This is a genomic window from Stenotrophomonas sp. C-A (assembly GCF_054030835.1).
Genome location: NZ_CM132916.1, coordinates 277918 through 325000, shown reverse-complemented (window position 1 = coordinate 325000; position 47083 = coordinate 277918). Strand labels below are relative to the sequence as shown.

General features: G+C 68.1%; 46 protein-coding genes (2 of these 46 running past the window's edge). 29 read left to right on the top strand and 17 right to left on the bottom strand.

The features are described from left to right. Both ACW5IY_RS01495 and ACW5IY_RS01490 read left to right on the top strand, forming a co-directional pair. Positions 1–1387, top strand: the 3' portion of a protein-coding gene (locus tag ACW5IY_RS01495; RefSeq protein ID WP_043403159.1) for a M23 family metallopeptidase. 86 nt of this gene lie to the left of the window's left edge; the window shows 1387 of its 1473 coding nt (coding positions 87–1473); its start codon lies off the left edge, out of view; it ends in the stop codon at positions 1385–1387. A gap of 65 nt (positions 1388–1452) precedes the next feature. Then, on the top strand, positions 1453–2580 hold the full coding sequence (locus ACW5IY_RS01490; protein ID WP_100049980.1) for an anhydro-N-acetylmuramic acid kinase: 1128 nt from the start codon (positions 1453–1455) through the stop codon (positions 2578–2580). A 118-nt stretch (positions 2581–2698) separates the two neighbouring features. On the opposite strand, the gene ACW5IY_RS01485 is transcribed toward ACW5IY_RS01490, so the two are convergent. From ACW5IY_RS01485 to ACW5IY_RS01475, 3 genes are all read right to left on the bottom strand, one after another. Further along, positions 2699–2929 carry a hypothetical protein gene (locus ACW5IY_RS01485; protein ID WP_005420465.1) on the bottom strand — a complete coding sequence of 77 codons (231 nt, stop codon included), beginning with the start codon at positions 2927–2929 and terminating at the stop codon, positions 2699–2701. A 78-nt stretch (positions 2930–3007) separates the two neighbouring features. Continuing rightward, positions 3008–4381, bottom strand: coding sequence for a muropeptide MFS transporter (locus ACW5IY_RS01480; RefSeq protein WP_049435222.1), 1374 nt, complete (start codon positions 4379–4381; stop codon positions 3008–3010). Beyond that, positions 4378–5178 carry an exodeoxyribonuclease III gene (locus ACW5IY_RS01475; RefSeq protein ID WP_005412008.1) on the bottom strand — a complete coding sequence of 267 codons (801 nt, stop codon included), beginning with the start codon at positions 5176–5178 and terminating at the stop codon, positions 4378–4380. The genes ACW5IY_RS01480 and ACW5IY_RS01475 overlap by 4 nt, the downstream gene beginning before the upstream one ends. Before the next feature lie 162 nt (positions 5179–5340). Between ACW5IY_RS01475 and pyrE the strand changes: the two genes are divergently transcribed. The 8 genes from pyrE (at position 5341) to ACW5IY_RS01435 (ending at position 14792) form a co-directional block, all read left to right on the top strand. Then, a complete protein-coding gene (gene pyrE / locus ACW5IY_RS01470; protein ID WP_010486876.1) occupies positions 5341–6000 on the top strand; it encodes an orotate phosphoribosyltransferase in 660 nt (219 codons plus the stop codon). Between the two features lie 19 nt (positions 6001–6019). Continuing rightward, positions 6020–6682, top strand: coding sequence for a hypothetical protein (locus ACW5IY_RS01465; protein ID WP_049435221.1), 663 nt, complete (start codon positions 6020–6022; stop codon positions 6680–6682). Between the two features lie 174 nt (positions 6683–6856). Next, a complete protein-coding gene (locus tag ACW5IY_RS01460) occupies positions 6857–6949 on the top strand; it encodes a potassium-transporting ATPase subunit F (protein ID WP_005407770.1) in 93 nt (30 codons plus the stop codon). Positions 6950–6961: 12 nt separating this feature from the next. Beyond that, positions 6962–8671: a potassium-transporting ATPase subunit KdpA gene (kdpA, locus tag ACW5IY_RS01455; protein WP_049435220.1), complete on the top strand. Its 1710-nt coding sequence runs from the start codon at positions 6962–6964 to the stop codon at positions 8669–8671. Between the two features lie 10 nt (positions 8672–8681). Beyond that, entirely contained in the window at positions 8682–10739 is a 2058-nt protein-coding gene (gene kdpB, locus ACW5IY_RS01450) for a potassium-transporting ATPase subunit KdpB (RefSeq protein ID WP_049486730.1), read from the top strand. Next, entirely contained in the window at positions 10736–11386 is a 651-nt protein-coding gene (gene kdpC / locus ACW5IY_RS01445) for a potassium-transporting ATPase subunit KdpC (protein WP_049435219.1), read from the top strand. Before kdpB ends, kdpC begins: the two co-directional genes overlap by 4 nt. Positions 11387–11437: 51 nt before the next feature. After that, positions 11438–14098 (top strand): ATP-binding protein, encoded by a 2661-nt coding sequence (locus tag ACW5IY_RS01440; RefSeq protein ID WP_049435218.1) that lies wholly within the window; start codon positions 11438–11440, stop codon positions 14096–14098. After that, on the top strand, positions 14079–14792 hold the full coding sequence (locus ACW5IY_RS01435; protein ID WP_019338804.1) for a response regulator transcription factor: 714 nt from the start codon (positions 14079–14081) through the stop codon (positions 14790–14792). Before ACW5IY_RS01440 ends, ACW5IY_RS01435 begins: the two co-directional genes overlap by 20 nt. A 38-nt stretch (positions 14793–14830) precedes the next feature. Here ACW5IY_RS01435 and ACW5IY_RS01430 read toward each other — a convergent pair whose 3' ends face one another. The 3 genes from ACW5IY_RS01430 to coaBC are packed head-to-tail and all read right to left on the bottom strand — an operon-like array spanning position 14831 to position 18921. Next, positions 14831–17176, bottom strand: coding sequence for a phosphomannomutase/phosphoglucomutase (locus tag ACW5IY_RS01430; protein ID WP_049435217.1), 2346 nt, complete (start codon positions 17174–17176; stop codon positions 14831–14833). Between the two features lie 12 nt (positions 17177–17188). Further along, entirely contained in the window at positions 17189–17662 is a 474-nt protein-coding gene (gene dut / locus ACW5IY_RS01425) for a dUTP diphosphatase (protein WP_021204751.1), read from the bottom strand. Beyond that, on the bottom strand, positions 17659–18921 hold the full coding sequence (coaBC, locus tag ACW5IY_RS01420) for a bifunctional phosphopantothenoylcysteine decarboxylase/phosphopantothenate--cysteine ligase CoaBC (RefSeq protein WP_049435215.1): 1263 nt from the start codon (positions 18919–18921) through the stop codon (positions 17659–17661). Before coaBC ends, dut begins: the two co-directional genes overlap by 4 nt. Before the next feature lie 228 nt (positions 18922–19149). On the opposite strand from coaBC, the gene ACW5IY_RS01415 reads away from it, so the two are divergent. The 4 genes from ACW5IY_RS01415 (at position 19150) to ACW5IY_RS01400 (ending at position 23278) form a co-directional block, all read left to right on the top strand. Beyond that, the gene (locus ACW5IY_RS01415) at positions 19150–19776 is read left to right on the top strand and encodes a response regulator (RefSeq protein WP_049435214.1); all 627 of its coding nucleotides are present in this window, start codon (positions 19150–19152) and stop codon (positions 19774–19776) included. A gap of 70 nt (positions 19777–19846) precedes the next feature. Then, positions 19847–20551 (top strand): RadC family protein, encoded by a 705-nt coding sequence (radC, locus tag ACW5IY_RS01410; protein WP_049435231.1) that lies wholly within the window; start codon positions 19847–19849, stop codon positions 20549–20551. A gap of 114 nt (positions 20552–20665) precedes the next feature. Next, positions 20666–22354 carry an arginine--tRNA ligase gene (gene argS / locus ACW5IY_RS01405; RefSeq protein WP_049435213.1) on the top strand — a complete coding sequence of 563 codons (1689 nt, stop codon included), beginning with the start codon at positions 20666–20668 and terminating at the stop codon, positions 22352–22354. 21 nt (positions 22355–22375) lie between these two features. After that, positions 22376–23278, top strand: coding sequence for an SPOR domain-containing protein (locus ACW5IY_RS01400; protein WP_049435212.1), 903 nt, complete (start codon positions 22376–22378; stop codon positions 23276–23278). Between the two features lie 131 nt (positions 23279–23409). Here the strand turns inward: ACW5IY_RS01400 and ACW5IY_RS01395 are convergent, their stop codons facing one another. Next, positions 23410–24162, bottom strand: a complete 753-nt coding sequence (locus ACW5IY_RS01395; protein ID WP_019337645.1) for an SDR family NAD(P)-dependent oxidoreductase — start codon at positions 24160–24162, stop codon at positions 23410–23412. Between the two features lie 116 nt (positions 24163–24278). Between ACW5IY_RS01395 and ACW5IY_RS01390 the strand changes: the two genes are divergently transcribed. After that, entirely contained in the window at positions 24279–24746 is a 468-nt protein-coding gene (locus ACW5IY_RS01390; protein ID WP_005411992.1) for a YehS family protein, read from the top strand. On the opposite strand, the gene ACW5IY_RS01385 is transcribed toward ACW5IY_RS01390, so the two are convergent. Next, positions 24715–25602, bottom strand: a complete 888-nt coding sequence (locus ACW5IY_RS01385; protein WP_049435210.1) for a LysR family transcriptional regulator — start codon at positions 25600–25602, stop codon at positions 24715–24717. The two genes, ACW5IY_RS01390 and ACW5IY_RS01385, sit on opposite strands and share 32 nt — an antisense overlap. 143 nt (positions 25603–25745) lie before the next feature. Here ACW5IY_RS01385 and ACW5IY_RS01380 point away from each other — a divergent pair, with 143 nt between their 5' ends. Further along, positions 25746–26894, top strand: coding sequence for an MFS transporter (locus ACW5IY_RS01380; protein ID WP_401743198.1), 1149 nt, complete (start codon positions 25746–25748; stop codon positions 26892–26894). On the opposite strand, the gene ACW5IY_RS01375 is transcribed toward ACW5IY_RS01380, so the two are convergent. Beyond that, complete coding sequence (locus ACW5IY_RS01375) at positions 26891–27589, bottom strand: TorF family putative porin (RefSeq protein WP_049435207.1); 699 nt, start codon at positions 27587–27589, stop codon at positions 26891–26893. The two genes, ACW5IY_RS01380 and ACW5IY_RS01375, sit on opposite strands and share 4 nt — an antisense overlap. Before the next feature lie 130 nt (positions 27590–27719). Between ACW5IY_RS01375 and ACW5IY_RS01370 the strand changes: the two genes are divergently transcribed. Beyond that, a complete protein-coding gene (locus ACW5IY_RS01370; RefSeq protein ID WP_049435229.1) occupies positions 27720–28157 on the top strand; it encodes a DUF6165 family protein in 438 nt (145 codons plus the stop codon). Positions 28158–28163: 6 nt separating this feature from the next. Here the strand turns inward: ACW5IY_RS01370 and ACW5IY_RS01365 are convergent, their stop codons facing one another. Together ACW5IY_RS01365 and ACW5IY_RS01360 are read right to left on the bottom strand one after the other, a co-directional pair. After that, a complete protein-coding gene (locus tag ACW5IY_RS01365; protein WP_049435206.1) occupies positions 28164–28841 on the bottom strand; it encodes a response regulator in 678 nt (225 codons plus the stop codon). Between the two features lie 190 nt (positions 28842–29031). Next, positions 29032–29604, bottom strand: a complete 573-nt coding sequence (locus tag ACW5IY_RS01360; protein WP_010486919.1) for an OmpO family porin — start codon at positions 29602–29604, stop codon at positions 29032–29034. A gap of 210 nt (positions 29605–29814) precedes the next feature. Here ACW5IY_RS01360 and ACW5IY_RS01355 point away from each other — a divergent pair, with 210 nt between their 5' ends. Together ACW5IY_RS01355 and ACW5IY_RS01350 are read left to right on the top strand one after the other, a co-directional pair. After that, on the top strand, positions 29815–32217 hold the full coding sequence (locus ACW5IY_RS01355; RefSeq protein ID WP_049435204.1) for a DPP IV N-terminal domain-containing protein: 2403 nt from the start codon (positions 29815–29817) through the stop codon (positions 32215–32217). A gap of 91 nt (positions 32218–32308) precedes the next feature. Then, complete coding sequence (locus ACW5IY_RS01350; protein ID WP_005407745.1) at positions 32309–32668, top strand: DUF1428 domain-containing protein; 360 nt, start codon at positions 32309–32311, stop codon at positions 32666–32668. Positions 32669–32683: 15 nt separating this feature from the next. Here the strand turns inward: ACW5IY_RS01350 and ACW5IY_RS01345 are convergent, their stop codons facing one another. After that, positions 32684–33376, bottom strand: coding sequence for a hypothetical protein (locus tag ACW5IY_RS01345; RefSeq protein ID WP_043401759.1), 693 nt, complete (start codon positions 33374–33376; stop codon positions 32684–32686). A 107-nt stretch (positions 33377–33483) separates the two neighbouring features. Continuing rightward, positions 33484–34377, bottom strand: coding sequence for a hypothetical protein (locus ACW5IY_RS01340; RefSeq protein ID WP_049435203.1), 894 nt, complete (start codon positions 34375–34377; stop codon positions 33484–33486). A gap of 491 nt (positions 34378–34868) precedes the next feature. Between ACW5IY_RS01340 and ACW5IY_RS01335 the strand changes: the two genes are divergently transcribed. From ACW5IY_RS01335 to ACW5IY_RS01290, 10 genes are all read left to right on the top strand, one after another. After that, entirely contained in the window at positions 34869–36302 is a 1434-nt protein-coding gene (locus ACW5IY_RS01335; protein ID WP_049435201.1) for a Do family serine endopeptidase, read from the top strand. A 101-nt stretch (positions 36303–36403) separates the two neighbouring features. Beyond that, positions 36404–36769 carry a hypothetical protein gene (locus ACW5IY_RS01330; RefSeq protein ID WP_032128158.1) on the top strand — a complete coding sequence of 122 codons (366 nt, stop codon included), beginning with the start codon at positions 36404–36406 and terminating at the stop codon, positions 36767–36769. Between the two features lie 8 nt (positions 36770–36777). Next, positions 36778–37248 carry a phage holin family protein gene (locus ACW5IY_RS01325; protein ID WP_010486934.1) on the top strand — a complete coding sequence of 157 codons (471 nt, stop codon included), beginning with the start codon at positions 36778–36780 and terminating at the stop codon, positions 37246–37248. Beyond that, on the top strand, positions 37245–37712 hold the full coding sequence (locus ACW5IY_RS01320; protein ID WP_049435199.1) for a hypothetical protein: 468 nt from the start codon (positions 37245–37247) through the stop codon (positions 37710–37712). Before ACW5IY_RS01325 ends, ACW5IY_RS01320 begins: the two co-directional genes overlap by 4 nt. Positions 37713–37779: 67 nt before the next feature. Continuing rightward, the gene (locus tag ACW5IY_RS01315; RefSeq protein ID WP_049435198.1) at positions 37780–38889 is read left to right on the top strand and encodes an AI-2E family transporter; all 1110 of its coding nucleotides are present in this window, start codon (positions 37780–37782) and stop codon (positions 38887–38889) included. A 93-nt stretch (positions 38890–38982) separates the two neighbouring features. After that, complete coding sequence (locus tag ACW5IY_RS01310) at positions 38983–39450, top strand: hypothetical protein (protein WP_049435196.1); 468 nt, start codon at positions 38983–38985, stop codon at positions 39448–39450. Positions 39451–39523: 73 nt separating this feature from the next. After that, positions 39524–40243: an HAD family hydrolase gene (locus tag ACW5IY_RS01305; protein WP_049435194.1), complete on the top strand. Its 720-nt coding sequence runs from the start codon at positions 39524–39526 to the stop codon at positions 40241–40243. A 3-nt stretch (positions 40244–40246) separates the two neighbouring features. Next, positions 40247–41614, top strand: coding sequence for a M17 family metallopeptidase (locus ACW5IY_RS01300; RefSeq protein ID WP_049435193.1), 1368 nt, complete (start codon positions 40247–40249; stop codon positions 41612–41614). A gap of 135 nt (positions 41615–41749) precedes the next feature. Continuing rightward, a complete protein-coding gene (locus ACW5IY_RS01295) occupies positions 41750–42853 on the top strand; it encodes a catalase family peroxidase (RefSeq protein WP_049435192.1) in 1104 nt (367 codons plus the stop codon). After that, the gene (locus ACW5IY_RS01290; protein ID WP_049435191.1) at positions 42850–43386 is read left to right on the top strand and encodes a cytochrome b; all 537 of its coding nucleotides are present in this window, start codon (positions 42850–42852) and stop codon (positions 43384–43386) included. Before ACW5IY_RS01295 ends, ACW5IY_RS01290 begins: the two co-directional genes overlap by 4 nt. A gap of 547 nt (positions 43387–43933) precedes the next feature. Here the strand turns inward: ACW5IY_RS01290 and ACW5IY_RS01285 are convergent. The 4 genes in view from ACW5IY_RS01285 to ACW5IY_RS01270 are tightly spaced (at most 6 nt apart) and all read right to left on the bottom strand, a layout consistent with a single transcriptional unit that may run on beyond the window. Continuing rightward, complete coding sequence (locus tag ACW5IY_RS01285) at positions 43934–44536, bottom strand: response regulator transcription factor (protein ID WP_005407733.1); 603 nt, start codon at positions 44534–44536, stop codon at positions 43934–43936. Next, a complete protein-coding gene (locus ACW5IY_RS01280; protein ID WP_049435536.1) occupies positions 44533–45747 on the bottom strand; it encodes a sensor histidine kinase in 1215 nt (404 codons plus the stop codon). The genes ACW5IY_RS01285 and ACW5IY_RS01280 overlap by 4 nt, the downstream gene beginning before the upstream one ends. 6 nt (positions 45748–45753) lie before the next feature. Then, positions 45754–46536 (bottom strand): ABC transporter permease, encoded by a 783-nt coding sequence (locus ACW5IY_RS01275; RefSeq protein ID WP_049435534.1) that lies wholly within the window; start codon positions 46534–46536, stop codon positions 45754–45756. Further along, a protein-coding gene (locus ACW5IY_RS01270) for an ABC transporter ATP-binding protein (protein WP_049435533.1) crosses the window boundary here: on the bottom strand, positions 46533–47083 show its 3' portion. Its footprint extends 346 nt past the window's final position; only the last 551 of its 897 coding nucleotides appear in the window; its start codon lies off the right edge, out of view — the gene reads right to left on this strand; the stop codon is at positions 46533–46535. Before ACW5IY_RS01270 ends, ACW5IY_RS01275 begins: the two co-directional genes overlap by 4 nt.

Here is a 47083-nt window from a genome sequence, read left to right as displayed (position 1 = left end):
GCTCAGGCAACATCTTCCCGCCGCCTTCAATGAGCGCTGGACCCGCCGCCATTGGATGCATGCCAGCCTGTTCGCGACCATCGGCGCGCTGGTGGCAACGATCGTCCCAGGCTTCTCGCACACCATCGACGCCCCCTTTGCCGACAGCCATACCAGCCTGGCGCTGCCGTTGCCGCCGCTGACCATGGCCCGCCAGCAGCAGGTGCCCGGTGACAGCTGGCAGGTGCTGCGCGTGCAGCGCGGCCAGACCCTGAGCGACCTGTTCGACAAGGCTGGCATCCCGGCCACCACCCTGCACCGGGTACTGGACCACCCGGGCGCGCGTGAGGCGCTGACCAAGCTGCGCCCGGGTGCCGAGATCGCCTTCGACATGCCGCTGTCCGGTGACCTGCGCAGCATCCGCTTCGACCGCGATGCCGACAACCGGGTGGAACTGAGCCTGACCGGCGACGACATCAAGGAGAAGGTGACCCAGCGCGAGACCTCCACGCGCACCGTGGTCACCAGCGGCGAGATCACCAGTTCGCTGTATGCCGCGGCCCGCCGCGCCGGGCTGTCGCCGTCAGCGATCGCGACGATGACCGACGACATCTTCAAGTACGACATCGACTTCTCGAAGGACCTGCAGCCGGGCGACCGCTTCAGCGTGGTGATGGATGAAACCTGGCGCGAAGGCGAGAAGGTGGACACCAGCAAGATCCTGGCGGCGACCTTCACCACCGGTGGCAAGACCTATTCCGGTTTCCGCTTCGACCGCAACGGCAAGTCCGAGTACTACGACATCAACGGCCGTTCGCTGAAGAAGAGCTTCATCCGCATGCCGATCCCCTTCGCACGCTTGAGCTCGACCTTTGGCGCGCGCAAGCACCCGGTGCTGGGCAAGATGCGCATGCACAAGGGCGTGGACTACGCCGCGCGCACCGGCACCCCGATCATGGCCGCCGGCGATGCCCGCGTGCAGTTCGCCGGCGTGCAGCGCGGCTACGGCAATGTGGTGATCCTCGACCACGGCCGCGGCCACACCACCCTGTACGGGCACATGTCGCGCTTTGCGAACATCAAGACCGGCCAGCGCGTGGCCCAGGGCACGGTGATCGGCTATGTCGGCTCGACCGGCCTGGCCACCGGCCCGCACCTGCACTACGAATTCCGCGTCAACGGCGAGCACCGCAACCCGCTGACCGTGACCATGCCGCCGCCGGAGCCGCTGAAGGGCGCCGAGCTGGTCGCCTTCCGCGCGCAGACCGCGCCGGCGATGGCCCGCATCCAGGGCATGGAAAAGCTGATCTACGCCGATGCCAGCCCGGCACCGACCAGCCGCGACGAGGCCGCCCCCGAGGTGGCCAGCGCCAAGGACAAGAGCAGCACCGGCCGCAAGCGCGGCTGAGCCCCTGCGTTGACGAAGAAGGACGCGGCAGCACAAGCTTGCCGCGTCCTTTTTTTATGCCCGCCATGAACACGACTGCCGACGCTGACGCCCCCCTGTACCTTGGCCTGATGTCGGGCACCAGCGCCGATGGCATCGATGCCGCGCTGGTGCAGTTCCCCGCCGGCGGCGGCTGCCGCTTCGTGCACGGGCTGACCGCCCGCTGGGAGCCGGTGCTGCGTGCGCGGCTGGTGGCGCTGGGTGAGGGCGGCCCGCTGGACTCGCTGGAGGAGCTGGGCGAGCTGGATGCGCGGATCGCGATCAACTTCGCCGAAGCCGCCAACCAGCTGCTGGCCGAGGCCGGCGTGGATCGCAGCCAGGTGCGCGCGATCGGCTCGCACGGCCAGACCGTGCGCCATCGCCCGCTGGCCGACCCCGCCTTCACCGTCCAGTTGGGCGATGGCAACCGCATCGCGGAGCTGACCGGAATCACCACGGTGTCCGACTTCCGCCGCCGCGACGTGGCGGCCGGTGGCCATGGCGCACCCCTGATGCCGGCCTTCCACCTGGGCATGCTGGGCACCGCCGATGAGGACCGCGCGGTGCTCAACCTGGGCGGCATCGCCAACCTGACCCTGATCCCGCGCGAAGGTGCGGTGCGTGGCTTCGATACCGGCCCGGCCAACGCGTTGATGGATGCCTGGTGCCAGCGCCACACCGGCCGCACCTTCGATGCCGACGGCGCCTACGCCGCCAGCGGCGCGGTGGACGAAAGCCTGCTCGCCGGCTGGCGCTCGGACCCGTGGTTCGCGCTGCCACCGCCGAAGAGCACCGGCCGTGAGCAGTTCCACCTGGCGTGGGCCGAGACGCACATGGGCGAAGGCCAATACGCTGCGGCCGATGTGCAGGCCACCCTGCTGGAGCTGACCGTGGCGACGGTGGCCGATGCGCTGCTGGCGCAGCAGCCGCAGACCCGGCGCCTGCTGGTCTGTGGCGGCGGTGTGCGCAACCGGCAGCTGATGAAGCGGCTGGCGGCGCGGCTGCCGGACGTGCAGGTGGAATCCAGCGCGGTGCTCGGGCTGGACCCGGAGTACGTGGAGGCGATGGGCTTTGCCTGGCTGGCGCAGCGGACGATGGACGGGCTGGCCGGCAACCTGCCGAGCGTGACCGGGGCCAAGGGGCCGCGGATCCTCGGGGCGATCCACCTGGCGTGAGGTGGCGTCATCGGCGCATGTAAGGCGCCGTTGTGGAGCCGAGCCATGCTCGGCTTGGCGTGGGCCGGCGAAGAGCAGCCGAGCGTGGGCTCGGCTCTACAGCATTGCGGCGCGGCCGCTAATCGAAGCCCTGCCCTGCGGGCAAGGCCTGCAGGGCGGCGATGGCGTCGGAGAGCGCGTCCACTTCGGGATCGCCGAAGCCGGAGCGAACTTCCAGTTCACTGCTGAACAGGCCCTGCTCCAGCAAAGCGGCGCAGGTCTGTTCGTGGGTCCAGCCGCGGGCGACCGCGACACGTCGGATGCGTTCCAGCAGCAGCGGGTCCAGGTCCCGCAGCACAACGTCGGCCATGCTCACTTCCCCGTTCGCAAGGCACCGCCCCCTCGGCGCGTCGGGGGCGATGATCCCGCAGACCGGGCGGGCAGGCAATCAGGTCGAGCTGGCGGCCTGGCGACGGCGCTGCTGCAGGATCAGCAGGGCGCAGAGGATCACCACCGGGATCGCCACCAGCGCGGTACCGACGAAGAACAGCGCGTAGCCTTCCAGCAGCGTCCGGCCCTGTGCGAGCGTCTGTACCGACCACCCCGAGAGCCCCTTGAGCGCCTTGCCGGGCATCGCGTAGAACGAACTCAGCAGCGCGTACTGGGTTGCGGTGTATCCGATGCTGGTCAGGCTGGACATATAGGCGATCAGCGCCGTACCGGCGAAACCGCTGGCGAAGTTGTCGATTGCCATGGCCACGGCGAAATGGGTCGTGTCCGGGCCCGAATAGGCCAGCCAGGCAAATGCCAGGTTGGAGGCCGGCCCCAGCACGGCACCCACCATCAGCGCCGCCAGCACCCCCCAGCGCACCGAGACCAGGCCTGCCGCAGCAATGCCGACGAAGGTCGCGACCAGGCCCACCGAGCCACGCACCGCGCCAACGGTGTCCTCGTCCAGGCCAAGATCGACGTAGAACGGGTTGGCCATCGGCCCCATGACGAAGTCGGCCATGCGATAGACGCTGATGGCCACCAGGATCAGGATCGCGCCGCTGCGATGCTCGCGGACGAAGGCGATGAACGGCCCCGCCACGGCGTCGAACAATCCGCGCGGCGTCCACAGGGAGGTCGCCTGTGCCTGCACGGCAGCCACTTCCCGCGCGGGTTCACGGGCCATGACCACGGCTACCACGCCAAGCGCCATCAGCACGGCCATGATCTCGTAGGAGACCTGCCAGCCAACACGGGCCGCGATGATCAGGATCAGCGCATCGGTGACCAGCAACGCAGTGCGGTAGCCCAATGCCGAGGATGAGGTCAGCAGGCCAAGCTGCTCGCTGTTGTCCGCACTTTCAATGCGCCAGGCATCGATGACGATGTCCTGGGTGGCCGAAGCAAACGCCACGATCACGGCCATCACGCCGAACACGACGATGTGCTGCCAGGCGATGCCCAGGAACTGGATCTGGCCCCCCTTGGGCTGGACCAGCGCCATGCCGACAAGGCCCACCACTACGACCAGCTGCGACAGCAGCATCCAGCCGCGGCGGCGGCCAAAACGACCGAACAGAGGCACGTCGGTCTTGTCGACGATCGGCGCCCACAGGAACTTCATGGTGTAGGCCAGCCCGACCCATGACAGGAAACCGATCGTGCTCAGCTCGATGCCTTCCTTGCGCATCCAGAAGCCGAGCGTGTTGCCCACCAGATAGATCGGCAGGCCGGAGCTGAAGCCGAGCAGCAGCATCGCCAGCACCTTGCGCTGGCTCAGGTTGGAAACCACCTGCTGCCAGGGTCGGCGCGGCTTGGCAGCCTCGGTCACAGGTCGTAGTCCACGGTGAACGGGGCGTGGTCGGAGAAGCGCTCGTCGCGGTAGATCGAGCAGCTGCGCAGGCGGTCACGCAGGCCCGGGGTGATGAACTGGTAGTCGATGCGCCAACCGACGTTGTTGGCGCGGGCGGCGCCACGGTTGCTCCACCAGGTGTAGTCCTCGCCGGTGGGGTTGAGCAGGCGGTAGGCATCGGCCCAGCCGCGGCCGGCGGCGACATCGGTGGCCTGGCCGTGGTCCGCGCACAGGGCGTTGAGCCAGTCGCGCTCTTCCGGCAGGCAGCCGGAGTTTTTCTGGTTGGACTTCCAGTTCTTGATGTCCAGCGCCGAACGCACGATGTTCCAGTCGCCGCACAGCACGTAGTCGCGGCCGCTGCGCGCCCACTCTTCGAGGATCGGCCGCAGCCATTCCATCACTTCGAACTTGAAGCCCTGGCGCAGGTCGCCCGAGCTGCCGGACGGGATATAGAAGGAGACCACACTGAGGTTGCCGTAGCGCGCCTCGATGTAGCGGCCTTCGTCGTCGAACGGGGCCCAGCCCAGCGAGGTGATGACCTGGTCCGGCTCGCGCTTGCTGTAGATCGCCACCCCGCTGTAGCCCTTCTTGGTGATGGCATCGCGGTAGAAGCAGTGGTGGCCATCCGGGCGGAACATCGGGTCGGTCAGCTGGTCTTCCTGGGCCTTGGTTTCCTGGATGCACAGGACGTCGGCGTCCTGGGCACGGAACCAGTCGAGGAAGCCCTTGGTCGCGGCGGAACGGATGCCATTGGCGTTGAAACTGATGATGCGCATGCGGGGGACCTGCGGCGGGAAACCGGGCAAGCATACCGGTTGCCCGCGGGGCTGCGCAGTCCGCCAGGCCGGGCCGCAGCACCCTTCACACGGGCCCGGACGAGCGCGAAACGCCCAGCTGGATTAGGATTTGTGCTCCAAATGAAGATGAATCGAGTTTTGATGAGCGACCACCGCCACCGTTTCCTGCAGCTGGCCCTGACCGCCGACGCCCTGCGCTTCGGCCAGTTCACCCTCAAGTCCGGCCGGCTGAGCCCCTATTTCTTCAACGCCGGTCGTTTCGACTCCGGTTCGCTGCTGTCGCAGCTCGGCGCCTGCTACGCCGATGCCATCGACGCCACCGGAATCAAGTACGACGTGGTGTTCGGCCCCGCCTACAAGGGCATTCCGCTGGCCACCGCGATGGCCTGCGAGCTGGCCCAGCGTGGCCGCGACCTGCCGCTGTCGTTCAACCGCAAGGAAGCCAAGGACCATGGCGAAGGCGGCCAGCTGATCGGCGCCGACATGAATGGCAAGCGCGTGCTGATCGTCGATGACGTGATCACCGCGGGTACCGCGATCCGCGAAGCACTGGGCATCATCCGCGCTGCCGGTGGCACCCCGGCCGGCATCGTGGTGGCGCTGGACCGCCAGGAGATCGCCTCGGAAACCGATCGCCGTTCGGCGGCGCAGTCGGTGGCCGAGGAAGCCGGCATTCCGGTGATCGCCGTGGCATCGCTGGCCGACCTGCTTGATTTCGCCTCCGGCAACCCGGAACTTGTGGGTTACCGGCAGCCGCTGGAAGCCTACCGGGCCCAGTACGGCGTCCGTTCGATCCGCTGACCGACCCAGGGGAAAGGTCATGTCCCGAGTTCCTGCTGTTCTCTTTGCTGGCCTGCTGCTGGCCGTGCCGTTCACACTGCCGGCGCAGTCGCGGGGTGGCGACAAGGTGGAGAAGAAGCTGTACTGCTGGAACGAGGGCAAGGAGCGGATCTGCAGTGATTCGCTGCCGGCCGATGCGGTCAACCATGCCCGCGAGGAATTCAACGCGAAAAGTGGCCTGCGCAATGCGCAGGTCCAGCGCGCGTTGACCGACGAAGAGCGCGCCGCCGCCAGCACGGTGGCCGCGCAGCAGCAGCTGGACCTGATGGCCGAGCAGACCCGGCAGCGCACCGAGCAGGCGATGCTGACCACCTATGGCAGCGAGGACGACCTGCGCCGGGTGTTCGCCGAGCGCCAGGAAGTGCTGGACAACAACCTGAAGACGGCCGAGTACAACGTCACCAGCCTGCGTGAGTCGCTGGTAGCCCTGTTGTCAGCGGCCGGTGACCGCGAACTGGCCGGTGCCAAGGTGGCCGACAAGCAGGCCGAGGCGATCCGCCAGCGGCACGTGCAGCTGCAGTCGCAGCAGCGCCTGCAGGCCGGGTTCCTGCAGCAGCAGCAGGCGTTGAAGGCGGAAATTGAAAGCACCCTGCAGCGCTATCGCGAGCTGAAGGGCGTGGCGCCGGCTGCCCCGGCAGGCTGACGACGCTCCTGCCGCCGGGCATGGCCCGGCGCTACCCCGGGCCCGGTTACGGGTTGGCCCACGGAATTTATGCACTCTTTACGCGTCGGCCCGGTCCGGCGCGTAGTGCGTTTATGGGGGGCAGGACGACGATGGCGGCCTGAGGTGGAGGGGTTCCACCAGGACGCTATTGCAATGTCCCCCTGGCTGTCGTTGTTGTGTGGCGTGCTGGTGCTGGTCGCCGCCGCCTATCTTCTTTATGTCGTGCTGCGGCCCGAGTCGTTCTGAGCGGAGCCGGCCATGACTGAGATGCTTGTGATTATTGCCGCCAGCCTGCTGCTGGCGTGGCCGCTGGGCCTGTACCTGGCCCGCGTGATGCGTGGCACGCCGATGAAGGTCGACGTGCTGTTCCACTGGATCGAGAAGCCGCTGTACAGGGTGTTCGGCGTCGATCCATCGCGCTCGATGTCCTGGCGCGGCTACGTGCTGGCCTTCGTCCTGAGCAACGTGGTGGTCGCGGTACTGACCCAGGCGGTGTTCATGACCCAGGCCTGGCTGCCGCTGAATCCGGATCAGATCCCGAACATGCGCTGGGACACCGCGCTGCACACGATGATCTCGTTCCTGACCAACACCAACCAGCAGCACTATTCGGGCCAGGCGCAGCTGTCCTACCTCTCGCAGATGACCGGTATCACCGGCCTGCAGGTGGTGACGCCGATGATGGGGCTGGCGCTGGCGGTGGCCACGCTGCGCGCGCTGTTCTCGCGTGCGCCGCAGGCTGCGGCCGCCACCGGTAGCGGCGATGACCGCCAGGTGGCGGTGGGCAACTACTACGTGGACGTGGTGCGCCTGTGCGTGCGCTTCCTGTTGCCGCTGTGCCTGGTGTGGACGCTGGTGCTGACCAGCCAGGGCGTGCCATCGACGATGGCCGGTGGGCCACAGGCCACGCCGATCGATGCCAGCGCCGGCATGGCCGAACAGAAGCTGCCGCTGGGCCCGGTGGCGGCGATGGTCGCGGCCAAGCAGCTGGGCGCCAACGGTGGCGGCTGGTATGGCCCGAACAGCAGCTTCCCGCTGGAGAACCCGACCCCGCTGTCGAACGCGCTGGAGATCGTCGGCATCCTGCTGGTGCCGATGGCGGTGATCTTCATGATCGGTGCGTTCACTGGCCGGCGTCGCTTCGGCGCCCTGGTGTTCACCTGCATGCTGGGCATGTCGCTGCTTTCCACCGGCGCGATGATGTGGAGCGAAGGACACAGTGCCAGCGCCGCTACGCCGCTGCTGATGGAAGGCAAGGAGGTGCGCTTCGGCGCCGATGGCACGGCGCTGTGGGCGGCGGTGACCACCCAGGTCTCCAACGGCTCGGTCAACGGCATGCACGATTCGCTGGCGCCGCTCAGTGGCGGCATCGCGATGGTCAACATGCTGGTCAGCGCGATCTGGGGCGGCATTGGCTGTGGCCTGCAGCAGTTCATCGTGTACCTGTTGCTGGGCGTGTTCCTGGCCGGGTTGATGACCGGGCGTACGCCGGAACTGTTCGGCCGCAAACTGGAGACGCCACAGGTACGCCTGCTGGCCCTGCTGGTGCTGCTGCAGCCGATCACCCTGCTGGTGTTCACCGCCATCACCCTGGCCGTGCCCGGTCTGGCCGGCACGTCCAACCCCGGTTTCCATGGCATCAGCCAGGTCTTCTACGAGTACGTCTCGGCCTACGCCAACAACGGTTCGGGCTTCGAAGGGCTGGGTGACGCCACGCTGTGGTGGAACCTGAGCTGCTCGCTGGTGCTGCTGCTGGGCCGCTTCCCGCTGCTGATCATTCCGCTGGTAGTGGCCGCACAGCTGGCCGCCAAGCGCCAGGCGCCGGAGTCTGCCGGCAGCCTGCAGATCGAAACCCCGACCTTCGCCCTGACCCTGGTCTCGGTGATCGTCATCCTGACCGTGCTGCAGTTCATGCCGGCGCTGGTACTCGGCCCGATCGCCGACCACCTGAGCCTGGGACTGCACTAAGGACACCCTGATGAGTACCCAAGCAAGTTCCACCCGCAGTTCCCTTGCACCGCGCCCTGCCCTGCTCGATGGCCCCGGCCTGCGCCGTGCGCTGGTCGACGCAGTGCGCAAGCTGTCACCGATGCACCTGGTACGCAGCCCGGTGATGGCGGTGGTGATGGCCGGCACGATCGTCGCCGCCATCGTCACCCTGACCGGCAATGCGCCGCTGGGCTTCGGTCTGGCGGTGACCGCGATCCTGCTGGTGACCGTGTTGTTCGGCAACTTCGCCGAGGCGGTGGCCGAAGCGCGCGGCCGTGGCCAGGCCGCCTCGCTGCGCCGTGCCCGCCAGGATCTGGTAGCGCGCCGGCTGGCAGCGCCGCAGCCGGGCGCTGCCGAAACCCTGGTACCCGCCGCCGAACTGCGCCCGGGCGACCATGTGATCGTCAGTGCCGGTGAGCTGGTGCCGGCCGACGGCGAGATCGTGCAGGGCCTGGCCACCATCAACGAAGCGGCGGTGACCGGCGAGTCGGCACCGGTGCTGCGCGAGGCCGGTACCGACCGCTCCGGCGTGATCGGCGGCACCAAGGTGCTGTCCGACCAGATCATCGTGCGGGTGACCGCCGAGCCGGGCCACAGCTTCCTGGACCGGATGATTGCCCTGGTGGAGGGTGCCAACCGCCAGAAGACCCCGAACGAGATCGCGCTGACCCTGCTGCTGGCGGCGATGACGCTGACCTTCCTGGTGGTGGTGGCGACGCTGCCGGCGATCGGCGCCTCCGTGGGCGTGAAGGTCGACCCGCTGCTGCTGATCGCGCTGCTGGTGTGCCTGATCCCGACCACCATCGGCGGGCTGCTGCCGGCCATCGGCATCGCTGGCATGAACCGTGCGCTGGCCGCCAACGTGCTGGCCAAGTCGGGCAAGGCGGTGGAAGTGGCGGGTGACGTGGACGTGCTGCTGCTCGACAAGACCGGCACCATCACCTACGGCGACCGCCAGGCCAGTCATTTCCATCCGCTGGCCGGCATCGACGCCAGCCAGCTGCGCGAAGCAGCGCTGCTCTCTTCGCTGGCCGACCCCACCCCGGAAGGCAAGTCGATCGTGCGCCTGGCGCGCGAACAGGGTTGTGCCACCGCCGAACCGGACCATGCCGACTACCTGGCCTTCACTGCCCAGACCCGCATGTCCGGCGTCGACCTGGAACATGGGCGGCAGATCCGCAAGGGTGCCGCCGATGCGATCCGTGCCCACGTGCAGGCGCTGGGCGGCAACGTGCCGGCCGAGCTGGCCGGTCGTGTCGAGCAGGTCGCGCGCAACGGCGCCACCCCGCTGGTGGTGGCCGAGGGCCGCCACGTGCTGGGCGTGATCGAGCTGTCGGACGTGGTCAAGCACGGCATGCGCGAGAAGTTCGCGCAGCTGCGGGCGATGGGCATCCGCACGGTGATGATCACCGGTGACAACCCGCTGACCGCCGCCGCCATCGCTGCCGAGGCCGGCGTCGACGACTACATCGCCGAAGCGCGACCGGAAGACAAGCTGGCGCGCATCCGCCAGGAGCAGGCCGGCGGCCGCCTGGTGGCGATGGTCGGCGACGGCACCAACGACGCCCCGGCATTGGCCCAGGCCGACATCGGCCTGGCGATGAACTCCGGTACGCAGGCGGCGAAGGAGGCCGGCAACATGGTCGACCTCGATTCGGACCCGGCCAAGCTGCTGGCGGTGGTGGAAGTGGGCAAGCAGCAGCTGATCACCCGCGGCGCGCTGACCACCTTCTCGCTGGCCAACGACGTCTCCAAGTACTTTGCGATCCTGCCGGCGCTGTTCGCCGCTGCCGTTCCGACCATGGCCGCACTGAACGTGATGCAGCTGTCGAGCCCGCGCAACGCGGTGCTGGCGGCGCTGATCTTCAACGCCCTGGTGATTCCCGCCCTGATTCCGCTCGCCCTGCGTGGCGTGCGCTTCCGCCCGGCCACCGCAACGGCGCTGCTGCGCCGGAACATGCTGGTGTACGGCCTCGGCGGCGTGCTGCTGCCGTTCGCGGCAATCAAGGCGATCGACCTCCTTCTTGTCCTGGTATTCGGCGCATGAACCGTACTGTTTCCACTTCGTCTTCCCTTCCGCGCGAACAGAAGGCCGAGGCCCGCGTGGCCAGCCTGCAGGATGGCGCAAGCTGGCGCCCGGCGATCGGCCTGGGCCTGGCCACCCTGCTGCTGGCCGGCGCGGTCTACGCCGGGATCGCCACCGGCTTCGCCGGCCTGGCCTACCCGACCCAGGCCGAGGGCAGCCTGCTGCGCGATGGCAACGGCCAGGTACGCGGCTCGGCATGGCTGTCGCAGCCGTTCACCGGTGATGGCTACTTCCAGGCGCGCCCGTCGGCCGCCAACTACGACCCGATGGCCGCGGCCGGTTCCAACATGGCGCGCAGCAACCCGGCTCTGGCCGAGCGCGTGGCCGCCAGCACGGCTGCGGTCGCCGCACGCGAAGGTGTCGCGCCGCCGCAGGTGCCTGCGGATCTGGTCACCCAGTCCGCAGGCGGCCTGGATCCGCAGCTGTCGCCGGCGGCGGCTCAGCTGCAGGTGGCACGCGTAGCGCGTGCCCGTGGCCTGCCGGTGGAGCGCGTACAAGCGCTGGTGCAGGCGCATACCGAAGGCCGCCAGTGGGGCCTGTTCGGCCAGCCGCGGGTGAACGTGGTGACGCTGAACTTCGCGCTGGACCACGCGGCCAAGGCGCCGTGATGCCGGCCTGCACCGGCTGCGCGCACAATGGCGGGCATGACAGCGGCACCCATGACTGATGCGCGTACCCGCCAGGCCGATGCCCTGGTCGAAGGCCTGCAACGCGAAGCCGGCGGCAAGCTGACCGTATTCCTCGGCGCGGCGCCGGGCGTGGGCAAGACCTACACCATGCTGACCCGCGCGCAGGAACAGCTGCGCCGTGGCGTTGACCTGGTGGTGGGGCTGGTGGAAACCCACGGCCGCGCCGATACCGAGGCGCTGCTGGAGGGCCTGCCGCAGCTGCCGCTGAAGGCAGTGGCCTACCACGGCCACACCCTGCAGGAGATGGACCTGGATGCCGTGCTGGCACGGCACCCGGCGCTGGTGCTGGTGGATGAACTGGCCCATCGCAACGCGCCGGGCAGCCGCCATGAGCGGCGCTGGCAGGATGTGATGGAGCTGCTGGACGCCGGCATCGATGTCTGGACCACGGTCAACATCCAGCACCTGGAAAGCCTCAACGATGTGGTGATGCGCATCACCGGCGTGCGCGTCAGCGAGACCGTGCCGGACGGTGTGCTCGACCGACTGCACGACATCGTGCTGGTGGACCTGCCGCCGCGCGAACTGATCGCGCGCCTGCAGCAGGGCAAGGTCTATGTGCCGGAACAGGCCGCGCAGGCACTGCAGGCGTTCTTCTCGCCGGCCAACCTGACCGCGCTGCGCGAACTGGCCATGCAGGAAGCGGCCGACCGCGTCGACAGCAGCCTGCGCGAAGCACGCGCCGCGCGTGGCGAGAGCAACCTGCCGCTGCGTCGCGGCGTGCTGGTGGCCATTGATGGCGGCGGTCAGAGTGAATACCTGGTGCGCGTGGCGAGGCGCATCGCCGAGCGCCGCGACGCACCGTGGACGGTGGTGACCGTGCAGGGGCGACGCCAAGACGAGGCGACCCGGCGCGAGATCGATGCTGCCTTCGCGCTGGCACGGCGGCTGGGCGGCGACGCTGAGCTGTTGCACGGCTCGAGCATCGCCGACGCCCTGCTCGACCACGCCGCGCACAACGGCGTGTCGACCCTGGTGTTGGGGCGGACCCGCGAACGTCCGCTGGCGCGGATGTTCAACCGAACGTTGACCCAGCAGCTGATCCAGCGCGGCGCGCATTACGAGATCACCATCATCAGCACCCCGCAGGCCCGTGCGCGCTCGCGCCGCGAGGGCCTGCTGCCGCCGGTACGCGGCATCAGCTACGAGCCGGCACAGGCACTGATCGCCACTGCACTGGCCTGTGCGGTGGCATGGCTGGCCGAACGCTGGGTGGGCATGGCCGACCTGTCGATGGTGTTCATCGTCGCGGTGGTGCTGGTGGCCGCACGAACCCGTGCCAGCGTGGCGGTGATGGCGGCAATCCTGTGCTTCCTCGCCTACAACTTCCTGTTCATTGCGCCACGCTTCACCTTCGCCATCGGCGCGCGCCAGGGCGTGATCACCGTGTTCCTGTTCCTGGCCGCCGCGCTGGTGGCCGGACGCCTGGCCTCGCGCCTGCGCATGCAGGTGATTGCGCTGCGTGCCGCCAACCGCCATGCGCGTGCGCGCCAGCAGCTGGGCCGCCAGCTGGCCAGTGCCGCCGGCAACGGCGAGGTGGCGCAGGCGGGTCGGCATGCACTGGAACAGGCCATGGACGTGCCGGCGTGGCTGCGGATCGGCGCCGATACCGCAACCGGTGGCCGCAGCCAGCCTGGCGATACCGATCTGGCCGCCGCCGACTGGGCGCTGCGCCACGGCCAGCCCAGCGGCCGCTTCACCGACACGCTGGCCGGCGCGCAATGGTGGTTCCTGCCGCTGCTGGATGGCGAAGACCGCGCGATCGGCGTGGCCGGCCTGTACCTGCCCGGCGCGCAGGCGCGCCTGCTGCCCGAGCAGCGGCAGCTGGCCGAAGCGATGGTGGATGACATCGCGCAGGCCGCGCTGCGCACGCGGCTGGTGGCCGAACTGGAACAGGCCCACGTCAGCAACGAGACCGAGCGATTGCGCTCGGCCCTGCTCTCTTCGGTATCGCACGATCTGCGCTCGCCGCTGGCGGCGATGATCGGTTCGGCCGACAGCCTGGCCAGCTACGGTGCGGCGATGGATACAGCCGATCGCCGTGCCCTGCTGGACACCATCCTGGTCGAGGGCGAACGGCTGGACCGCTACATCCAGAACCTGCTGGACATGACCCGCCTCGGCCACGAAGGATTGAAGATCAACCGCGACTGGATCGGCGTGGACGAACTGATCGGCTCGGCGGCGCGGCGCCTGCAGCGCTACCAGCCCAAGGTACGGCTGGAGCTGGATATTCCCTCCACGCTGGCGCCGATCTGGGTGCACCCGGCGCTGGTCGAGCAGGCCGTGTTCAATGTGATGGAAAACGCGGCCAAGTTCTCGCCGCCCGATGCCGCCGTGCAGGTGCAGGCGCGCGAGCTGGACGGCCAGCTGCGCATCGACGTGATCGATGCCGGCCCCGGCATTCCCGATGACGAGCGTGCGCGCATCTTCGACATGTTCTACAGCGTCGAGCGCGGCGACCGCGGCCGCCACGGCACCGGCCTGGGCCTGACCATCTGCCAGGGCATGATCGGCGCGCATGGCGGCAGCGTGCAGGCGCTGCCCGGACGCGACGGTCGCGGTACCCTGATCCGCATCACCCTGCCCCTGCTCAAGCCAGCCTCCCACGATGAGCCCGACCCCGATTGATGCCAGCGTGCCGGCCGCGCGCGTGCTGGTGATCGATGATGAAACCCAGATCCGCCGGTTCCTGGATATCAGCCTGCGCGCGCAGGGCTACCAGGTACGGCAGGCCGCGACCGGCCAGGAAGGCCTGGAGATGGCCGCCAGCGAAGACATGGACCTGGTGATCCTGGACATCGGCCTGCCGGACATGGAAGGCCACGAGGTGCTGGAGCAGCTGCGGCAATGGAGCCAGGTGCCGGTGATCATGCTGACCGTTCGCGCCGGCGAAACCGAGAAGGTGCGGGCGCTGGACAACGGCGCCAACGACTACGTGACCAAACCCTTCGGTACCCAGGAGCTGATGGCGCGGGTACGGGCGCTGCTGCGCACGCGCAGCGTGCCCAGCGACGGCACCCCGCCGGTGTTCGACGATGGCCATCTGCATGTGGACCTGGTGCGCCGTGAAGTGGCACTCGATGGTGAACCGGTGGCGCTGACCCGCAAGGAATACGCGCTGCTGTCGCTGCTGCTGCGCAATGCCGGGCGCGTGGTGACCCAGCCGCAGATCCTGCAGGAGATCTGGGGGCCGACCCACCAGCACGACACCCATTACCTGCGCATCCTGGTCGGCAAGCTGCGGCACAAGCTGGGTGATTCGGCGCTGGATTCGCGCTACCTGTTCACCGAACCGGGCGTGGGGCTGCGGTTCAAGGGGTGAAAGCGTGCCGACCAACGGTCGGCACCCACCAGGATCGATCAGAACTCCAGTGGGGTCTCGCCCAGCACCGGTTGCAGCTGGCTGCGGAACAGCGCCTGGATGCGTTCCAGTGCCGCCTCGTCGTTGCCCTCGAAGCGCAGCACCAGCACCGGCGTCGTATTGGAGGCACGCACCAGGCCCCAGCCATCGGGGAAGTCCACACGCAGGCCGTCGATGGTCGACAGGCGGCCGCCCACATACGGGTTGTCCGGCGACTGCGCCGCCGCCACCAGCATCGCCACCAGCGCATGTGGCGTACCGTCGGCCACCGGCACCTTCAGTTCCGGCGTGGCCACCATCTCCGGCAGCTCTGCCAGTACCTCATCCGGGGTCTCCTCGCGCTGGGCCAGGATCTCCAGCAGGCGCGCCGCCGCATACAGGCCATCGTCGAAACCGAACCAGCGCTCCTTGAAGAAGAAGTGGCCGCTCATCTCGCCGGCCAGCTCGGCGTCGGTCTCGCGCATCTTCGCCTTCATCAGCGAATGCCCGGTCTTCCACATCAGCGGACTGCCACCATTGCGCAGCACGTGGTCGGACAGCTTGCCGGTGCACTTCACGTCGTAGATCACCATCGCGCCGGGGTTGCGCATCAGCACATCGGCGGCAAACAGCATCAGCAGGCGGTCGGCATAGATGATCCTGCCTTCGCCGGTGACCACGCCCAGCCGGTCGCCATCGCCATCGAAGGCGACGCCGAGGTCGGCGCCGAAGCGCTTGACCGTCTGCACCAGGTCTTCCAGGTTGGCCGGTTCGCTCGGGTCGGGATGATGGTTGGGGAAGGTACCGTCGACATCGCAGTACAGCGGAATGACTTCAGCACCGATCGCTTCCAGCAGCTGCGGTGCGAGCGCACCGGCGACGCCGTTGCCGGCATCGGCCACGACCTTCAACGGGCGGTCCAGCTGCACGTCGTCGGCGATGCGCTGGATGTAGTCGGCACTGACATCACGCTGCTGGTAATCGCCCGGCTCGGCGGCCTGTACCAGGCGGCCTTCGATGATGCGCTGGTAGAGATCGGTGATGGCGTCGCCGGACAGCGTCTCGCCGCCGATGACCACCTTGAAGCCGTTGTACTCGGGCGGGTTATGACTGCCGGTGACCGCCACGCAGGTGCCGGTGCGCAGATGGAAGGCGGCGTAGTACACGACCGGGGTCGGTGCCAGGCCGATGTCGATCACCGCGCAACCGGCGCGCCTCAGACCCTCGGCCAACCCTGCGGCCAGTTCCGGGCCGGACAGGCGGCCGTCGCGGCCGATCACCACCTCGCGCAGCCCCTGCTCCAGTGCCACGGTACCGATGGCCTGGCCGATCAGCGCCGCCGTCTTCGGCGTCAGTTGGCTGCCCACCACACCGCGAATGTCGTAGGCGCGGAAGATACCGGCCGCCAGTTCCTCGGCCGGAACCGGCGGCGGGGGCGGCGGTGCACTTTCAGTTGTGCTGGCCTCGGCCACCGGCGGCGGCGCCATCTGCAGGCTCTCGCTCAGGGTCGGGCCATGATCCGCTTCCGCCACGGCCGCACGGCGCGGCAGCGGCAGCGCCTTCGGCAGGCGGCCGCGACCCACCACCAGCAGCACGGCGATGAACGCCAGCAGCAGCGCGACGATGGCGCTGGCCAGCGAACCCAGGCCCAGCGGACCGGGTTCGACATTGGGTACCGCGGCCACCAGCCGCAACGGCGTACCCGGAATCGGCCGCGCCAATGCTTCGGCACTTTCGGCCAGGCTGGCATCGCCCTGGGCGACGAGGTCATGCGCGCCCTGGCGCAGGCCAAGGAAACCGGCCGATGGCGCACTCACCTGGTCCAGCGGCGAGGTCAGTCGCAGCAATGGCTGGCGCACGTAGAGCACTGCCGGGCCCAGGCTGCCCAGCGGCACCGGTGCCGCCAGGCCAAGACGATTGCCGCCCCCATCGCGGACCACGCGCAGGCTGGGGCCGGTCTCGGCCAATGCGGCTTCCAGCAGCGCCAACCGGGCATAGCCGAAGGTCGCCGGGTCGGCATAGGCGTTGGCCAGATCGGCGGTCAGCACTTCGGCGTGCTCGACGCCGGTCCAGCTCTCGCGGACCGCGAGTGCCGCCGCAGCGGCATCGCCGGCCTGCAGCGCCTGCTGCACGCGCTCGTTCTTCAGCTGCTGCTGCAGCTGCTTCAGCTGGCCGGCAGCGGCCTCCTGCAGGCCTTGCACGGCCTGGTCACGCGCAGCTTCCAGCGCCTGGCCGTTGGCCTCCTGGCGCCATTGCTGCACCGCGCTCCATCCGAACCAGCCAGCCAGCAGAACCAGCAGCACCCCCAGTAGTGGCGCACTGCGTCCCAACGACCGTCCCCGCTGTCCTTCCCCGATGCCGCTCATCGATGTCCCCTGTCAACGCACCCCGGTATGGCCGAATCCACCCGTTCCCCGCACGCTGTCGGTGAAAGTATCCACCACCTGCAGGCTGACGCGGGCAATCGGCACGACCACCAGCTGCGCGATGCGATCGCCCGGCTCGATGGTGAAGGCCTCGCGGCCACGGTTCCAGACACTGATCAGCAGCGGGCCCTGGTAATCGGCGTCGATCAGGCCGGTGCCGTTGCCGAGCACGATGCCGTGGCGGTGACCCAGCCCGGAACGCGGCAGGATCACCGCGCACAGGTTCGGATCGGCGATATGGATGGCCAGGCCGCTGGGCACCAGCGCGGTGTCGCCCGGCTGCAGGGTCAGCGCGGTATCCAGCGCCGCGCGCAGGTCCATGCCGGCGCTGGCTTCGGTGGCGTAGGCCGGCAGCGGCCAGCTGTCGCCGAAGCGCGGATCGAGCAGCTTGACCTGCAGCGGTTGGGAAGTGAAAGCCTGGGTCATGCCTGGAGTCTCCGCGCGATCAGCGCCAGCAGTTGTTCGGCCAGCTCGCGCTTGGAGGTGGCCGGGAATACCTGTTCACCGTCCTGCCAGAAGGCAGTGGCGGCGTTGTTGTCGCTCTCGAAACCGCCGCCGCTGATGCCGACCTGGTTGGCGATCACCAGGTCCAGGCGCTTGTCGACCAGCTTGCCACGCGCATATTTCTCCACGTCGTGGGTTTCGGCGGCAAAGCCGACCACCAGCTTCAGCGACTGCGTCTGCGCGGCAACTTCGGCAAGGATGTCCGGCGTGCGCACCAGCTCGATCACCAGCGACTGGCTCTCGGCGGTCTTCTTCAGCTTCTGCGGAGCCACCTGGCGCGGCGTGTAGTCGGACACCGCGGCGGCGCCGATATAGATGTCGGCCGGCAGCGACTTCAGCACGGCATCGCGCATCTGCGCGGCCGAGCGCACGTCGACCCGTTGCACGCCGGGTGGCGTCGGCAGCTGTACCGGGCCGCTGACCAGCACCACCTGGGCGCCCATCGTCGCGGCAGCCGCGGCCAGGGCGAAGCCCATCTTGCCGCTGCTGCGGTTGCCGACGTAGCGCACCGGATCGATGTCTTCATAGGTCGGACCGGCGCTGATCAGCAGGCGCAGGCCCTGCAGCGCGCGGATTTCCGGCGCGGCAACGGTCGCGGCGCTGCTGCCATTGGCGGCCAGCGCGGCCACGATGTCGCCGGGCTCGGCCAGACGACCCGGACCGGACTCACCTTCGGCCAGCGGACCGTCGACCGGACCGATCACCTGCGCGCCGCGCTGGCGCAGCAGGGCGATGTTGGCCTGGGTGGCCGGATGCAGCCACATGCGGTGGTTCATCGCCGGGCAGATCGTCAACGGCGCAGTGCTGGCCAGGCACAACGTGCTGACCAGGTCATCGGCGTGGCCCTGGGCCAGCCGTGCCAGCAGATCGGCGGTGCCCGGGGCGACCACGATGCGGTCGGCCCAGCGGGCCAGCTCGATGTGGCCCATGGCCTGTTCGGCGGCGCTGTCCCACAGCGTGGTGCGGGTCGGCTGCCCGGACAGGGCCTGGAAGCTGAGCGGAGTGACGAACTGCTGGGCTCCGGCGGTCATCGCCACCTGCACCTGGGCACCGGCGTCGCGCAGGCGCCGCACCAGTTCCAGCGCCTTGTACGCCGCGATCCCGCCTCCGACGCACAACAGCAGTTTCTGACCTTCCAGCGCGCGCGCCGGCGCGGGGGAAGCGTTGGGGGAGTCAGCCACCTGGAATTCCTGTGCAAACGAGGGCGCTAGCTTACCCGATGGTCGGTAATGTCCCGGTGCAGGGCGCACATAGCGGGCGGCTATCAGCAGATGGAATCCGCCTGCGTTGACCCGGGATTCACCCGGTAACAGTTTCGGACCTTTCCTATACCCCTACGTCTCTGTGCTTTTGCAGAATCAGGCATTGGCTGCCGCCCGCCGTGGCCTGTTCGACCTTCGAGGAGCCGCGTGCATCCACGCATCATCATCGCCGACGACCATCCCGTGGTCCTGCATGGCATCCGTGTCGTGCTGCAGACCTACCTGATGGACATCGTCGGCAGTGCGCGTGACGGCGCCCAGCTGCTGGAGCTGGTGGACCAGCACGACTGCGATGCAGTGCTGACCGACCTCTCGATGCCGGGTGCCGGCCCGGACGGTCCGGAGCTGATCGACGCGCTGCGCATGCGCCGACCTGGCCTGCCGGTGGTGGTGCTGACCGGCGCCCGCCATCCCGGCCTGCTGGACGGACTGCTGCGGGAGGGCATCAGTGGCCTGGTCGACAAGTGCGCCGATTTCGCCGAACTGCCCCAGGCGCTGAACGCCGCGATGGCGGGGCAGGTATTCGTCTCCCAGCAGCTGCGCCACCACCTGCAGGCACGCGACCTGCTGTTTCCGCGCGAGCCGGCGCCGCTGTCGGCACGCGAACAGGAAGTGCTGGAACTGCTGGCGGCCGGTCTCAACGTGAACCAGGTCGCCGAGCGCTGTGGGCGCAGCCCGAAGACCATCAGCCGGCAGAAGGCCGAAGCCAAGCGCAAGCTGGGCCTGCAGAACAACCAGGAACTGTTCGACTACCTGCAGACCCGACGCGACTGAGGCATCGACCGACCCGGGCCCGCGGCAAGCCCCGATGGGAGATGCCGCCGAAGCTGGCGATGATGCAGGCATGCCCATCCATGACTGGCCCGAACAGGAACGCCCCCGCGAGAAGCTGATCGCGCGCGGGCCCACGTCACTTTCCGACGCCGAACTGCTGGCCCTGTTTCTCGGCTCCGGGTTCGGTGGCCGCGATGCCGTGCAGACCGCGCGCGACCTGCTGCAGGCGCATGGCCCGTTACGGGTGCTGCTCGATCGCCCCGCGCGGGAGCTGGCGCGCCTGCCCGGGCTGGGTCCGGCGCGTAGCTGTACCCTGGCTGCCGGGCTGGAACTGGCCCACCGCTACCTGGCCGCCGAGCTGGAACACGGCGAAGCGGTCGGCAACAACCCGGCCGCGGTCGGACGCTATCTGCAGCACCGCCTGCGAGGGCAGTCACGGGAGATCTTCATGGCCCTGTTCCTGGACAATCGCCACCGCCTGATCGCCTGCGAGGAACTGTTCCACGGCACCATCAACGCCGCACCGGTCTACCCCCGCGAAGTGGTGCGGCGGGCCCTGCTGCACAACGCGGCGGCGGTGATCCTCAGCCACAACCACCCTTCCGGCGACCCGGAACCCTCCAGCGCCGATACCCGCATCACCGACGAACTGCAACAGGCACTGGCGATGGTGGACGTGCGCCTGCTGGACCACTTCGTGGTGGGCGAGGGCCGTCCCGTTTCATTTGCTGAACGGGGCCTGCTATCCACGCCCCAGCCGCGCCTGTTCGGCTGAGCGCGGCCCCTTCAGGCGCCATCGGCCGCCCCCACAGGCATGTTCTGGTCAGCGTGGGCGCGGGTATCTGCGCTAAAATGGGCGATTCCGCCGCTCATTCTCACAGCAGGCCTCGTGAAAAATCTCCTCCGCGCCCTGATCAGCCAAGGCATCGAAGCCTTGCGCGCCAATGGCACCCTGCCCGCCGACTCCCTGCCGCCGGACTTCGTGGTCGAGCGCCCGAAGACCCGCGACCACGGCGACTTCGCCACCAACGCCGCGATGCTGCTGGCCAAGGCCGCGCGCAGCAATCCGCGCGCACTGGCACAGGCATTGGTCGAGGCGCTGCCGCGCAGCGAGGACGTCAGCAAGGTCGAGATCGCCGGCCCCGGCTTCATCAACTTCCACCTGGCCCCGGCCGCGTACCAGCGCGAAGCCGCCTCGGTCATCAAGGAAGCCCACGACTACGGCCGCAACCTGTCCGGCAATGGCCGCACGGTGGGCGTGGAGTACGTGTCGGCCAACCCGACAGGCCCGCTGCATGTCGGCCATGGCCGCGCGGCGGCCATCGGCGACTGCGTGGCACGTGTGCTCGATGCCAACGGCTGGAACGCCAAGCGTGAGTTCTACTACAACGACGCCGGCGTGCAGATCGAGAACCTGGCGCTGTCCACCCAGGCGCGGATCAAGGGCATCGCGCCGGACCAGGACGGCTGGCCGGAAGGTGGCTACCGCGGCGAATACATCGCCGACGTCGCCCGCGCCTACATGGCCGGCGCCAGCGTCGACCTGGAAGGCAGCACCGTGGTCGGCGCCAGGGACCCGGACGACATGCAGGCGATCCGCCGCTTCGCGGTGGCCTACCTGCGCAACGAGCAGAATCTGGACCTGGCCGCATTCGGCGTCGACTTCGACATCTATTTCCTGGAAAGCTCGCTGTACGCCGACGGCAAGGTGGCCGAAGCAGTGGCCAAGCTGCAGGCGTCGGGCCATACCTATGAAGAAGGTGGCGCGCTGTGGCTGCGCAGCACCGACTTCGGTGACGACAAGGACCGCGTGATGCGCAAGTCCGACGGCACCTTCACCTACTTCGTGCCGGATGTGGCCTACCACCTGTCCAAGTGGCAGCGCGGCTACGAGCGCGCGATCACCGAACTGGGTGCCGACCACCACGGCTCGCTGGCGCGCGTGCGCGCCGGCCTGCAGGCGATGGAAGTGGGCATTCCGCAGGGCTGGCCGGAGTACGTGCTGCACCAGATGGTCACCGTCATGCGCGGCGGCGAGGAAGTGAAGCTGTCCAAGCGTGCCGGCAGCTACTTCACCCTGCGCGACCTGATCGAGGAAGCCGGCCGTGATGCCACCCGCTGGTTCCTGATCGCGCGCAAGCCCGATTCGCAGCTGACCTTCGACATCGACCTGGCCCGCCAGCAGAGCAACGACAACCCGGTGTTCTACGTGCAGTACGCGCATGCGCGCGTCTGCAGCCTGCTGCGCCAGGCGCAGGAGAAGGGCCTGGTGTACGAACAGGGCAATGGCCTGGCCAACCTCGGCCGCCTGGCCGACGACGCTTCGCTGCTGCTGATGAACGAGATCTCGCGGTACCCGGAAGTGGTGGAGGCGGCCGGCGTGGCGCTGGAACCGCATCTGGTGGCGCAGTACCTGCGTGAATTGGCGCACGCGTTCCACACGTGGTATCACGGGACGCCGGTGCTGGTGGAAGACGCCGCCGACCGCAACGCCAAGCTGACCCTGGCCTGCGCCGCGCGCCAGGTGCTGGCCAACGGCCTCGAACTCCTGGGCGTCAGCGCCCCGGAAAAAATGTAAGCATCAGGAGACGCAGTACACATGGCAGCACGACGCGGCAAAAACCAGGCACGACGTAACAGCAGCAGCCAGGGAACACCCGGATGGGTGTGGCTGGTCGCTGGCGTGGCGATTGCAGCCGTGGTGTTCCTGGCGGCGCCGAACCTGTTCAAGGGCGAAGGCGATGGCTTCCTTCGCGCCGGTCCGCAGCCGAACCCGAACGCGCAGCCGGCCCCGGTCGCGGATGCCGACAGCGATGTCGGCGCCCAGCCGGCCGCGCAGCCGGCCACGCCGAAGCCGGCCGAACCGGAGAAGCCGGCCGCCACCCAGTACGACTTCTACACCCTGCTGCCGGGCAAGGAAGTTGAAATGTCCGACGCCGAACTGGCCGCCAGCGCGCGTGCCGAAGACCAGCGCCGGGCCAAGGCCGAAGCGCAGCGCGCGCAGGCGGCACTGGAAGGCAAGCCGGTTCCGGCCGCCGCCGCTGCGCCGGCACCGACAGCAACCGCCAGCGTGGCCAGCACCGCACCGGTAACCGGCACCAGCCGTCCGCTGCCGGCACCGCTGAGCGAACGCCCGGCTGCGGCAACGCCTCCGGCCAGCACGCCGACGGCGTCGACCAGCACCGCCGCCGCCACTCCGGCAGCGCGCGCGGAAACCGCGCCGACCACGGCCAGTACCCCGGCCGCTGCCGCACCGGCCGCCGCCGACAACGCCCGCTACATCCTGCAGGCGGGTGCGTTCGGTGCCTCCGGCGATGCCGAAGCGACCAAGGCCAAGCTGGCGATGATGGGCCTGGCGGCACGCGTGGAATCGGCGCAGATCAACGGCAAGACCGTGTACCGCGTGCGCATGGGGCCGTATGGCAGTGCCGGCGAGTTGTCCGAAGCCAAGCAGAAGCTGGATGGCACCGGCCTGCAGGCGATGGCGATCAAGGCGCAGTAAGCCTGCCGCTGTGAATGAAAAAGCCGGGCATTGCCCGGCTTTTTCGTTTCTGTAGAGTCGAGCCATGCTCGACTGCTCGACTCTACGGAAGGCGAACGGCAGTCGAGCAAGCTCGACTCTACAAACGACCGTCAGCCTTCGCGGGCGACCTGGAAACCGGCGAAGGACTGGCTGACCGGCATCAGTTCAAGGCGATTGATGTTCAGGTGCGGCGGCAGGCTGGCCACCCAGAAGATCTGTTCGGCGATGTCTTCAGCGGTCATCGGGTTGGCGCCGGTATAGAGCTTGTCCGACGCTGCCTGGTCGCCATGGGTACGCACCACCGTGAACTCGGTTTCGGCCATGCCCGGCTCGATCGTGGTCACGCGCACGCCGGTGCCATGCAGGTCCGAACGCAGTCCCAGCGAGAACTGGCTGACGAAGGCCTTGGTGCCACCGTAGGCGTTGCCGCCCGGGTACGGGTAGACGCCGGCCACCGAGGAAATGTTGATGATCGCGCCCTTGCGCTCCACCAGCTGCGGCAGCAGGCGGTGGGTCAGGGTCACCAGCGCGGTGATGTTGGTGTCGATCATCGTGGTCCAGTCCGACAGCTTGGCGCTCTGTGCCGGCGCGGTGCCCTGCGCCAGGCCGGCATTGTTGACCAGCAGATCGATCTCGCCGAAGGCCGGCGGCAGTGCCAGCAACGCGGCTTCCATCGCCACCGGATCGCGGATGTCGAAGGCAGCCGCGTGCACCACGTCCTTGCCGTAGCGCTCGACCAGCGGCTGCAGACGTTCACCGCGGCGGCCGGTGGCGATCACCTTCCAGCCCGCCTGGGCGAAGCGGTGGACGGCGGCGGCGCCGAAGCCGGACGTGGCGCCGGTAATCAGGACAGTGCGGGTCATCAGGCAACTCCAGGGGGAAAAACCAGACCCCCATTCTGGCACCGTCGGCGGGGGGTTGCGTTGCCTGATCGGCCGGATCCGGCCCCTCCTGCCGGGGTGACCGGTACAATTGGGCCATGATCAACAACGATGTCCTGCGCAGCGTGCGCTACTCCCTGGATCTGGGCGACCACCACGTGGTGACCTTGTGCCAGATGGCCGACCCGGCCTTCGCCGTGGATCCCGAGCAGGTGAAGGCCTGGCTGCGCCGCGAGGACGAAGCCGGTTTCGAGGCGATGAGCGACAGCGCGCTGGCCCACTTCCTCGACGGACTGATCGTGCACCTGCGCGGTCGCGACGAGAGCCAGCCGCAGCGCGCGGTGGAAACCCGCATCGACAACAACCTGGTGCTGAAGAAGCTGCGCGTGGCCTTCCAGCTGCGCGACGTGGACCTGATGGAGATCTTCGCCAGCGCCGGTTTCAACGTGTCCAAGTCGGAAGTGGGCGCGCTGTTCCGCCAGCCCGGCCACACCAACTACCGGCGTTGCCTGGACCAGATGCTGCGCAATTTCCTCAAGGGCCTGAGCCTGCGCCTGCGCGGCTGAGCACGGCCTCGACGAACGCCCGCGCCGCCGGTGTCGGCAGCCGCTGCCAGACCAGGTGCACGCGGCGGGTCGGGGTCGGCTGCAGCGGAATCCGCACCACGCCCTGGAAGCCTTCGGCAATCAACGTCGGCACGATGCCAACCGCCAGCCCATGGCGGACGAAGCGCTCGATCAGTTCCATCAGATTGACCTCGAAGCGCACCGCATGCGGCAGGCCAGCGGCGGCGAAGGCATCGTCGGTCTGCCGCCGCGCACCAGTGCCGCGCGGGAAGTCGACCAGCGCCTCGTCCTGCAATTCGGTCAATGGCAGCCGCTTGCGCCGGGCCAAGCGGTGCGACGGCGCCAGCACCGCCACCAGGTCTTCTTCCTGCAGCATCTGGTGGCAGACCCCGTCCAGGCCGGCCGAGGGTGACAACCCGACCAGCGCCACATCCAGGTCGCGCGACTGCACCTGCGCGATCAGGTCCTCGCTCTTGTCCACCCGCAATTGGAATTCCACCTGCGGGTGCACCTGCTGGAAGGCGGCCAGCATCGCCACCACGTCGATGCCGGTCAGCGAGGAAATCTGCCCGATCGCCAGCAGCCCGCGCACCTCGCCACTCACCGCCGCCACGTCGGCACGCAGATGGCGCAGGCTGGCCAAGGCCTGCCGCGCATGCACCAGCATGGCCTCACCGGCGGCGGTGGCCCGCACCTGGCGCGGCAGGCGTTCAAACAGCGGCGTGCCCAGTTCCTGCTCCAGTGCGGCGATCTGGTGGCTGAGTGCGGACTGCACCACATGGCAGCGTTCGGCGGCGCGGGTGAAGTTGCCTTCCTCGGCCAGGGCGACGGCAAACTCGAGCTGCTTGAGGTTCACCCTGCTATCTCGTTTCCAGATGACAGGGATGATGATGATTCATTTCCATCATGGCTGCAGCAGGCGGACACTGTGCACCCCGCTTTGTGGAATACCGCGTGAGTCCGTCCCTCCCCCCTCTGCACCGCTGGCAGGTGCTGCTGATGTCAGTGGCTACCGGCGTGGCCGTGGCCAGCAACTACTATGCGCAGCCGCTGCTGCACACCATTGCCGATGCCTTCGGTGTGCCGTTCGGCCAGGTTGGCATGGTGGTCACTGCCGCACAGCTGAGCTATGCCGCCGGACTGATCCTGCTGGTGCCGCTGGGAGACCTGTTCGAACGCCGTCGCCTGATCGTGGTAATGAGCCTGCTGTCGGCGGGCGGGTTGGTGATCAGTGCCTGTGCGCCGTCGCTGGCCTGGCTGCTGGTGGGCACCGCGATCACCGGCCTGTTCTCGGTGGTGGCCCAGGTGCTGGTGCCGTTCGCCGCTACGCTGGCCGCGCCGGAACATCGCGGTCGCGTGGTCGGCACGTTGATGAGCGGCCTGCTGCTGGGCATCCTGCTGGCACGTACCGTGGCCGGCCTGCTTTCCAGCCTGGGCGACTGGCGGCTGGTGTACGCGATCGCCGCCGGCACCCTGGTGCTGACCGCGCTGGCACTGCAGCGCGGCCTGCCGCGCTTCCACCAGAGCGCCGGCCTTGGCTACTTCGCGTTGCTGCGCTCGATCGGTGTGTTGTTCGTACAGGAACCGGTGCTGCGCCAGCGCACGCTGCTGGGCGCCTGCAGCTTCGCCATGTTCGCGATCTTCTGGACGCCACTGGCGTTCCTGCTGGCACAACCGCCCTACACCTACAGCGACGCCACCATCGGCCTGTTCGGACTGGTCGGCGCCGCCGGCACGCTGGCGGCCGGCCTGGCCGGCCGCATGTCCGACCGCGGGCAGACCGGCCGCGCCACCGCCATCGCGCTGGCGCTGTTGCTGCTCTCGTGGCTGCCACTGGGGCTGTCGGCACACTCGCTGCTGGCGCTGCTGGTCGGCGTAGTGGTGCTGGACCTGGCCGCGCAGCTGCTGCACGTCAGCAACCAGAACCTGATCTATGCACTGCAACCGGCAGCGCGCAACCGCCTCAATGCCGGCTACATGACCGGCTACTTCATCGGGGGTTCGCTGGGGTCGCTGCTGTCGGCGCAGGTCTACCAGCGCTTTGGCTGGACCGGCGTCTGCGTGGCCGGTGCTGCGGTGGCCGTGCTGGCCCTGCTGCTGTGGCTGCCCGGCGCGCTGCGCGCGCGCCAGGCCTCGGTGGCCAGCTAGAAACTGCCCTGCAGTGCCAGCTCCCAACGCCCCCCGGCGTTGCCCGGAAACAGGCGCTTGGCCGCGCTATCGGTGTCATGCACGGTGGCGCGCAGTTCCCATGCCGGGGTCAGCGAGGCGACGGCACTGAGCTGGCCATGCAGGTAATCCGGGCCCTGCGCGGTGGCCAGCCAATACTGGCCCACCGCGGCTTCCAGGCGGAACCGCTCGTGCAGCGGTACCCGCACCCCCAACTGGGCATAGGTGCCGCGATGGCCGCCGGCCAATGCATCGCTGGAATGGGCGACCTGCAACCAGGCGCGCTGCTTCCAGGTCACGGTGGTATTGAGTTCGGTCCAGTCCAGCGCGCGGCCGGTGCCCGGGTACATGTAGCGGGTCAGGTTGGCATCCAGTGTCCAGTCCGGGGCCAGCGCACCGGACCAGCCCGCCACCAGGTCGAACTCGCTGCGCGCGCCGTTGTCCGGCTTGAACGAAACGTTGGAGCCCCACACGCTGGCGTACCAACCCGATGGGATCGAAACCTTCGCGCCCGCCTGCACCGCCGGGTCGCCGTCGCTCTGCGAGCTGCCACGCCACACGTAGTCACTGGTCAACGCCGCACTGCCACTGACCTGTACCTGTGCCTGCGCGCTGCCGATCCCGAGCAGCCCTGCCAGGGCGGCCACCACCGCCGCCATCATCCCCTTGCTGTTCACTGCACTGTGTTCCTCGTTGAAGGCGGTTGCGCCGCCGGGAGCGCAGTGTCGAGGTGGTGGCCGTAACGGATCGAGGGTGCTGCCGGGCCTGTGGCGCAAATTCGGCGTAAATCCCGTGGATCGGGGCCACATGCCAGCAGCGCGGTATCATGGCGCCCTGTTTCCAGGAACCAACCGCGTGGACGCCATCCTGACCCCGGTATCGATCGGCGAGCTGATCGACAAGATCACCATTCTCGAGATCAAGGCCGAGCGCATCGACGATGCGGCCAAGCTGAGCAACGTGCGCACTGAGCTGGACGGCCTGCTGCCGTTGCTGCAGCAGCAGCTGCAGGCACAGCCGGCGCTGGCCGTGCTGAAGCAGCAGCTGAAGGTGATCAACGAGCGCATGTGGGACATCCAGGACCAGCTGCGCGACAAGGAAGCGGCCCAGGTGTTCGACGATGCCTTCATCCAGCTGGCACGCGGTGTCTATGGCACCAATGGCGAGCGCGTGCAGGTGAAGAACGAGATCAACCGCGTGGCCGGTTCGGCCCTGGTGGAAGAGAAGCAGTACCAGGGCGAATAAGCCCGCTCATCCGCATTCGAGCAGGTGCCGGATGCGGAACAGCTCACCATCGCTGTGGATGCCCAGCTTCTCGTAGGCGGTCCGCTTCTGCGTGCTGACCGTACTGGCCGTGCGCCCGAAGCGCCGCGCCACCTCCCCGGTGGTGCAGCCCTGCAGGACCAGCCGCAGTACCTCGCGCTCGCGTCGGCTCAAGGGCGTCAGCACCGGCGCCGGTGTGCGCCGCATGCGCGATCGGCTCAACTGCGTGCGCAACTCCGGGGGCACAAAGCGGCCGCCACGGGCCAGTACGTCAACTGCGCGCCGCAGCATCTCCGGCGTGGTTCCCTTGGACAGGAAGCCGCGCGCGCCGGCCTGCATCGCCATGGTCACCGTGCTGGCATTGCAGTGCGCAGACAGCACCAGCACCGGCAGCAGCGGCCAGCGCCGCGACAACAGCCGCAACAGGGCCAGGCCCTGTTCGGGTCCACACGGCGCCAACAGGTCGATCAGCAACAGGTCGATCCCATCCGGCTGGCGCTGCAGCAGATCGAGCAGATCACCTTCGCGGGTGAAGCTGCCACAGACCTGCACGCCACCGTGCTGGCAAAGCACCACCTCCACCCCCAGGCGCAGCACGGGATGCGGCGCCAGCAGTGCCAGGCGGCGGGGCCGATCGAGGGGCAAAGCGGGAACGGCAGGCGGCATCACATGGATCCGACGGTACGAAGTGCCCACCGTAGGCCCGCGCCGGGAGCAGCGGAATCCAATTTATTGCAACGCAGCAACTCTGCCCGACCACGCTCAGCTGCGGTTTCGGGTCGTCACAACGCAACAGGCCCGGCATGGGCCGGGCCTGTCGAGGCATCTTCAGCGCGCAGGCGCGCCGAGGAAGCAATTACCAGCTGAAACGCGGGCCGACGGTGTATTCCTTGTCGCCGTCGCGGTTCATCTTCAGCTCGCCATTGATGCCCCAGTTCTGGTTCAGCTTGACCTGACCACCCAGGCGGCCGTACCACTGGCCTTCCGGATTGATGCCGTGCTTCTTCGAGAAATCTTCGTAGCCGACCATGCCGTAGACTTCGGCGTGGGCACCGAAGGCGGTGCGGATACCCGCTTCAGCGCTGTAGCCGTTGAAGTCCAGGCCGTGCTTCTGGTCGCGCTTCTGATAAGCAACGCGGGCAACGAAGTCGGTGGTCGGAGCGATTTCAACGTTGTAGCCGGCACCGATCTTCCACTGGTCCAGCTTGATGTTGGTGTGGTCGATTTCCTGGCGGCTGTACTCACCGAAAGCGTGGAAGTTCGGCAGGAAGCCGTACGAACCCTTCACGCCCCAGCCGTCGGCCTTGAACGCGTCGATGTCGGTCTTGGCGTAGTCGGCTTCGGCGTAGTTGTAGGACAGGTTCTCAGCAGCCGAGGCGGTGAACGGCAGGGCAGCGGCCAGGGCCAGAGCAATCAGCGAATTCTTCATGGGGGTACACCTTTACTTTCTTATGGTGTGCAGCAGCGCCAAGGCGCCATCGCATCGGGAATGTAAATTCTCCGTTATTCGCCACAACGCTCCCTGAAAACAGCGGTCTTCGCATTGCTGAATTTTTTGGCTTGATTCAGGCTGTCTCTGGCATACGCGCGCGGCGCGGGTGCATCTGTGATCCTTCGTCGATTGCAACAGGAGGTTGCCTTGCACGTTTCCGATCCGCTGCTGATGCCTGTTCGCGCTGCCCTCCTGGCCTGCGCTTCCCTGTTTCCGATCCATGCTGCGCACGCGCTGCAGGCGGCTGACTACCAGCGCGCCGAACGCGTGCATGACAGTCATCTGCGCGGTGCGCTGCGCAATGCTTCGGTCCTGCCCCACTGGCTGGCCGATGGGCGCTTCTGGTATGAACGCGAAGACACACAGGGCCGGCGCCAGGCGATACTGGTCGATCCAATCCAGGCTACGCGCCAGATCCTGTTCGAACCCGATGCGCTGGACGCCGCAGTTGCACCTCTGGGTGACAGCGGGCCACGCCTGCGCTTGAACAGCGTGCAGGTACTGGATGATGGCTTGCGCCTGCAGTTCAACGGCGAGGCGGCGATCAACTGCCAATGGCCACGCCTGCAGTGCACGACCGCACAACAGGCGTTGCCGCCGGCTGATGCACTGCCGTCGCCCGGTGGTGATGCCTGGCTGCAGGTACGCGACCACAACCTGTGGCTGCAGCACTCTGGAGCGGCGCCGCAGCTACTGACCCAGGGCGGTGAAGCTGGGCATGGCTATGGCGTACTGCCGGACTTCACCCTGCGCGGTACTCCACGCCGTCAGGGCCGGATGCCGGCACGACCGTTCGCGGTGAGCTGGTCACCCGATGGCCGTTACGCAGCCGGCATCCGCTACGACGAACGCGCGCTGCAGGACTATCCCTATCTGGAAAGCAGCCCGACCAACAGCGCGCGGCCGCGCGTGCATACCGTGAAGCTGGGGGTACTGGGCGATGCACAGCAGGTACGCGACAGCCTGTATGTGATCGATATCCCCAGCGGCAGGCAGCATGACATCGCGCTGCCCGAGGGCTGGAACACGCTCAGTGAGGCCGGCATCCTGGGTTGGGACGGCGATCGGTTGTATGCCGTGATCGCGCACTTCGGCACGCCGCGCAGGCTGCGCCTGGTGGAGATCGATGCCAACAGCGGTGCATTGCGCACGGTTGTGGAAGAAGCCAGCGACACTCGCCTGCAGCTCAACGTGTATTCCTACAACCGGCCAGCGGTGGCCATCCTGCCTGGGCAGGACACCGCCGTGTGGTTCTCGCAGCGCGATGGCTGGGGCCATCTGTACCGGGTGCGCCTGTCCGATGGCAAGGTGCTGCGCCAGCTCACCCGCGGCAAATGGGTGGTGCGTGACCTGCTGGGTGTGGACGCTGCGGGTGGCTGGGCGTACTTCAGCGCCGGTGGCGTCGACGGTGGCGACCCCTACGTGCGCGGCCTGTACCGGGTATCGCTGCAGGGCGGTCCGATCCAGCGCCTGGCCGCCGATGGCAACGACCACATGGCCGATGCCGGTACCGGCGCGCTGTTCGGGGGGCGCGCTCCCCAGGCGCTGTCGCCTGGCGGTGGGTATCTAGTGGATACCGTTTCCCGTCTCGACCAGCCACCACGCACCGTGCTGCGGGCCAGCGATGACGGCCGTGAAGTGATGCTGCTGGAAACAGCCGATGACAGCGCGATCGTTGCTGCCGGCTGGCGGCCGCCGCGGCGCGAACGGCTGCTGGCCGCCGATGGGCGCACACCGATCTTCGCCACCGTCTACCTGCCCCGTGACTATCGCGATGATGGCAGCTTCCCGGTGATCGACGCGATGTACGGTGGTTCCTTCATCAGCAATGCGCCGGTGACCTACGCCGAGGCGGTGTCTGCCTTGAACCCGGTGTCACGCGCCAGCCTGGCCGAACTCGGCTTCATGGTGGTCAGCATCGATGCGCGCGGCACCGGTGGCCGCGACAAGGCGTTCCATGACAGCAGCTTCCTGCGCGCTGCCGATGTGCAGCTGGATGACCATGTGGCTGCGCTGCGCCAGCTGGGCGAACGCTACCCGGGCATCGACCTGCAGCGGGTCGGCATCTACGGGCATTCGTTCGGTGGTTACAGTGCAGCGCGTGCCCTGCTGCGCTATCCCGCGGTCTACAAGGTGGGCGTGGCCTCGGCCGGCAGCCACAATTTCCAGGGCATGTACGGCGGCGCCCTGCACGGCATGGACCGGCTGTTCGGTGGCGTGCTGCCGGCCACGCCCACTGACGAAGGCGTGCCGGCGCCCTTTGCCGGGCTCGACAATGCGGCACTGGCCGGCAACCTGCGCGGGCATCTGCTGCTGGTCTATGGCGAACTGGACGAGAACGCGCCACCGGCGCTGACCCTGCAGTTGGCCGCCGCCCTGAACAAGGCCCAGCGCAGCTACGACCTGCTGTACCTGGCCCGGCAGGACCACGAACTGTTCCGCAACGACGCCACCTACACGCACCGCATGTGGGACTACTTCGTGCGCCACCTGGCCGGCCAGCAGCCACCGGATACGGTGCTGGCGCCGCTGCCCGGTGGCCCGGGCTGAACAGGCGCGCACAGGATGTCGATCCACGACGCCCTGGTTCGTCGGGTACTTGAAGGCCGTGCATGCGGCACGGTCCATCTGGAGGCAGGCAATGAGCTACATCGATGGTTTCGTCCTGGCGGTGCCCACCGCCAACAAGGAGAAGTTCCTCGCCCACGCACGCACAGGGGATCCGGTTTTCATCGAGTACGGCGCGCTGCGCGTGGTCGAGTGCTGGGGCGATGACGTGCCGCACGGCAAGACCACCGACTTCTTCGGCGCAGTGAAAGCCACGCCGGATGAGACGGTGGTGTTTTCCTGGATCGAATGGCCGGACAAGCCGACCCGCGACGCCGGCATGAAGAAGATGATGGAAGACCCAAGGTTTGATCCGGCGACGAATCCGATGCCGTTCGACGGCGCGCGGATGATCTACGGCGGCTTCGTGCCGATCTACGAACTGACGCGCTGAAACGGGCGGACGTGCTCAGCGCGCGTCCGTTTCATCGCTGGCAGAGGCATGGCCGGCGCCCAGTGCGGCGCCGGCGCCGAGGCCCACACCGCCCATGCCAGCGCCCATTCCGCCACCGCCACCTCCTCCACCCGCACGACCGCCCTTGGCATCGCCCTCGTTGCGGCCCTTGCCACCGCCACTGGCGCCACCCGGCCGGGTCGGCCCCTGCGGCGGTATCTGCAGGTCGGCCGGAATCGGCGCCAGATCCAGCGCTTCGCGCACGAAGTCGCGCAGCGAGACCACCAGTTCGTGGGTGTGCACCGGTCGCCCCTGTGCAAGATCATTGGCAGCGCGCGCAGCCAGCCGCACCTGTTCGTCGGTGCCCAGCAGCAGGATGTCCGACAGCGCCGCTTCAACGGCATCGCGGATGCGGCGCGCGCGATCCGAGCGGGGTTCGGCAATGCCTTCGGCATCCTCGCGCTGGCGCAGGTCACGGCGGTGGCTGGGATCCACGCCCAGTTCGCCGGTGAACGAACCGCCCAGGGTCTTGTAGGCCGCCATCAGCGTGCGCAGCCGTTCGTTGATCTGCCGGTTCTCGCGCTCGCGGCGCTGTTGCAGGGTCTGCATCACCAGCAGGCGGATGCCCACGCCCAGCAGGGTGATCAGGACCAGGCCGGCCAAGGTGGACAGCACGCCCTGCCAGGAACTGAAGTCGATACCGCGCATGCCCGGGGCTCCGGCGGGAAGAACCTGCATCTTGCCCCAGACCGCGTCCCAGAAACGCGAAAGGCCCCACCACCCGGGGGGTGGCAGGGCCTTCGGTCACGGCGCGATTACTTGCGCTTGGCGACCTTGCGCACGGCCTTCTTGGCCGGAGCCTTCTTGGCGGCGACCTTCTTCAGCGGCGCAGCCTTCTTGGCGACCGTCTTGCGGGTGGCGGCAACCTTCTTGCCAACTGCCTTCTTGGCAACGGCGGTCTTCTTGCCGACAACCTTCTTGGCAGCAGCGGTCTTCTTGCCGACGGCCTTCTTGGCGACAGCAGCCTTCTTGCCGACAACCTTCTTGGCGGCAGCGGTCTTCCTGGTGGCGACCTTCTTGGTGGCGGCAACCTTCTTGCCGACAACCTTCTTCGCAGCCACGGCCTTCTTGCCAGCGACCTTCTTGGCGGCGACGGTCTTCTTGGCCACGGCCTTCTTGGCGGTAGCGACCTTCTTGCCGACAACCTTCTTGGCGGCCGCGGTCTTCTTGGCAACGGTCTTCTTCGCGACGGCAGCCTTCTTGGTGGCGGCCTTCTTCACGGTGGCGACCTTCTTGCCGGCAGCCTTGGTGGCGGCCTTGGTGGTCTTCTTGGCAGCAGCGGCCTTCTTGGTCACAGCCTTGCCTGCAGCGGCCTTCTTCTTGGCCACTTCCTTCTTCAGGGCAGCGGCTTCGGCCTTGGCGTTCTTCTTGGCGGCTTCCAGCTTCTTCTTGGCGTTGGCAACAGTCTTGCCGACCGACTTGGCAGCCTTCTCGGCCTTCTTGGCAACGGTCTTCTCGACCTTGGCCACGGCCTTCTTGGCCTTGGCAACGCGGGTACCGGCAGCCTTGGTGGCGCGCTTGACGGTCTTCTTGACCGACTTCACTGCGTCTTCGGCAGCGTGGGCGATGGTCTCGCCAACGTTGGTGGCGGTTTCTTTGACGTTCTCGACGGCGTCGGTCACGACCGACACACCATTACCGTTGCTCATGTTGCCCTCCTGGGGGCCTTAAGTATCAAAACGGGGCGATGCTATACCGACATTGACGATCGTGGAACGGGGCATGCACCAGCAATCGCATCTGCTGCGACGGCAATGGTGTAGCCGGGCACCCTCGCGAGCACAGTGGGTTGACAGGAAACCCCTTTTTTTCAGTGCTGCGCCGCACGATCCGGGTAGCGGCAGGTGCTGCCTGCGTGCACCAGTCCGAATACAGCGAAAGGCATGCGATATGGCGCATCGCGGCACCAGGATGCGCAGAACTGCGCAAGTATCGGCCTGTATCCACATGCGCTTCGGCAGACGTCGGCACGTTGAGAAGCACGCCCGATGTTGTCGGTACCGCCCCACAGATGGCGATGCCGACCCGCGTTCCGGGCGCCGGGTTTTCATGGCGCATTTATCCAGATCGCGACACACTCATTCAGCTTGTTTTACCGTAGGGCCGAACCGCCCCCACCCACGCCAGCGAACCGACTCCCATGCGACCGCTTCCCACCCTGCTCACGCTCGCAATCGCCGCCGCCTTCGGTGGCTTCGTTGCCACCGGCATCAATGCCCACCTGGACAACCGTGCCGATGCCGCGCCGCTGCCAGCGGTGCTGCCGACCACGGCGGCATTGCCCGCCTCGGTAGCCGGACAGGCAGTGCCGTCGCTGGCACCCATGCTGGAGAAGGCGATGCCGGCAGTGGTCAGCGTCAACACCAAGCAGGTGGTTCGCGTGCGCAACCCCTTCTTCAACGACCCGTTCTTCCGCCGCCTGTTCCCGGACATCCCGCAGGAACGCATCAACGAATCGCTGGGCTCGGGCGTGATCATCGACGCCAAGGAGGGCCTGGTGCTGACCAACCACCATGTCATCGACAACGCCGATGACGTACAGGTGACACTGGCCGACGGGCGCACGGTCAAGGCCGAGTTCCTCGGTTCGGACCGCGATACCGACATCGCGCTGATCCGCATTCCGGCGCAGAACCTGACCGACATCAAGCTCGGCAACAGCGACCAGCTGCGCGTGGGCGACTTCGTGGTGGCCATCGGCAATCCGTTCGGCTTCAGCCAGACGGTCACCTCAGGCATCGTCTCGGCGGTGGGCCGCAGCGGTATCCGCGGGCTGGGCTACCAGAACTTCATCCAGACCGATGCGTCGATCAACCCGGGCAACTCGGGTGGCGCACTGGTCGATCTGCAGGGCCAGCTGGTCGGCATCAATACCGCCAGCTTCAACCCGCAGGGCAGCATGGCCGGCAACATCGGCCTGGGCCTGGCGATTCCCTCCAACCTGGCACGCAGCGTGGTCGACCAACTGGTCAAGCACGGCGTGGTGGTGCGCGGCACGCTGGGCGTGGAAAGCCAGAACCTGACCGCGCAGATCGCGCAGGGCCTTGGCCTGGGCGAAACCCGCGGTGCGCTGATCACGCGCGTGCTGGCCGGTTCGTCCGCCGCCGCTGCCGGGCTGAAGCCGGGCGACGTGGTGGTCTCGGCCAATGGCCAACGCGTGGACAGCGCCGAAGCCCTACACAACGTGGAAGGCCTGGCCGCGGTCGGCAGTGCATTGACGCTGGACGTGCGCCGCGAGGGCAAGCCGCTGCAGATCAAGGCAACGTTGAAGGAACAGGCGCGCGCGGTCACCGGCGAGAGCCTGGACCCGCGCCTGACCGGGGCCACCTTCGTCGATCTGCCCGAGTCATTGCGCCAGTCCGGTGTCGGCGGCGTGCTGGTCAGCGAGGTCAAGCGCGGCAGCCGCGCGGCCAGCAACGGCCTGCAGCAGGGCGACATCATCACCGATGCCACGGTGGGCGAATTCGCCGACCTGGCCAGCTGGCGCGCCAACTTCCAGCAGCGCCCGCCGACCCTGGTGATACGCGTGCTGCGCAACAATGGCCAGCAGCAGGGCCAGCTCGTGATGCGCTGATCGCCCTGCCGTAACACCCCCTATACCCCGGCAATGCTATTGCTGTCAGTCCAGGTCGGCACCGCCGACACCCGTTCCCCCATCGCAACAGGAGTGATTCGATGAGCCCCACCAATACCGAGAACCTGAAGGAACACCTGGGTGAAGCCGGTTCCCACCTGAAGCAGGCCGCGTCGGCCGCCGGCGGTGCGATCAAGGGTGCAACCGGCGCAGCCGGCGACGAACTGCGTATCGGCAAGGCCAACGTCAAGGCTGAACTGTCCGACAGCGCACTGTCCGGCCTGGCCGCCGCCGAGTTCGGTGGTGCCGCCGCCAAGGAGCAGGTGGATGCGCTGATGGACAAGGGCAAGGACCTGATCGACAGCGCCGCTGAGCTGATCCGTGAACGTCCGCTGGCCTCGTTCGGTGTTGCCTTCGCTGCCGGCTGGATCATCGCCAAGCTGGCCCGCGGCAGCAGCGACAAGTAAGCCGCGGCGTGAGCGAAGACAACGCGCAAGCCCCTGATCCAGCGGCCACCCCGCCGCTGGATGAGAGCATCCGCCAGGTCGGTGCGGCCGGTCGTGCCGCTGCCGATTCGGCCAAGCACACGCTGCGCTCGCTGCGCCGGTTGGCCTCGGCCGACTTCGCGATGGCACGCAGTGCGTTCGGTCGTGCGCTGGCCTGGGCCGGCGTGGCGATCGTGTTCGGTGCCTCGGCCTGGCTGCTGATGGCCGCCACCCTCATCGCCCTGCTGCAGAGCTGGGGCCTGAGCTGGCTGCAGGCCCTGCTGATCACCTCGCTGCTGAGCCTGGCCGTCACCGGTTATGCAATCTGGCGGGTGTCCTACTTCTTCCACCACACCGGCATGCACGCTACCCGGCGCCAGCTGTCACGCCTGGGCCTGTTCGACGAACCCAGCGAAGACGATCCCGATGCCGAGGTGCAGCTGCCCGAGGGCAAGCCATGAAGTTCGGCGCGCTGCAACGGCGGGTGAAACGCTGCGAACAGGTGGTGACCGTGCGCCTGGGCGAGACCCAGGACCACTGGACCACGCTCAGCGACGTCTGGCGAAAAGGCTGGTCGCCGCTGCGCATCGTGGTGGTCGGCCTGGCCGGTGGCTTCATCGCCGGCAAGCTGGAAGTGCCGGGCAAGGTCAACGGTGCCCGCTGGCTGCAGATGGTGGGCTCGGTCTCGAACCTGTTCGCCAGTGCACAGGCGGCGTTCGCCACGGCGATGGCGGCGCAGGCCGCAGCCACCGCCGACGACGCGGCCGAAGAAGCCGACGAGGCCAGCGAACAGGCACAGGCGGCGGCCTCCGCTGCCGAAGCACGGCCGGCACCGGCACCGCGCTCCGTGCCGGAGCCAGGACCGGAACCGGACCTGCGCGGACCGCGTCCGGCCGAAGCGGCCACCGAGCTGTCCGAACGTTGAACCATGGAATCCGCCGCGCCGATCGCGGCCGGCGGATAATGCGCTCCCCTTCCCGGTTGGTGCGTCGATGAGCGAGTCCCTCCTGTCCCCGTCACCGGCCGGCCCCGAACAGCCCGACGTTCCGCTGCCGCCCGCATCGCGCCCGCGCGGACCGATGTCGCTGGTGGTGCTGGCCACCCTGGCGGTGGGCTACACCCTGTGGGCGGCACAGGACATCATCCTGCCGGTGCTGCTGGCGATGTTCTTCGCGCTGGTCGGCAATCCGATCCTGCGCCTGCTGCAGAAGCTGTGGATTCCACGCGCACTCGGCGCACTGCTGATCCTCGGCGCCGGCCTGGGCGTGACCGGTTCGCTGGCGGTGCAGCTGATCGGCCCGGCCATGGAATGGGCGCAGGAAGCGCCGCAGCAGCTGCGCAAGGTCGCCCGCCAGGTGCAGGACCTGACCAAGCCGGTGCAGCAGGCCAACCAGGCGGCGGAAAACTTCGCCCGCGTGGCCGGCGGTGACAGCAACCACAAGGTGCAGGTGATCCGCACCCAGATGGACGACCCCTATCGCATGCTGACCCGCGCGCCGCGGCTGGCCGCCTCGGTGCTGGCGGTGGTGCTGCTCACGCTGTTCTTCATGATCTATGGGCAGAGCCTGCAGCGCGCGGCCATCGCCCTGTTCCCGAACCGCCAGCAGCAGCGATTCACCAGTGACATCCTGCGCTCGATCGAGCGCGAGGTTTCGCGCTATGTGCTGACCATCAGCGTGATCAATACGCTGGTCGGATTGGTGTTCGCTGGCGTGCTGATGCTGTTCGGCATCGGCCTGCAGGAGGCGCTGCTGTGGGGCACGGTAGCGGCATTGCTGAATTTCGCCCCGTATGTCGGCCCCCTGATCGGCGTAGCACTGATGCTGCTGATGGGCTTCGTTGAATTCCGCGACCCGCTGCAGGCGCTGCTGCCAGCCGCCGCCTACCTGGCCCTGCATACCCTGGAAGGGCAGATGGTGACCCCGATCGTGCTGGGCCGGCGCATGAAGCTATCACCGCTGGTGCTGATCCTGGCGCTGATGGTGTTCGGTTGGGCCTGGGGCATGATCGGGTTGCTGCTGGCGGTGCCGCTGCTGGTCTGCATCAAGCTGGTGCTGGCACGGCTGGACGGTATGCAGGGCTGGGCACGCCTGCTGGAATAACGGCATCAGTAAATGAAGGACGCAGATGGCGGAACCCGAAACTGGGACGAAGTGGCAGACTATGGCCCCCTTTTTTCGGATGGATCCGTTCGGATGATCGCTTTCGCTATGCGTTGCCTCGCCCTGGCCAGCCTTGCCGCTCCCGCCTTCGCTGCGGCGTCACCCACTGTCGACCAGGCGCGTACCCAGCTTGTTGAGGCGGTTACCTGCAAACGGCACCTTGCGCCCAAGCAGTTCGACGCCATGGCCCGGCTGCTGGCACCGGCCCCGGCGCGGGCGCAGAACGGCGAATCCAGCGGCGAGTTCCGGTTGACCACGCCGCTGATGGTGCTGGGCCAGCCCGTGAACCGTCTGCAATCCTATGACGGCGACAGCGGCGAGGACGGCATCGACAGTTTCACTGCGTACTTCAGCTCAGCGAGCGTCGAACAGATCGCGGCACTGGCGAAGATGTCCGACCCGGTGGCGGGCACCTATACGAAGGAAGTGGGCCGGCACAACCTGGACGTGCAGCAGTTCGACGGCCAGACCACCATCGCCTGCTCGTACAACCTGCGCTGACCCCGTCCTGCCCCAGCGCCCCCCGCCCGCCGCGCCGCATGAAAGCCCGCGCGGGCAGGGGTAGAATGGCGGGGTGAATTTCCCCGTCCAAGCCATCACCCTCGACCTTGACGACACGCTGTGGCCGTTCGCTCCGATCGGCGCCCGCATCGACCTGGTCCTGCACGAGTGGATGCGTGAACACAGCCCCGCCACGGCCGAGATGTATCCGGTGGCGGCAATGCGCGAACTGCGCGAGCGCCTGTACCACGCCCATCCGCACCTCCATCACGACCTGAGCGCACTGCGCCGGCTGACCCTGCACGAAGCGCTGCACACCAGTGGCGCCAGCCTGGATCTGCTGGAGCCGGCGTATGAAGTGTTCTTCGCCGCGCGCAATCAGGTCGAGTGCTACCCCGATGCGATCGACGCGCTGGCGCGGATTGCCGCGCGGGTACCGGTCGCAGCGCTGAGCAACGGCAATGCCGATCTGGAGCGGATCGGCCTGGCCCATCATTTCGCCTTCCAGCTGGGCGCGCGCGAGCACGGCGCGGCCAAGCCGGAGGCGAGCATCTTCCACGCCGCCTGCACCCGACTGGGTGTTGCGCCGGCACAGGTACTGCACGTCGGCGACCACGCCGAAATGGATGTGGCCGGGGCGATCGCCGCCGGCCTGCGCGGCTGCTGGATCAACCGCGACGCAGCCACCTGGACCCATCCGCAGCTGCAGCCGGACCTGCAGTTCGACACCCTCACCGGCCTGGCCGACTGGTTGGATGCCAACCTCGACGCTGCCGCACCCCGGAGTACCTGACGCATGAGCGAGATCACTGGTTTCACTGCCGACACCGCCGCAGCACTGCCGCTATATGTGCTGGACCGCGAGCAGTTCGCGGCCTGGAAGGACGGCCAGCCGGCTGCCACCCAGGCATGGCTGGCGTCGCAGGGCTTCACCGCCGGTGCCTTCACGACGGCGTTGCTGCCCGGCACCGATGGCCTGGCCGGAGCGGTGATCGGTGTCGGTGATCGTGCCGATGCCTACAGCTATTCGCATGCCCCGCATGCCCTGCCGGAAGGCAGCGTGTGGCAGCTGGCCAGCGAACTGCCGGCCGCCGAACTGGCGCTGCTGCAGCTGGGCTGGGGCCTGGGCAGCTACCGCTTCGACCGCTATCGCAAGCGCCACCGTGCGCCGGCGCGCCTGGTGGCCGAGCCGACCGGCGAAGTGGCTGACCTGATCGCCGCCAGCCTGCGCGTGCGTGACTGGGTCAACACCCCGACCGAAGACATGGGTCCGCAGCAGCTGGAAGACGCCGCGCGCGCGCTGGCCGACGCGCACGGCGCGCAGGTCGAGGCGATTACCGGCGACGAACTGCTGAAGCAGAACTTCCCGGCCATCCACGCGGTGGGCCGCGCCTCGCACCGCGCACCGCGCCTGGTCGTGCTGCGCTGGGGCAAGGACACCGATCCGGCACTGGTGCTGGTCGGCAAGGGCGTGTGCTTCGATACCGGCGGCCTGGACATCAAGCCGGCCGACGGCATGCGCAACATGAAGAAGGACATGGGCGGCGCCGCGCACGCACTGGCCCTGGCCGGCCTGGTGATGGCACGCGGGCTGCCGGTACGCCTGACCCTGCTGGTGCCGGCGGTGGAAAACGCGATCGGTCCGGACGCCTTCCGCCCGGGCGAAGTGATCGCCACCCGCAAGGGCCTGAGCGTGGAGATCGACAACACCGACGCCGAAGGCCGCGTGATCCTCTGCGATGCACTGACCTTCGCCAGCGAGCAGAAACCCGACCTGGTGCTGGACTTTGCCACCCTCACCGGCGCCGCGCGCATCGCGCTGGGCCCGGATCTGCCGGCGCTCTTCAGCAATGACGACAATGTGGCGCAGCAGTGGCTGCAGGCCGGTGATGCGACCCGCGACCCGGTCTGGCGCATGCCGCTGTGGCGCCCTTACCTGCGTTACCTGAGCAGCGGCATCGCCGATCTGGCCAACGCCGGCTCGCGCATGGCCGGCTCGGTCACCGCCGCGCTGTACCTGGAGCGTTTCCTGGAAGACGGCCAGCGCTGGGCGCATCTGGATGTGTATGCCTGGAACGACGGTGAGCGCCCGGGCCGTCCGGCCGGTGGCGAAGCGCTGGCGCTGCGTTCGGCGTGGGCGATGCTGAAGGCGCGTTACAGCTGATCGGGTGGGTGCCGACCTTGGTCGGCACGCCGTCCCCGGCAAACTTGACGAAAATTTGAATACCGGGCCTGGAAGGGTTCTGCGAGGATGTGTGGGTCGACCACCCACACGCTCCGTGAAGGCAGGACTCCGACCATGTCGCTCTTCCGCTACACCCGCGCTGGCCAGACGCCGGGCGCACCACGCAAGCATTCCCCCCTGCCCTGGATTGCACTGATCGCACTCATTCTGGGTGCCATCGCGCTGGCCTTCGCCTGGCTGGCCGGCTGGATCGGCAACCGCCTGACCGCGCAGCGCTTCACCGACACCATCGAGGCCACCGGCCCGGCCCATCCGGGCTTCCGACGCGCGCACAGCAAGGGCGTGTGCGTGAGCGGCTGGTTCGAACCGAGCGCGCAGGCGCCCACCCTGTCCAGTGCACGGGTGTTCTCGCAGCGCCGCGTGCCGGTGATGGGCCGCCTTTCGATCGGCGGCGGTGACCCCTACGGCGCCGACAACACCGCACGCGTGCGCAGCCTGGCGGTGCAGATGGTCAGCGATGACGGCCAGGAATGGCGGATGGCGATGAACAGCTTCCCGTTCTTCGCCGTGCCCGATGCCGAGGCGTTCTACGCGCAGACACGCGCCTCCATTCCGGACCCCGCCACCGGCAAGCCCGACCCGCAGAAGATGGCCGCCGTACTGGCCAGGTACCCCAGTGCGCAGGCGTTCCAGCAGTGGGCCAAGACGGCGCCGTGGACCAGCAGCTGGGCCGACACCACCTTCAACAGCGTCAACAGCTTCTGGTTCACCAACGCGCAGGGCCAGAAGCGTGCCGTGCGCTGGCGCTGGCAGCCACAGGCGCCGGTGGTGGAGATGGATGCGGAAACGCGCAAGCAGGCCAGTGTCGATTTCCTCAGCCAGGAACTGCAGCAGCGCCTGGCCAGCGGCCCGGTGCGCTGGAACCTGGTGGTTACTACCGCCGAGCCTGGCGATGCCATCGATGATCCGTCAGTACCGTGGCCCGAGTCGCGTGATCAGGTAGTGGCCGGCGTACTCAGCCTGGACCGCATGCAGTCGCAGGAACAGGGCGCCTGCGGGCAGATCAACTTCGATCCGCTGATCCTGCCCAGTGGCGTGCGCGGCAGTGATGATCCGATCCTGGCTGCCCGCTCGGCGGTGTATTCACAGTCCTTCAACCGCCGCGAACGCGAGCGCGCCTCCGGCAACGTCGAGCAACCGAAGGAGGCCGCACGATGAGCACCGGCAACGGCCACTTCAACCTGCTGGCGCGGGTGCTGCACTGGACCATGGCGCTGATGATCATCGCCATGCTGTTCGTCGGCGTGACCATGGTCGCCTCGCTGCACCTGCGGCCGATGCTGATCGACCTGCACCGCCCACTGGGCATCGCCATCGGCGTACTGGTGCTGCTGCGCCTGTACAACCGGCTGCGCCATCGCCCGCCGCCGCTGCCTTCCGACCTGCCCGCCTGGCAGGTGCTGGCAGCGAAGGCCTCGCACTGGATGTTGTACGCGCTGATGCTGGCGATGCCGCTGATCGGCTGGGCGATGCTGTCGGCCGGCGGCTACCCGATCGTGCTGTGGGGTGGCCTGCACCTGCCGCCGATCGTGCCGCACACCCCGGCGCTGTATGCCGCGTTGCGCAATGCGCACAGCCTGCTGGCGTATGTGTTGTTCGCCACGGTGCTGATGCATGTGGGGGCTGCGCTGTTCCACCTGTGGGTGCGGCGCGATGGGGTGTTCCAGGCGATGGCGCGCGGGAAGGATTGAAAGGGTTCGCCGGTTGTTCCCGGCGGATCGTTTCCGCGACTTCGGAGGGGTGTCACTTTCTTTGCGCGCAAAGAAAGTAACCAAAGAAACGCTCCGCCGGCCGCGAGCCGACGTGCTTCGCACGCCGGTGCCCTGCGCTCCTCGGTCCGTCGAGGGACGGCGCGGGAACTCGCTGCGCTCAGACACCCGCGCCTCTTCGCCCTCGCCGGACCTGCGGTGCGCGGCTCGCTTGAAGGCGGACTCAAGATCAAAGGCGAAAGCGGCCGCTTCACTCGTCGGACACGGCCCGGCGCTACCAAATATCGTCGTGCAGCTGTGGTTCTTGACCTTGGGTCCGCCTTGAGCGAGCCGAGCATCGCAGGGGAATCAGGGGCGAAGAGGCGCCGATGTCTGAGCGCAGCGAGTTCGGCGTCGTCCCCTGATTCACCGAGAAGCGCAGGGCACCGGCGCTCAGCGCCGGCTCGCGATCTGGCGGCGTGTTTCTTTGGTTACTTTCTTTGCACGAGCAAAGAAAGTGACACCTCTCCGCAGGCGCGGAAATGATTCCCTACAACCACCCCTTCTGCCGCGCCAGCCGGTACGCCTCGATCCGGTTGGCCACACCCAGCTTGCCGATGCACTCGGACAGGTAATTGCGCACCGTGCCATGCGACAACCCCAACTGCTCGGCGATCTCGCTGGCGGTGCGGCCCTCCCCTGCCAGCCGTAGCACGCGGCGCTCGCGGTCGGTCAGCGGATCGGCCTGCGACCACGCATCCAGCGCCAGCTGCGGGTCGATCGCACGAATGCCCTGTTTCACCTTGCGCAGGGCATCGGCCAGGTTCTCGGCCGGTGCGTCCTTCAGCAGGTAACCCAGCACGCCGGCTTCCAGCGCGCGGCGCAGGAAACCGGCACGGGCGAAGGTGGTCACGATCACGACCTTGATCGGCAGTTCGTGGCGGGCGATGCGCTGTGCCAGCTCCAGCCCGGACAGGCCGGGCATTTCGATGTCGGTGACCAGGATGTCCGGCTGCAGCTGCTGCAGCATGCGCCACGCAGCTTCGCCGTCGGCGGCGCTGCCCAGCACCTCGATATCCGGCTCCAGGCCCAGCAGCGCCGACAGTGCGCCACGCACCATCGCCTGATCTTCGGCAAGCAGAATGCGGATCATGCAGCACCATCCTGCGCCAGTGACGCTGGCGACAGCGGCGTGGTCGCGGCCACCAGTGGCACGCGTACGGTCACTACCGTGCCCTCTCCGCGCGGCGACTGCAGTGACAACTGTCCACCCAGCGCCATCGCCCGTTCGCGCATGCCGCACAATCCATTGCCTTCGGCCTGTACGCCACCGCGGCCGTCATCGCGTATCTGCATCGCCAACTGTCGTTCCTCAAGCATGAAATCCACCTGCACGCGGGTCGCCTGTGCATGGCGCACGATATTGGTTGCGGCCTCGCGCAGCACCAGCGCCAGCCCACGTTCCACGTCGACCGGCATCGGCGGCGGCGGCGTGTACTGCAGGTGTACCCGCTGGCATTCCAGCAACAGGCGCGCCGATGCCAGCTCGCCTGCCAGGTCACTGGCACGGATGCCGGTCACCGCACTGCGCACCTGCGCCAGCGCCTCGCGGGCGATCGCCTCGGCTTCGCCGATCTCCTGCCGCGCGCGCGCGTCATCACGGTCGTACAGCTTGCGCGCCAGTTCCAGCTTCAGCGTGATCAGCGACAGCGTATGTCCCAGCAGGTCATGCAGATCGCGACCGATACGCTCGCGCTCGGCGGTGGTGGCCAGCCGCCGCACCTCCTCCTGGGACAGCTGTAGGGCAACGTCCCGTTGATGGCTCAAGGCTTCCACGTTCACCACCAGGCCGACGATGAACGACACGGCCGGCATCCACACCATGGCTTGCCACGGGTAACCAACGTAGAGCGCAGCGCCGCAGAACAACAGGTTCAACCCAGCGAGCTGCAACAGGTAGACCCACCAGCCACCACGGCTGCTCATGCGGATCATCACGCAACCGAACACGAAGTAGCTCAGTCCCGACGGATACCACGGCAGCAGCACCAGGGCCATCAGGATCATGCCCAGCGCGTAGCGCCATGCGTGGTGCCGTGGCGCCAGCATCACCTTCGCATAGAGCAGCAGGAACAGCGGATAGCTGGCCACGGTCAGCAGCAGCCAGCGCACCGTGAAGCCATTGCCGAGCACCGGGGTAAGGAAGATCCAGACCGACCACAGCAGGTGGATCGCACCACTCCAGGGCGACTTGCCACGCCTCAGCAGGTCGGCCACCGCCGAATCCGGTGCGGGGCGCAGCAGGGACGCAAGCCAGCTCGACGACACGGAAGAATCCAGGCGGGAATGATCGCTGCCGATCATGCCAGTTCAGCCGATCCGGCGCAGGCGGCGCCGTGCCAGCAGCAACGCCACGAGGGTGACCGACAGCAGCACCAGCAGATGGCCTGCCATGCTGCCCACCGACGGCAGCCCGACCACCGGCAGCGCCAGCTGCGCCAGATGCCAGGTCGGCCACAGCGGTGCCATCGTCGAGAACAGCTGGGGCAGCGCCGACAGCGGCAGCCACAGGCCCGACAGCAGGGCCAGCGGCAGGTAGACCAGGTTGACCATCGCCGGCGCTGCGCTGGCACTGACATGGCTGCCGATCAGGAGGCCGATCGCCCCCAGCGGCAGCGCAGCCAGGCCCGCCACCGCCAGCAGCTGCAGCACCTGCAGGGCGTGCAGCTGCACACCCCCCAGCACAGATGCCACGCCGATCAACAACGAGGCCACCAGCAGCGCGAACATCACCGCCATCGCCAGTCGTGCCAGCAGCGGTGCCGCCGGCGGCATCGGCAGCGCCCGCTTGAGCGTAAGCAGTCCGCCTTCGCGGTCCAGCGCCAGCTGCACGCCGAAGCCGAACAGCGCCGGGGCCATCGCGCCGAACACGCAGTAGGTGGCCAGCAGGTACAGCGGTGCGTGACCACGCCCCAGCAGCACACCGAACAGCAGGTAGAACAGCACCGGGAACAGCAGCGAGGGCACCGCGAACGCCGGCGTGCGCCAGGCGCGGCGCAGTTCGGCCACCAGCTCAGCGCGGTACGGACGCAGGGCCTGGCGCCAGGCAGACGCCGGCGCCGGTGTGGTGCCGGCACGGGTCATCGTGTTCATGCGGCCTCCCGGGTCATGTCGAGGAAAGCGTCGGCCAGCGCCGCGCCCTGTACTTCCAGCTCGCGCAGCTGCGCGTCGGCGGCCAGCAGGCGCGCCACCACCGGCTCGGCCGGGCTCGCCAGCAGCTGCAGATGCTCGCCGTCGCGCTGCGCCTGCTGCACGCCCGGCCACTGCTGCACGTCTTCAGCAGGCAGCACACTGCGGCAGCGGATGCGGCGCGGCCGATCAGCCAGGCGCAGCTCGCTCAACGGCGCATCGGCCAGCACCCGGCCCTGTTCCAGCACCACCACCTGCTGCGCCAGCGCTTCGGCCTCTTCCAGGTAGTGGGTGGTCAGCAGCACGCCACAGCCTTCGGCCACCAGCTGCCGGATCGCCTGCCACATCGCCTGCCGCGCCTGGATGTCCAGCCCGGTGGTGGGCTCGTCCAGGAACAGCACGCGCGGGCAGCCACACAGCGCGATCGCGAACTGCACGGCGCGCTGCTGGCCGCCGGACAGCTGACCGTAGCGACGGCGTGCCAGTGCCTGAAGGCCGGCGCGTTGCAGTA

Excerpts from the sequence above, each read along its gene's own strand:
- ACW5IY_RS01490 (WP_100049980.1), top strand. The coding sequence starts at position 1,453 with ATGAACACGACTGCCGACGCTGACGCCCCCCTGTACCTTGGCCTGATG.
- ACW5IY_RS01485 (WP_005420465.1), bottom strand. The coding sequence starts at position 2,929 with ATGGCCGACGTTGTGCTGCGGGACCTGGACCCGCTGCTGCTGGAACGC.
- ACW5IY_RS01475 (WP_005412008.1), bottom strand. The coding sequence starts at position 5,178 with ATGCGCATCATCAGTTTCAACGCCAATGGCATCCGTTCCGCCGCGACC.
- pyrE (WP_010486876.1), top strand. The coding sequence starts at position 5,341 with ATGAGCGACCACCGCCACCGTTTCCTGCAGCTGGCCCTGACCGCCGAC.
- ACW5IY_RS01465 (WP_049435221.1), top strand. The coding sequence starts at position 6,020 with ATGTCCCGAGTTCCTGCTGTTCTCTTTGCTGGCCTGCTGCTGGCCGTG.
- ACW5IY_RS01460 (WP_005407770.1), top strand. The coding sequence starts at position 6,857 with ATGTCCCCCTGGCTGTCGTTGTTGTGTGGCGTGCTGGTGCTGGTCGCC.
- kdpA (WP_049435220.1), top strand. The coding sequence starts at position 6,962 with ATGACTGAGATGCTTGTGATTATTGCCGCCAGCCTGCTGCTGGCGTGG.
- kdpB (WP_049486730.1), top strand. The coding sequence starts at position 8,682 with ATGAGTACCCAAGCAAGTTCCACCCGCAGTTCCCTTGCACCGCGCCCT.
- kdpC (WP_049435219.1), top strand. The coding sequence starts at position 10,736 with ATGAACCGTACTGTTTCCACTTCGTCTTCCCTTCCGCGCGAACAGAAG.
- ACW5IY_RS01440 (WP_049435218.1), top strand. The coding sequence starts at position 11,438 with ATGACTGATGCGCGTACCCGCCAGGCCGATGCCCTGGTCGAAGGCCTG.
- ACW5IY_RS01435 (WP_019338804.1), top strand. The coding sequence starts at position 14,079 with ATGAGCCCGACCCCGATTGATGCCAGCGTGCCGGCCGCGCGCGTGCTG.
- ACW5IY_RS01430 (WP_049435217.1), bottom strand. The coding sequence starts at position 17,176 with ATGAGCGGCATCGGGGAAGGACAGCGGGGACGGTCGTTGGGACGCAGT.
- dut (WP_021204751.1), bottom strand. The coding sequence starts at position 17,662 with ATGACCCAGGCTTTCACTTCCCAACCGCTGCAGGTCAAGCTGCTCGAT.
- radC (WP_049435231.1), top strand. The coding sequence starts at position 19,847 with ATGCCCATCCATGACTGGCCCGAACAGGAACGCCCCCGCGAGAAGCTG.
- ACW5IY_RS01400 (WP_049435212.1), top strand. The coding sequence starts at position 22,376 with ATGGCAGCACGACGCGGCAAAAACCAGGCACGACGTAACAGCAGCAGC.
- ACW5IY_RS01395 (WP_019337645.1), bottom strand. The coding sequence starts at position 24,162 with ATGACCCGCACTGTCCTGATTACCGGCGCCACGTCCGGCTTCGGCGCC.
- ACW5IY_RS01390 (WP_005411992.1), top strand. The coding sequence starts at position 24,279 with ATGATCAACAACGATGTCCTGCGCAGCGTGCGCTACTCCCTGGATCTG.
- ACW5IY_RS01380 (WP_401743198.1), top strand. The coding sequence starts at position 25,746 with ATGTCAGTGGCTACCGGCGTGGCCGTGGCCAGCAACTACTATGCGCAG.
- ACW5IY_RS01370 (WP_049435229.1), top strand. The coding sequence starts at position 27,720 with ATGCCAGCAGCGCGGTATCATGGCGCCCTGTTTCCAGGAACCAACCGC.
- ACW5IY_RS01365 (WP_049435206.1), bottom strand. The coding sequence starts at position 28,841 with ATGCCGCCTGCCGTTCCCGCTTTGCCCCTCGATCGGCCCCGCCGCCTG.
- ACW5IY_RS01360 (WP_010486919.1), bottom strand. The coding sequence starts at position 29,604 with ATGAAGAATTCGCTGATTGCTCTGGCCCTGGCCGCTGCCCTGCCGTTC.
- ACW5IY_RS01350 (WP_005407745.1), top strand. The coding sequence starts at position 32,309 with ATGAGCTACATCGATGGTTTCGTCCTGGCGGTGCCCACCGCCAACAAG.
- ACW5IY_RS01345 (WP_043401759.1), bottom strand. The coding sequence starts at position 33,376 with ATGCGCGGTATCGACTTCAGTTCCTGGCAGGGCGTGCTGTCCACCTTG.
- ACW5IY_RS01340 (WP_049435203.1), bottom strand. The coding sequence starts at position 34,377 with ATGAGCAACGGTAATGGTGTGTCGGTCGTGACCGACGCCGTCGAGAAC.
- ACW5IY_RS01335 (WP_049435201.1), top strand. The coding sequence starts at position 34,869 with ATGCGACCGCTTCCCACCCTGCTCACGCTCGCAATCGCCGCCGCCTTC.
- ACW5IY_RS01330 (WP_032128158.1), top strand. The coding sequence starts at position 36,404 with ATGAGCCCCACCAATACCGAGAACCTGAAGGAACACCTGGGTGAAGCC.
- ACW5IY_RS01320 (WP_049435199.1), top strand. The coding sequence starts at position 37,245 with ATGAAGTTCGGCGCGCTGCAACGGCGGGTGAAACGCTGCGAACAGGTG.
- ACW5IY_RS01315 (WP_049435198.1), top strand. The coding sequence starts at position 37,780 with ATGAGCGAGTCCCTCCTGTCCCCGTCACCGGCCGGCCCCGAACAGCCC.
- ACW5IY_RS01310 (WP_049435196.1), top strand. The coding sequence starts at position 38,983 with ATGATCGCTTTCGCTATGCGTTGCCTCGCCCTGGCCAGCCTTGCCGCT.
- ACW5IY_RS01300 (WP_049435193.1), top strand. The coding sequence starts at position 40,247 with ATGAGCGAGATCACTGGTTTCACTGCCGACACCGCCGCAGCACTGCCG.
- ACW5IY_RS01295 (WP_049435192.1), top strand. The coding sequence starts at position 41,750 with ATGTCGCTCTTCCGCTACACCCGCGCTGGCCAGACGCCGGGCGCACCA.
- ACW5IY_RS01290 (WP_049435191.1), top strand. The coding sequence starts at position 42,850 with ATGAGCACCGGCAACGGCCACTTCAACCTGCTGGCGCGGGTGCTGCAC.
- ACW5IY_RS01285 (WP_005407733.1), bottom strand. The coding sequence starts at position 44,536 with ATGATCCGCATTCTGCTTGCCGAAGATCAGGCGATGGTGCGTGGCGCA.
- ACW5IY_RS01280 (WP_049435536.1), bottom strand. The coding sequence starts at position 45,747 with ATGATCGGCAGCGATCATTCCCGCCTGGATTCTTCCGTGTCGTCGAGC.
- ACW5IY_RS01275 (WP_049435534.1), bottom strand. The coding sequence starts at position 46,536 with ATGAACACGATGACCCGTGCCGGCACCACACCGGCGCCGGCGTCTGCC.